42 protein-coding genes (1 of these 42 running past the window's edge) are annotated in these 48,715 nt (G+C 71.3%); 23 read left to right on the forward strand and 19 right to left on the reverse strand.

All coding sequences use genetic code 11. The annotated features are described in order from the left end of the window. The 3 genes in view from ACWENQ_RS30755 to ACWENQ_RS30765 are tightly spaced (at most 2 nt apart) and all read left to right on the forward strand, a layout consistent with a single transcriptional unit that may run on beyond the window. A protein-coding gene (locus ACWENQ_RS30755) for an ABC transporter permease (protein ID WP_449920102.1) crosses the window boundary here: on the forward strand, window positions 1-361 show its final stretch. The gene continues 938 nt to the left of window position 1, outside the view; the window shows 361 of its 1,299 coding nt (coding positions 939-1,299); the start codon falls outside the window, past its left edge; it ends in the stop codon at window positions 359-361. Then, a complete protein-coding gene (locus ACWENQ_RS30760; RefSeq protein WP_449920104.1) occupies window positions 358-753 on the forward strand; it encodes a cytidine deaminase in 396 nt (131 codons plus the stop codon). The genes ACWENQ_RS30755 and ACWENQ_RS30760 overlap by 4 nt, the downstream gene beginning before the upstream one ends. Window positions 754-755: 2 nt before the next feature. Beyond that, the gene (locus tag ACWENQ_RS30765; protein WP_449920575.1) at window positions 756-2,033 is read left to right on the forward strand and encodes a thymidine phosphorylase; all 1,278 of its coding nucleotides are present in this window, start codon (window positions 756-758) and stop codon (window positions 2,031-2,033) included. 37 nt (window positions 2,034-2,070) lie between these two features. Here the strand turns inward: ACWENQ_RS30765 and ACWENQ_RS30770 are convergent, their stop codons facing one another. From ACWENQ_RS30770 to ACWENQ_RS30780, 3 genes are all read right to left on the reverse strand, one after another. After that, window positions 2,071-2,919 (reverse strand): MOSC domain-containing protein, encoded by an 849-nt coding sequence (locus ACWENQ_RS30770; RefSeq protein WP_452417318.1) that lies wholly within the window; start codon window positions 2,917-2,919, stop codon window positions 2,071-2,073. 57 nt (window positions 2,920-2,976) lie between these two features. Next, window positions 2,977-3,795, reverse strand: a complete 819-nt coding sequence (locus tag ACWENQ_RS30775; protein WP_452417320.1) for an NmrA family NAD(P)-binding protein — start codon at window positions 3,793-3,795, stop codon at window positions 2,977-2,979. Window positions 3,796-3,885: 90 nt separating this feature from the next. After that, complete coding sequence (locus ACWENQ_RS30780; RefSeq protein ID WP_449920112.1) at window positions 3,886-4,260, reverse strand: MarR family winged helix-turn-helix transcriptional regulator; 375 nt, start codon at window positions 4,258-4,260, stop codon at window positions 3,886-3,888. A gap of 144 nt (window positions 4,261-4,404) precedes the next feature. Between ACWENQ_RS30780 and ACWENQ_RS30785 the strand changes: the two genes are divergently transcribed. Continuing rightward, window positions 4,405-5,766 carry an MFS transporter gene (locus tag ACWENQ_RS30785; RefSeq protein WP_452417321.1) on the forward strand — a complete coding sequence of 454 codons (1,362 nt, stop codon included), beginning with the start codon at window positions 4,405-4,407 and terminating at the stop codon, window positions 5,764-5,766. A gap of 59 nt (window positions 5,767-5,825) precedes the next feature. Here ACWENQ_RS30785 and ACWENQ_RS30790 read toward each other — a convergent pair whose 3' ends face one another. Further along, entirely contained in the window at window positions 5,826-6,371 is a 546-nt protein-coding gene (locus ACWENQ_RS30790) for a TetR/AcrR family transcriptional regulator (RefSeq protein WP_449920117.1), read from the reverse strand. A 49-nt stretch (window positions 6,372-6,420) separates the two neighbouring features. Between ACWENQ_RS30790 and ACWENQ_RS30795 the strand changes: the two genes are divergently transcribed. From ACWENQ_RS30795 to ACWENQ_RS30810, 4 genes are read left to right on the forward strand one after another with little or no spacing between them, the layout of a single operon-like run. Beyond that, complete coding sequence (locus ACWENQ_RS30795) at window positions 6,421-7,017, forward strand: flavodoxin family protein (RefSeq protein ID WP_452417323.1); 597 nt, start codon at window positions 6,421-6,423, stop codon at window positions 7,015-7,017. 2 nt (window positions 7,018-7,019) lie between these two features. Continuing rightward, window positions 7,020-8,045: an NAD(P)H-dependent flavin oxidoreductase gene (locus ACWENQ_RS30800; protein WP_452417324.1), complete on the forward strand. Its 1,026-nt coding sequence runs from the start codon at window positions 7,020-7,022 to the stop codon at window positions 8,043-8,045. A gap of 19 nt (window positions 8,046-8,064) precedes the next feature. Continuing rightward, on the forward strand, window positions 8,065-8,667 hold the full coding sequence (locus ACWENQ_RS30805) for an AMIN-like domain-containing (lipo)protein (RefSeq protein ID WP_449920125.1): 603 nt from the start codon (window positions 8,065-8,067) through the stop codon (window positions 8,665-8,667). A gap of 5 nt (window positions 8,668-8,672) precedes the next feature. Then, a complete protein-coding gene (locus ACWENQ_RS30810) occupies window positions 8,673-9,026 on the forward strand; it encodes a cupin domain-containing protein (RefSeq protein ID WP_379570950.1) in 354 nt (117 codons plus the stop codon). On the opposite strand, the gene ACWENQ_RS30815 is transcribed toward ACWENQ_RS30810, so the two are convergent. The 3 genes from ACWENQ_RS30815 to ACWENQ_RS30825 form a co-directional block, all read right to left on the reverse strand. Next, window positions 8,942-11,071, reverse strand: coding sequence for an MMPL family transporter (locus tag ACWENQ_RS30815; protein ID WP_449920129.1), 2,130 nt, complete (start codon window positions 11,069-11,071; stop codon window positions 8,942-8,944). The two genes, ACWENQ_RS30810 and ACWENQ_RS30815, sit on opposite strands and share 85 nt — an antisense overlap. Before the next feature lie 121 nt (window positions 11,072-11,192). Further along, complete coding sequence (locus ACWENQ_RS30820; protein WP_449920131.1) at window positions 11,193-11,405, reverse strand: hypothetical protein; 213 nt, start codon at window positions 11,403-11,405, stop codon at window positions 11,193-11,195. Beyond that, a complete protein-coding gene (locus tag ACWENQ_RS30825; RefSeq protein ID WP_449920134.1) occupies window positions 11,402-11,719 on the reverse strand; it encodes an ArsR/SmtB family transcription factor in 318 nt (105 codons plus the stop codon). The genes ACWENQ_RS30820 and ACWENQ_RS30825 overlap by 4 nt, the downstream gene beginning before the upstream one ends. A 79-nt stretch (window positions 11,720-11,798) precedes the next feature. Between ACWENQ_RS30825 and ACWENQ_RS30830 the strand changes: the two genes are divergently transcribed. From ACWENQ_RS30830 to ACWENQ_RS30840, 3 genes are all read left to right on the forward strand, one after another. Then, window positions 11,799-12,869, forward strand: coding sequence for an adenosine deaminase (locus ACWENQ_RS30830; protein WP_354906200.1), 1,071 nt, complete (start codon window positions 11,799-11,801; stop codon window positions 12,867-12,869). Continuing rightward, a complete protein-coding gene (locus tag ACWENQ_RS30835) occupies window positions 12,866-13,471 on the forward strand; it encodes a PH domain-containing protein (RefSeq protein WP_354906198.1) in 606 nt (201 codons plus the stop codon). Before ACWENQ_RS30830 ends, ACWENQ_RS30835 begins: the two co-directional genes overlap by 4 nt. A gap of 87 nt (window positions 13,472-13,558) precedes the next feature. Beyond that, the gene (locus ACWENQ_RS30840) at window positions 13,559-14,377 is read left to right on the forward strand and encodes a MerR family transcriptional regulator (RefSeq protein WP_452417325.1); all 819 of its coding nucleotides are present in this window, start codon (window positions 13,559-13,561) and stop codon (window positions 14,375-14,377) included. A gap of 4 nt (window positions 14,378-14,381) precedes the next feature. Here ACWENQ_RS30840 and ACWENQ_RS30845 read toward each other — a convergent pair whose 3' ends face one another. Genes ACWENQ_RS30845 through ACWENQ_RS30860 form a run of 4 tightly spaced genes read right to left on the reverse strand, consistent with a single transcriptional unit; the run spans window position 14,382 to window position 19,054 of the window. Next, window positions 14,382-15,995, reverse strand: coding sequence for a phospho-sugar mutase (locus ACWENQ_RS30845; RefSeq protein WP_452417327.1), 1,614 nt, complete (start codon window positions 15,993-15,995; stop codon window positions 14,382-14,384). Further along, window positions 15,992-16,786 carry a purine-nucleoside phosphorylase gene (locus ACWENQ_RS30850; RefSeq protein WP_354906193.1) on the reverse strand — a complete coding sequence of 265 codons (795 nt, stop codon included), beginning with the start codon at window positions 16,784-16,786 and terminating at the stop codon, window positions 15,992-15,994. The genes ACWENQ_RS30845 and ACWENQ_RS30850 overlap by 4 nt, the downstream gene beginning before the upstream one ends. A gap of 1 nt (window position 16,787) precedes the next feature. After that, window positions 16,788-18,092: a M20/M25/M40 family metallo-hydrolase gene (locus ACWENQ_RS30855; protein ID WP_449920143.1), complete on the reverse strand. Its 1,305-nt coding sequence runs from the start codon at window positions 18,090-18,092 to the stop codon at window positions 16,788-16,790. Continuing rightward, the gene (locus ACWENQ_RS30860; RefSeq protein WP_354906190.1) at window positions 18,089-19,054 is read right to left on the reverse strand and encodes an Lrp/AsnC family transcriptional regulator; all 966 of its coding nucleotides are present in this window, start codon (window positions 19,052-19,054) and stop codon (window positions 18,089-18,091) included. Before ACWENQ_RS30860 ends, ACWENQ_RS30855 begins: the two co-directional genes overlap by 4 nt. Window positions 19,055-19,163: 109 nt before the next feature. Here ACWENQ_RS30860 and ACWENQ_RS30865 point away from each other — a divergent pair, with 109 nt between their 5' ends. Next, entirely contained in the window at window positions 19,164-20,465 is a 1,302-nt protein-coding gene (locus ACWENQ_RS30865; protein ID WP_449920146.1) for an MFS transporter, read from the forward strand. Here the strand turns inward: ACWENQ_RS30865 and ACWENQ_RS30870 are convergent, their stop codons facing one another. Beyond that, on the reverse strand, window positions 20,466-20,918 hold the full coding sequence (locus ACWENQ_RS30870; RefSeq protein WP_354906187.1) for a gamma-glutamylcyclotransferase: 453 nt from the start codon (window positions 20,916-20,918) through the stop codon (window positions 20,466-20,468). 58 nt (window positions 20,919-20,976) lie between these two features. Here ACWENQ_RS30870 and ACWENQ_RS30875 point away from each other — a divergent pair, with 58 nt between their 5' ends. After that, window positions 20,977-22,371, forward strand: a complete 1,395-nt coding sequence (locus ACWENQ_RS30875; RefSeq protein ID WP_452417328.1) for an NAD(P)H-quinone dehydrogenase — start codon at window positions 20,977-20,979, stop codon at window positions 22,369-22,371. Window positions 22,372-22,411: 40 nt separating this feature from the next. Here the strand turns inward: ACWENQ_RS30875 and ACWENQ_RS30880 are convergent, their stop codons facing one another. The 4 genes from ACWENQ_RS30880 to ACWENQ_RS30895 all read right to left on the reverse strand — a co-directional run bounded on the left by ACWENQ_RS30880 (window position 22,412) and on the right by ACWENQ_RS30895 (window position 27,560). Then, window positions 22,412-23,416, reverse strand: coding sequence for a pentapeptide repeat-containing protein (locus tag ACWENQ_RS30880; protein WP_452417330.1), 1,005 nt, complete (start codon window positions 23,414-23,416; stop codon window positions 22,412-22,414). 164 nt (window positions 23,417-23,580) lie between these two features. Next, entirely contained in the window at window positions 23,581-24,969 is a 1,389-nt protein-coding gene (locus tag ACWENQ_RS30885) for a hypothetical protein (RefSeq protein WP_452417332.1), read from the reverse strand. A gap of 72 nt (window positions 24,970-25,041) precedes the next feature. Then, window positions 25,042-26,787, reverse strand: coding sequence for an acetyl/propionyl/methylcrotonyl-CoA carboxylase subunit alpha (locus tag ACWENQ_RS30890; RefSeq protein WP_354906183.1), 1,746 nt, complete (start codon window positions 26,785-26,787; stop codon window positions 25,042-25,044). Window positions 26,788-26,834: 47 nt separating this feature from the next. Further along, entirely contained in the window at window positions 26,835-27,560 is a 726-nt protein-coding gene (locus tag ACWENQ_RS30895) for an SDR family oxidoreductase (protein ID WP_354906182.1), read from the reverse strand. A gap of 122 nt (window positions 27,561-27,682) precedes the next feature. Between ACWENQ_RS30895 and ACWENQ_RS30900 the strand changes: the two genes are divergently transcribed. The 5 genes from ACWENQ_RS30900 to ACWENQ_RS30920 all read left to right on the forward strand — a co-directional run bounded on the left by ACWENQ_RS30900 (window position 27,683) and on the right by ACWENQ_RS30920 (window position 33,085). Then, window positions 27,683-27,955 (forward strand): WXG100 family type VII secretion target, encoded by a 273-nt coding sequence (locus ACWENQ_RS30900; protein WP_354906181.1) that lies wholly within the window; start codon window positions 27,683-27,685, stop codon window positions 27,953-27,955. Window positions 27,956-28,181: 226 nt separating this feature from the next. Next, a complete protein-coding gene (mycP, locus tag ACWENQ_RS30905) occupies window positions 28,182-29,318 on the forward strand; it encodes a type VII secretion-associated serine protease mycosin (protein ID WP_449920158.1) in 1,137 nt (378 codons plus the stop codon). A 108-nt stretch (window positions 29,319-29,426) separates the two neighbouring features. After that, entirely contained in the window at window positions 29,427-31,646 is a 2,220-nt protein-coding gene (locus tag ACWENQ_RS30910) for a protein kinase domain-containing protein (RefSeq protein WP_452417334.1), read from the forward strand. A 105-nt stretch (window positions 31,647-31,751) separates the two neighbouring features. Further along, window positions 31,752-32,129: a hypothetical protein gene (locus ACWENQ_RS30915; protein ID WP_449920162.1), complete on the forward strand. Its 378-nt coding sequence runs from the start codon at window positions 31,752-31,754 to the stop codon at window positions 32,127-32,129. 41 nt (window positions 32,130-32,170) lie between these two features. Continuing rightward, window positions 32,171-33,085, forward strand: coding sequence for a hypothetical protein (locus tag ACWENQ_RS30920; RefSeq protein ID WP_452417335.1), 915 nt, complete (start codon window positions 32,171-32,173; stop codon window positions 33,083-33,085). Here the strand turns inward: ACWENQ_RS30920 and ACWENQ_RS30925 are convergent. Together ACWENQ_RS30925 and ACWENQ_RS30930 are read right to left on the reverse strand one after the other, a co-directional pair. Then, complete coding sequence (locus tag ACWENQ_RS30925; protein ID WP_452417337.1) at window positions 33,082-34,218, reverse strand: WXG100 family type VII secretion target; 1,137 nt, start codon at window positions 34,216-34,218, stop codon at window positions 33,082-33,084. The genes ACWENQ_RS30920 and ACWENQ_RS30925 overlap by 4 nt on opposite strands. Next, on the reverse strand, window positions 34,215-34,649 hold the full coding sequence (locus tag ACWENQ_RS30930) for a hypothetical protein (protein ID WP_449920167.1): 435 nt from the start codon (window positions 34,647-34,649) through the stop codon (window positions 34,215-34,217). The genes ACWENQ_RS30925 and ACWENQ_RS30930 overlap by 4 nt, the downstream gene beginning before the upstream one ends. A gap of 114 nt (window positions 34,650-34,763) precedes the next feature. On the opposite strand from ACWENQ_RS30930, the gene ACWENQ_RS30935 reads away from it, so the two are divergent. Genes ACWENQ_RS30935 through ACWENQ_RS30945 form a run of 3 tightly spaced genes read left to right on the forward strand, consistent with a single transcriptional unit; the run spans window position 34,764 to window position 42,652 of the window. Next, window positions 34,764-35,054: a hypothetical protein gene (locus ACWENQ_RS30935; protein ID WP_354906174.1), complete on the forward strand. Its 291-nt coding sequence runs from the start codon at window positions 34,764-34,766 to the stop codon at window positions 35,052-35,054. 21 nt (window positions 35,055-35,075) lie between these two features. Beyond that, window positions 35,076-42,395 (forward strand): DUF3626 domain-containing protein, encoded by a 7,320-nt coding sequence (locus tag ACWENQ_RS30940; RefSeq protein WP_452417338.1) that lies wholly within the window; start codon window positions 35,076-35,078, stop codon window positions 42,393-42,395. Continuing rightward, window positions 42,392-42,652 (forward strand): hypothetical protein, encoded by a 261-nt coding sequence (locus ACWENQ_RS30945; RefSeq protein ID WP_452417340.1) that lies wholly within the window; start codon window positions 42,392-42,394, stop codon window positions 42,650-42,652. The genes ACWENQ_RS30940 and ACWENQ_RS30945 overlap by 4 nt, the downstream gene beginning before the upstream one ends. Here ACWENQ_RS30945 and eccCa read toward each other — a convergent pair. Further along, on the reverse strand, window positions 42,640-46,629 hold the full coding sequence (gene eccCa, locus ACWENQ_RS30950) for a type VII secretion protein EccCa (protein WP_452417341.1): 3,990 nt from the start codon (window positions 46,627-46,629) through the stop codon (window positions 42,640-42,642). The two genes, ACWENQ_RS30945 and eccCa, sit on opposite strands and share 13 nt — an antisense overlap. Before the next feature lie 39 nt (window positions 46,630-46,668). Here eccCa and eccD point away from each other — a divergent pair, with 39 nt between their 5' ends. Beyond that, entirely contained in the window at window positions 46,669-48,105 is a 1,437-nt protein-coding gene (eccD, locus tag ACWENQ_RS30955; RefSeq protein WP_452417342.1) for a type VII secretion integral membrane protein EccD, read from the forward strand. Window positions 48,106-48,180: 75 nt separating this feature from the next. Continuing rightward, complete coding sequence (locus ACWENQ_RS30960; RefSeq protein WP_354906168.1) at window positions 48,181-48,624, forward strand: YbaB/EbfC family nucleoid-associated protein; 444 nt, start codon at window positions 48,181-48,183, stop codon at window positions 48,622-48,624. The last annotated feature ends 91 nt before the right edge of the window (window positions 48,625-48,715 follow it).

Genomic DNA, 48,715 nt, shown 5'->3' on the forward strand with positions numbered 1-48,715 from the left:
GCTGTTCGGCTACGCCAACGGCCTGCAGCTGCGCAGCTCGGCGGCGGTGACCGGGTTCTTCCTGTTCGGCGCGATCCTGCTGTTCATCTACGTCGCCTACCGGATCAGGCAGCTGTTCCTGACCGGCCGCGAGACGCCGGCCGCGGCCGTCGCGGGGGCCAAGGACTACACCCTCATGGCGTTCGCCGCGGGCGGCGCGGTCGTGCTCATCTGGCTGTGGATCACCGTGGACCGCCTGCCGAACGAGTTCGTCTTCATCACCCCGCACGTCCTGACGCTGCTGGTCCTCCTGGTCGCCTCCCAGCGCCTGCGGATGCCCAAGGCGGACGGCGTGCGCTACCGCCGCGGGGAGCAGCATTGAGCATCGACTGGGACGCGCTCAGGGACGAGGCCACGCAGGCGATGCAGAACGCCTACGCGCCCTACTCCAAGTTCCCGGTGGGCGCCGCCGCCGTGGTCGACGACGGGCGTGTCGTCACCGGCTGCAACGTCGAGAACGCCTCCTACGGGCTCGGCCTGTGCGCCGAGTGCGGCCTCGTCTCGGCGCTGCACGCCACCGGCGGCGGCAGGCTGGTCGCCTTCACCTGCGTCGACGGCCACGGCGAGCTGCTCATGCCGTGCGGGCGCTGCCGCCAGCTGCTCTACGAGTTCGGCGGCGAGGAACTGCTGGTGGAGACGCCCGACGGACCCCGGCGGATGGGCGACATCCTGCCCTACGCCTTCGGACCCGACGACCTGTCCAGGGGGGCATGAGCATGGACGTCATCGACGTCATCGTCACCAAGCGGGGCCGCGGCGCGCTGACCACCGCGCAGATCGACTGGGTCATCGACGCCTACACCCGCGGCGACGTGGCCGACGAGCAGATGTCGGCTCTCGCGATGGCGATCCTGCTCAACGGCATGGACCGGCGCGAGATCGCCGACTGGACCCAGGCGATGATCCGCACCGGCGAGCGCATGGACTGGTCGGTGCTCGACCGCCCGACCGCGGACAAGCACTCCACCGGCGGCGTCGGCGACAAGATCACTCTGCCGCTCGCGCCGCTCGTGGCGGCGTGCGGCGCCTACGTCCCGCAGCTGTCGGGCCGCGGCCTCGGCCACACCGGCGGCACCCTGGACAAGCTGGAGTCGATCCCCGGCTGGCGGGCCTCGCTGTCCAACGGCGAGATGCTCGCCGTCCTGCGCGAGGCGGGCGCGGTCATCTGCGCGGCCGGCGCGGGGCTCGCCCCGGCCGACAAGAAGCTGTACGCCCTGCGCGACGTGACGGGAACCGTCGAGTCGATCCCGCTGATCGCTTCCTCGATCATGTCGAAGAAGATCGCCGAGGGGACCGGCTCGCTGGTCCTCGACGTCAAGGTGGGCTCCGGCGCGTTCATGAAGGACGTCGACTCGGCGCGCGAGCTCGCCGCCACCATGGTGTCGCTCGGCGCCGACGCGGGTGTGCGCACCGTCGCGCTGCTGACCGCGATGGACCGGCCGCTCGGCCTGGCCGTCGGCAACGCCCTGGAGGTCGCCGAGTCGGTCGAGGTCCTCGCCGGCGGCGGGCCCGCCGACGTGGTGGAGCTGACGGTACGGCTGGCCAGGGAGATGCTGGAGGCCGCGGGCGTGTCCGGCAAGGACCCCGCCGAGGCGTTGAAGGACGGCTCGGCGATGGACGCCTGGCGCCGCATGATCACCGCTCAGGGCGGCGACCCTGATGGGGTGCTGCCCCGGGCGGCCGAGACGATGACCGTGCAGTGTCCCGCCTCGGGCGTGCTGACCCGGCTGGACGCCTACGGGGTCGGGCTCGCCGCCTGGCGCCTGGGGGCGGGCCGGGCCCGCAAGGAGGACCCGGTCTCGTTCGGCGCGGGCATCACGCTGCACGCCAAGCCGGGCGACCTGGTGAGGGAGGGCCAGCCGCTGCTGACGCTGCACACGGACGAGACGGCCAGGTTCGCGCGGGCGCTGGAGGCGCTGGAGGGCGCCTACGAGGTCGGCCCGGCCTCCAGCCCGGAGCTGCTGCCCCTGGTCATCGACCGCATCACCGCCTGATCCCGCTGCCCCTCCCCGGCACGGCACCGGGGAGGGGTCAGAGCAGCCGGATCCGGTCGCCGACGCGGACCCGGCCGGGGCGGAGCACCTCGGCGTACGCGCCCACGCACGGCCGCGGCCCCATGCCCGGCAGCGGCTCGACCCTGTTGTGGACGGCGGGCACCTGGAGCGCGGAGGTGTCGCGGGGAAGCGGCCCGTGTTCGAGCGTGGGGACCGCGCACCGTGGCGTCGGGACGGTGACCCGCAGGACGACCTCGTCGCCGACGGCCACCTGCCTGCCGAGCCAGCCGTTCTCCACGTAGCCCTCGCCGCCCTCGCCGCCCTCGCCTGCCGTACGGATGACCAGGTTGGGCCGGTAGCGGACGGCGTCGGCGGGCGCGCCGGTCGGTCCTGCGGCGCCGACGGCCGCGAGGGTGGAGGTGGCGAGCAGGTGGACGGGCGCGTAGTCGAAGAAGGTGCCGGGCGCCCCGCCGCCGAGCCTGCCCGGTTCGACGGCGACCTCGGCGGTGACGCCCGCGGCCAGCACCTCCTCGGGGACGGCCCGTTCCAGGGCGGCGCCCTCGGGCGGTGTGCCGGTGAGTGTCACCTTCCTGCCGACGGCCAGCGACAGCACCTCGTCGACGTCGGGGTCGTCGCTGTGCACGATCGTGCCGTCGGGCAGGGTGATCCTGGTACGGTCACCATCCGTGACCGCCGACAGTGTGAGCATGCTCCGCCACAGGCGGGGGTTCTTGGGGCTGGCGACCTTTCCCGTCTCACGGTCGAGAAGGGCCAGGCGCCGGTCGCCGTCGAGCCCGAGCGAGGTGAGGGCGGCCTCGGCGACGTCCTCGCCGAGCAGGCCTTTGACGGGATGGCGGCGCATCCGTTCGATCGTGCCTAATTCCACAATCCTGTATTGTGCCATTAGTCATGACGGGAGGAGCCCCGCCCCTTCCCTCAGGGCTCAGCGGAAGCTGTCGGCGTTCTCCGCGGCCCACTGCGCGAACGTCCGCGGGGCGCGGCCCGTGACGTCGAGCACCACGGAGTTGACGCGGTTGGCCTCTTCCGGGACGTTGCCGAAGACCTCGATCATGAAGTCGATCAACTCCTGCGGCGTCCCCTGCGCGGCCATCCGCTCCCTGGCCTGCTCCGGTGTCAGCTCGACGAACTCGATCTCCTTGCCGATCGCCGCGCCGATGATGCGGACCTTGTCGCGCGTGGTCAGCCGCTCGGGCCCGGTGAGGGGGTAGACCTTGCCCCCGTGGCCGTCCTCGACCAGGGCGGTGGCCGCCACGGCGGCGATGTCGGCCTCGTGCACCAGCGCCGTGGTGGCCTCGCCGAACGGCTCCCGCACCACGCCCTCGGCCCGTACGTCGTCGGTCCACTTCAGCAGGTTCGACATGAACTCGGTCGGCCGGATGTGCGTCCAGGCCAGATCGCTCTCCCTGAGGGCGGGCTCCAGCGTGCTCTCGTCCCAGCCGCCGAGCACGGTCACCCTGCGCACGCCGGCCTTCCTGGCCAGGTCGACGATCTCCTTGCCGTTCGGCAGCGGCGCGTAGTCGTCACCGCCGAAGTTGATCAGATGGACGGCCGTCACGCCCTCGAAGGCGGCCTGCAGCGTGTCGGTGGCGGCCAGGTCGCCGCCCACCACCTCGACGCCTTCGGGGAAGGAGGCCTTGCCCGGGTTCCTGGTCAGGGCGCGTACGGCATGGCCGGCCTCGACGAGGTGGCTGACGATGTGGCGGCCGACGGTGCCGGTGGCTCCGGTCACGAGAATGGTCATCGCGTGCTCCCTGACGCTTCGGTTGCGGTGTCAGGAACAACAGTAGGAACCATCGCGGAAAGGAAGGTTCCGCAATAGGGAGCCGATGCGTTAGGCGTTCGCGAAGACGTCGCAGAGGACCGCGCGGTGGGTCGGGCGGGCGGCGGCGTGGCGGCCGAGGCCCTCGTCGGTGATCCAGACGAAGACGCCGCGCCGGTCCATGTCGCAGACCCCGCGGCTGACCAGGCCGGCCTTCTCCAGGCGGGCCACGACGCGGGACAGGGCGCTCTGGCTCAGGTGCACCTCGTCGGCGAGCTCCTGCACGCGGAACTTCCGGCAGTCGGAGGAGACGATGCGATCGAGCACCTCGAACTCGCTGGCGCCGAGATCGTGCTTCTCGCCGAGCTCGCGCTCGAGCGCGCACTGCGCCTTCGCGTGCTTGGCCAGCACATCGTGCCAGGCCCTGACCACGGCCTCCTCGTTCATGACGCGGAGAATACCACCAGGTAAATATCTATGCAACCACATTAAATTCGGTTGCATCTAATGCAGGTGCATGTAGTCTCGGTGTCCATGTCCTCCACTTCTGCTCGTACTGCTGGGTGGGGCGCGCTCGCCGTGCTCTGCGCTGTGATCTTCCTTGACGCTCTTGACGTGTCGATGGTCGGTGTCGCCCTGCCGGCCATCCAGACGGATCTGGGGCTCTCTCCTTCGTCGTTGCAATGGGTGGTCAGCGGCTACGTGCTGGGATACGGCGGTCTTCTGCTTCTCGGGGGCAGGACCGCCGACCTGCTCGGGCGGCGCAGGGTGTTCCTGGTCGCGCTGGGCGTCTTCGCCGTGGCCTCGCTGCTCGGTGGCATCGTCGACGACGGCACATTGCTGATCGTCGCCCGCTTCATCAAGGGCATGAGCGCGGCGTTCACCGCGCCGGCGGCGTTGTCGATCATCACGACGTCCTTTCCCGAGGGGCCCGAGCGCAACAGGGCACTGAGCGTCTTCACCGCCTCGGGGGCCAGCGGGTTCTCCCTCGGCCTGGTGCTGTCCGGCCTGCTGACCGAGCTCGACTGGCGGGCGACGTTCCTGATGCCCGTGCCGGTCGCGATCCTCGCCCTGGTCGCCGCGCTCAAGGTGCTGCCCAAGGGCCACGAGGAGCGGGCCGAGGGCGGCTACGACCTGATCGGCGCGGTCCTGATCACGGCCTCGATGCTGCTGCTGGTGTTCACGGTGGTCCAGGCTCCGGAGGCGGGCTGGCTGTCGGTCCGCACCATCGGCTCGCTGCTGGCCTCCTTCGTCCTGCTCGGCCTGTTCGTCTTCGCCGAGCTGAGGGTCAAGCACCCGCTGGTGCGGCTCGGCCTGCTGCGCTCGGCTCCGATCGTGCGGGCCAACCTGGGCCTGGTCATCCTGTTCGGCTCCTACGTCGGCTTCCAGTTCGTGGCCATGCAGTACTTCCAGAACCTGCTGCACTGGTCGGCGATGCAGACCGCGCTCGCGTTCCTGCCCGCCGGTCTGCTCGTGGCGCTGACCTCCACCAAGATGGGTGACTTCGCCGACAGGTTCGGCACGGCCAAGCTCATCGTCATCGGCTCGGCCGCGCTGGCCGGCGGCTACGCCGTCTTCCTCGGGATCGACGAGAGCCCGAGCCTGGGCGGCCTGGTCATCCCCGGCATGGTGCTGCTGGGCATCGCCTTCGCGCTGTCCTTCCCGTCGCTCAACATCCAGGCGACCAACGGCGTGCACGACGACGAGCAGGGCCTTGCCTCCGGCCTGCTCAACACCTCGGGCCAGGTCGGCGGCGCGGTCGTGCTGGCCGTGGTCACGGCGGTGCTGACCTCCGGCTCGGCCGGCGGCATCACGATCGAGTCGCTCAAGACCTCGATCATCGTGCCGCTGATCCTGGCGGTGGTGGGCCTGCTGATCTCGGCCACGGGGCTGAGCTTCCGCCGGGCGCCCGCCGTCGAGGCCGACGAGGTCAAGGTCTACGAGACGGTCTGAGACGGTCCGCCCGTCCCGGCCGACAACGGCCTCCCCGCCGCGCGGGGAGGCCGTTCTCGTCATGTCATGAGCAGGCGCGCCTGCCGCCACAGGTCGTCCAGGACCGCGGGGTCGTTGGAGATCTTGGCGAAGAGCACCATGCCCTCCAGCTGGGCGACCAGCGCCCTGGCCGTGGCGCGCTCGGCGCCCGGCCCGAGCGCGCCGTGCACCAGGTCGACCTGCTCGTCGAAGATCTGCTCGAGCCTGGCCCTGACGACCTCGTCCTGGTTGCTCAGCTCCAGCGCCAGGTTGGCCAGCAGGCAGCCGTTGATGACGCCGCTGGTCTCCTTGGAGCGTCGCTGGGCCTCGGTCTGGTCGCGGAAGAGCTGTTCCAGCCCCGCGCCGGCGAGCGTGTCCACCCAGTCGGCCCGCTGCCTGCGCCAGTGCTCGTCGATCACCTCGAGCGTGAGCGCCTGCTTCGACTCGAAGAAGTGGTAGAAGCTGCCCTTCCTGACGTCGGCCTTCGCGCAGATCTCCGCGACGCCGATGCTGCCGTAGCCACGGCTGTGGATCAGCTCGCAGGCGGCGTCGAGAAGGCGCTCGCGGGCGTTGCTCTGTCGTCCCATGCGAGGAGCATACTTGAAAAATAGTTGACCGGTCGTCTACTGTGACCGCATGATCAAGGTTGCGATCGCGTATCACAGTGGCTCCGGCCACACCGCCCGCCAGGCCCGCGCAGTGGCGGCGGGCGTCGGCTCCGTTCCCGGCGCCACGGCCGACCTCCTGGAGGTGGCCGCCATGGACGACGGCCTGTGGCAGGCGCTGGCCGAGGCCGACGCCATCGTGTTCGGCTCGCCCACCTACATGGGCAGCCAGTCGGCGGCCTTCCAGGCCTTCGCGGAGGCCAGCTCCAAGGTCTGGGCCGAGATGGGCTGGCGGGACAAGGTCGGCGCGGCGTTCACCAACTCCGCCGGCGTCAACGGCGACAAGCTGCACACCCTGACGTCGATGGCGCTCCTGGCCGCCCAGCACGGCATGCACTGGGTGACGCTCGGGCTGCCGCCCGGCTGGCTCTACAGCTCGGCCGGTTCCCCCGAGGACCTCAACCGCCTCGGCGCCTTCATCGGCGCGATGGCCCAGTCCCCCTCCGACCTCGGCCCCGACGCGGCCCCGCTGGAGTCCGACCTGCGCACCGCCGAGCACCTCGGCCGCAGGGTGGCCACCACGGCCCTCCAGCTCGCCCACGGCCGGCGCGTTCAGGCGGTGGCGTGACCATGGGACGGTTGGAAGAGCTGCTCGGCCTCGACCACCCCGTCGTCCAGGGCCCGTTCGGCGGCGGCCTGTCGTCGGTGGCGCTGGCGGCCGCCGTCTCCAACGCCGGAGGCCTCGGCTCGTACGGCGGGCACATCCTGCCCCCCGACCGGCTCACCGCCCTCGTCGCCGAACTGAAGGCGGCGACGGACCGGTCCTTCGCCGTCAACCTCTGGGTCCCGCACCCCGAGGAGGAGGGCGCGGTCGCGACCGAGGCCGACGTGGAGCGGCTGCGGCCCTACTACGACGCGCTCGGCCTCACCCCGCCCACCCCGTCGCCCGCCCCCGACTTCACCGAGCAGGCCGCCGCCCTGCTGGACGCCGCCCCACCCGCGATCAGCTTCGTGATGGGCGTCCCGCCCGCCGAGGTGCTGGCCGAGGCCAGGCGCAAGGGCGTCGTGACGATCGGCACCGCCACCACCGTCGACGAGGCCGTCGCGCTGGAGGCGGCGGGGCTCGACGCGATCGTCGCCTCCGGCAGCGACGCGGGCGGCCACAGGGGAGCGTTCCTGCGGCCGGTGCGCGAGTCGCTGGTCGGCACCTTCTCCCTGATCCCGCAGGTGGCCGACAAGGTCTCGGTCCCGGTCATCGCCGCGGGCGGGATCGCCGACCGGCGGGGCGTCGTGGCGGCGCTGGCCCTCGGCGCCGACGCCGTCCAGGTCGGCACCGGCTTCCTCGTCACCGAGGAGTCGGCGGTGGGGGAGGCGCACCTGCGGGCGCTGCTCGGCGACGAGGCCAGGGTGACCGTCCTGACCAGGCTCTTCTCCGGCCGTACGGCACGCACCATCCCCAACACGTTCGTCAGGGAGATGGCCGCCTTCGAGGACGTGGTGCCGCCCTATCCCGCGCAGAACCAGCTCATGCTGCCGATCCGCAGGGCGGGCGGCGCCGAGCACGTCAACCTGTGGTCGGGACAGGCCGCGCCGCTCGTCAGGAGGCACAAGGCCGCCGCGTACCTGTCCGATCTGGCCGGGCTTACCGCGGAGTGAGCCAGGGCATCTAGGAAGTATGCGGTCTTCGCGCGTTGGCGTCCTCGTGGTCGGGCTGGCCGTTCTGGCCGGATGTGGCACGGGCGCGCCGCCCACCGCCTCGGTGGCGCCCAGCGCCGGCCCTTCGGCCTCCACCGCCGCCGCCGGTGACACGTCCTCCGCCACGTCGGCTCCGAGCGCGGCCATGCCCGTGCCCACCGGCACCGCCGACGTCGAGGTGGAGGGCGATCCCGGTGAGGCCGTCCAGGTCAAGGCGGTCAGGTTCGCCGACCACGGATCCCTCGACAGGGTCGTCATCGACCTCGACGGCGACGTCGCCAACTACAGCGTCAGCTGGGTCGACGAACTGGTCCAGGACGGCTCGGGCGAGCCGATCGACGTGAAGGGCGGCGCCTACCTCCAGGTGACGCTCAAGCCCGCCCGCGCCCACACCGACAAGGGCGCGCCGACCTGGACCGGCGGGCCCGTCTTCCAGGCCGGGCTCGGCAACGTGCAGAACGTCGTCAAGACCGGCGACTTCGAGGGCGTGGTCGGCGTGGGCCTGGTGCTCGACCACCGGGCCCCGTTCTCGGTGGCGAAGCTGACCGGCCCCGATCGCCTGGTGATAGACGTGGCACACTGACAGGTGTGGTGAGAAAGATCGAAGGGGCGACCCGCATCCCCGTTCCCGGCGGCAAGGTCATCGACGAGCACATCGGCCGCGTCAACAGCGGCGACGAGGCCGTCTCCATCGCGCACATGACGGCGCCGCCAGGATGGGAGGAGCCCGCGCAGACGCCCGAGTTCACCGAGTACACGGTCGTGCTGCGCGGGACCGTCGTGATCGAGCACGCCGAAGGTGTCACGGAGGTTTCGGCGGGCCAGTCGTTCGTGTCCGAACCGGGGGAGAAGATCCGTTACAGCGTGGGGCCCGACGGCGCCGAGTACGTCGCGGTCTGCCTGCCGGCGTTCTCGCCCGACACCGCCAACCGCGACGAGTAGGGCCCCGGCCACCAGCTCCTCCTGCCCAGCAGCAGCAACGCCGCGGGCAGGATCAGCACGCGCACCACGACCGCGTCCAGCAGGACGGCGACAGCCAGGCTGAAGCCGATCTGCTTCATCTCGGCCAGGTGCAGGAAGACGAAGCTGGCGAACACCGTCACCATCACGACCGCCGCGCTCGTCACGACGCTCGCCGAGCGGGCGACGCCGTCGATGACCGCCTCCCTGGTCGTCAGGCCCCGCTCGACAGCCTCCTTGATCCTGCTGACGACGAACACCTGGTAGTCCATCGACAGCCCGAACAGGATGACCAGCAGGAACAGCGGCACCCGCGAGCCGACGGTGTGGAAGACCAGCGCGAGCACGCCCATGGAGGCGGACGCCGACAGCACGTTCAGCACGACCCCGATCGCCCCGATGACCACCGAGCGGAACACCGCCACCGTCATCACGAAGGTCACCACCAGCAGCGCCCCGCCGACCAGCGGCAGCTTGGCGTTCTGGTGGGCGAGGTAGTCGACGTCGCGGGCGATGTCCCCTGACACGTGCGCCTCGACGCCCTGGACGCCGCCGAGCGTCGCGGGCACGTGGACGCTCCTGAGGCGGTCGAGCGAGCGCGTCGCCTCGGCCGAACTGAGCCGGTACGGCGCGGCCAGGTCGAGCACCGCGACCGTGCCGTCCTCCGACGCGCGGGGCACGGGCTTCCCGGTGAACAGCGGGTCGTGCTGCGCCCGCCGTCCCAGCTCGCGAAGGGCGGCCGCCATCTCCTCCCGCCGGCCGGGTGCCGCCTTGGCCACGACCTGGTGGCGGATCCGCAGGTCGGGGAAGGCCGTCGTCAGCCGGTCGTAGGTCTGCAGGGCGGGGATCTCGCGCGAGTGGCTGTCCTTGTTGAGCACCCGCTGCTCCATGCCGAGGAGCGGCAGGGACAGCACCACCATGACCAGCGTGGAGACGGCCAGCGTGATCCCTGGACGCCTGGCGGCGGGTGTGAGGAGGGCGTTCCACAACCGCCCTTCACGCACCTTCCTCGTCCGCCCCCCGCTCCGCCGCCCGATGAGCACCAGCAGGGCGGGCAGCGCGGTCAGCGAGCTGACCACGGCGGCGAGGACGACCACGATCGTGCCGGTGGCCAGCGAGGAGAAGACCACGTCGGCGGCGAGGTAGAGGGTCGCGCTCGAGACGATCACCGCGATGCCCGAGACGACGATCATCCTGCCAGAGGTGGCGGCGGCCAGCTCGACCAGCGCCTCCGAACTGAGGCTGCCGCCCGCCTTCGCCCGCTCCTCGCGCTCGCGCTTGAGGTAGAACAGGGTGTAGTCGACGCCGACGGCCATGCCGATCAGCAGGATGACGTTGGTGCCCACACCCGCGTCCGGCGAGAGATGCGAGACCAGCATCGACAGGCCGACGGCTGCGGCGATCGACGAGAGCGCCAGCAGGAGCGGCACTCCCGCCATGACCACCGAGCCGAACACCACCAGCAGCGTGACCAGCGTGACGGGGAAGGTGATCGCCTCCGAAAGCGCCAGGTCCGCGCCGCGCTGCTGATCCACGCCCTTGCCGATGGAGGCCGTGCCGGTCTGCTCGACGCGCAGCGCAGGATGGGCCTGCCGCACCGCCTCTGTCTGGGCGATGAGGGCGGCGACCTTGGCCTTGCCGTCCAGCTCGGCGCCCTTCATGGCGACCGAGACCAGGAGCGCCGCGCCGTCCGCCGACCTGACCGGCCTGGCGACGTCCTCGACCTCGGGCAGCGCCGCCATCCTGGCGGTGAGCTCGCGGGCGGCCGCGTCCGCCTCCTTGGCGGGGCCGGAGATCAGCACCCGCTCGACGGGTCTGTTCTCCAGGCCCGCGGCCTCGGCGATCGACTCGGCGCGGCCTGCCTCGCCGACGCGGTAGTCGGCGCTCGTGGCGGTCCTCGTGCCGACGGCCGAGCCGAGGGCCAGGCAGAGCGCCACGAACAGGAACCAGCAGCCGATCGCCCGCCACGGATGCGTGGCGCTCCACATCGCCGCTCTGACGGTCGGCGGTTTGCGTTCGAGCAGCATGAGCTGCTCTCCTTTCCTTGGAGGTTCGTGCGCGTTGAAGGCACGCCATAGCGGCGTGGGTCGCGCGACTTCCTGAACCGGGGCGGCGAGCGGCAACTCGCCGCCCCGGGCTTGTCCTGCGTCAGTCGACGCTGCGCAGGAGCTGTTCCACGGCGGCCACCCGGTCGGTCAGCTCGGCCAGCCTGGCGTTGGTCTGGTCGGCCAGCTCCCGGTAGCGCTGTTCGGCGGCCGTCTCGGCGCGCTGCCGTACGAGCCTGAAGTAGAACCCCAGGCTGCCCAGGGCGACCGCGCCGAGGGTCACCATGACCATGCCGGGGATGATGATTTCCTTCAAGCGGTCGGTCCTTCCTGGTCATCGGCTTGCAGCACGTCGAGGATCGTCCCCGCCGTCAGGTGGATGTCGAAGGGGAGCAGCCGGTAAAGCTTCATGGCCTTGCCGTCCAGGGACAGCTCCAGTTCCCCTGCGACCAGCCCGGCCTTCTCCATGCGTTCCAGGTGCATGTAGAGCAGCGGGCGCGAGATGCCCAGGCGCCTGGCCAGCTCGCTGACATGCACCCTGCCCTCTGCCAGCTCGGCCACGACCCGCAGGCGCAGCGGGTGGCCCACGGCGGCCAGCACCGCCAGCAGCTCTTCACTGGTCAGCGCCATCTCCTTTCACCTGTAAGAAAAGACTGACATGTGGAAGTGTGGCCGTCAAATGCCGGATGGGGAGCGATAGGATGACGAGATGAGCCAGCGACCCAGCCTTGCCGAGATCCGCCGGGCCCCGAAGGTGCTCCTGCACGACCACCTCGACGGTGGCCTGCGGGCGGAGACCATCGTCGATCTGGCCCGCGAGTCGGGCTACGACCGGCTGCCCACCACCGACCCTGACAACCTCAGGCAGTGGTTCGAGGAGGCCGCCGACTCCGGTTCGCTGGTGCGCTACCTGGAGACCTTCGACCACACGGTCGGGGTCATGCAGACCCGCGAGTCGCTGGTCAGGGTGGCCGCCGAGTGCGCCGAGGACCTGGCGGCCGACGGCGTCGTCTACGCCGAGGTGCGCTACGCGCCCGAGCAGCACACCACCACGGGGCTCAGTCTCGACCAGGTCGTGGAGGCGGTGCTCGAAGGCTTCCGGCAGGTGCCCGGCATCAAGGTCGGCACCCTGCTGACCGCGATGCGCCACCAGGCGCGCTCGATGGAGATCGCCGAGCTCGCCGTCCGCTACCGCGACGTCGGCGTGGTGGGCTTCGACATCGCCGGCGCCGAGGCCGGCTACCCGCCCACCCGGCACCTCGACGCGTTCGAATACCTCCAGCGGGAGAACGCTCACTTCACCATTCACGCCGGCGAGGCGTTCGGCCTGCCGTCGATCTGGCAGGCCATCCAGTGGTGCGGCGCTGACCGGCTCGGCCACGGCGTGCGGATCATCGACGACATCTCGGTGGCCGGCGACGGCACCGCCAAGCTCGGCCGGCTGGCCGCCTACGTCCGCGACAAGCGCATCCCGCTGGAGATGTGCCCGACCTCCAACCTGCAGACGGGGGCCGCCGCCTCGATCGCCGAGCACCCGATCGGGCTGCTGCGCAGCCTCCACTTCCGGGTGACGGTCAACACCGACAACCGGCTGATGAGCTCCACCACGGTCTCCCAGGAGTTCGCCAAGCTGGTCGAGGCGTTCGGCTACGGCTGGGACGACCTGCAGTGGTTCACGGTCAACGCGATGAAGTCGGCCTTCCTGCCCTTCGACGAGCGGCTCTCGCTCATCAACGGCGTCATCAAGCCGGGGTTCGCGCAGCTCAAGTGGCAGGCATGAAACAGACCTACCGCTCGGCGACCGCCTTCGTCCTCGGCTGGATCTGGCTGGCGTTCGTGGCGTTCAACGCCGTCGACCTGATCGTCCGCTACAGCGGCAAGTCGTCACTCGTGGCGGCGGCGGTGCTGGGCGTGCTGACCGCCGTCGTCTACGTCACGGCGTTGCGTCCCGCCACGATCCTCGTGGAGGACGGGCTGCGGGTGCGCAACCCGCTGCGCACCACGTTCCTGCCGTGGCCGGCCATCGACGACGTGCACGTCTCCCACACCATCAGCATCACCCACGGCGACGACGTGCTGCGCGCGTGGACACCGCAGGCCTCGGCGAGGGAGCGGGCCAAGGCCGGTCGCCGCGGCGCCCCCCGCCGGCAGCGCGGGCGCTTCCAGACCGAGCCCGTCCTGTCCAAGGGGGAGCAGGCCGCCCAGCAGGCCATGGCGGGCCGGACGCACGCCGACTGGGTGGCCGAGCAGATCACCGAGCGCGCCGAGAGCGCCAAGCGGCGCGGCGCGGCGCCCGGCCAGGTCCGCGCGGTCTGGGCGCCCGACGCGCTCGCGGCCTGCGCGGCCGCGCTGGTCCTGGTCGTGGTCGCCATCCTGCTCTGACCGCCGCGGGTTGACCTGACGTCGCGGGCTGACCGGACGTCGCGGGTTGACCCTGACACGGTGTGAGGCCCTACACCTGGAGCAGCCATGTTCAGCATCGGAGACTTCGCCAGGCTCGGCCTCGTGTCGGTGCGGATGCTGCGCCACTACGACGCCATCGGCCTGCTACGCCCCGCGCACGTCGACCCGGTCACCGGCTACCGCTCCTACCAGGCCGGGCAGCTGGCCAGGCTCAACCGCGTCGTCGCGCTCAAGGATCTCGGCTTCACCCTGGAGCAGGTGGGCTCGATCCTCGACGACAGGGTGAGCACCGAGGAACTGCACGGCATGGTACGGCTGCGCCGCGCCCAGCTGGCGGCGCAGATCAGCGCCGACCTGGCCAGGCTGCGCGGGGTGGAGGCGAGGCTCCGCGCCATCGAGAAGGAGGGCGCCATGAGCGCCGACGACGTCGTGGTCAAGAAGGTGGCGCCGGTCAGGGTGGCGCAGCTCAGCGCGCGGGCGGCCAGTTACGACACCGAGGACATCGGCCCCGTCATCAAGCCGCTCTACCGGCAGATCCGCGAACGCCTCGGTGCGGTCGGCGTGCCGATGCAGGGGCCCGGCATCGCCTACTACCTGGCCGAGGAGGACGGCTCGGTGACGGTGCACGCGACGTTCCCCGTCAACCTCGACGCGGGCGAGGTCCACGACTTCGAGGTCGTGGACCTGCCCGGCATCGAGACGGTCGCGACCATCATCCACCGGGGGCCGATGGAGAACGTCGGCCCGACCTTCCAGACGCTCGCCCACTGGATCGAGGAGAACGGCTACCAGGCGCTCGGCCTGGCCCGCGAGGTCTCCCTGCACTGCCCGCCCGACATGGACGAGTGGGTGCACGAGCTGCAGATGGAGATCGCGAAGACCTGACGCCTCACAGCGCCAGGACCGAGCGCAGGTCCGCCTTGAGCGTCTCCAGGTCCGCCGCCGCCTCGGCGCGGGCGTCGGCGACCTCGCCCGTCACGGGGACGACGACCTCCAGGTAGCACTTGAGCTTCGGCTCGGTGCCCGAGGGCCGCACGACCACCCGGGCGTCCCCCGCCAGGTGGTAACGCAGGCCGTCGGTCGGCGGCAGCCCGCCCTCGCCCGCCGCCAGGTCGTCCCACGACTCCACGGTCCTGCCGCCCAGCGTCGCCGGCGGTGTCGCGCGCAACCGTGCCATGGCGCCGCCGATGAGCGCCAGGTCCGCCACGCGGAAGGACAGCTGCGACGTGGCGTGCAGGCCGTACCGCCTGGCCTGCTCGTCGAGCAGGTCGAGCAGCGTGCGCCCGGCGCGCTTGGCCGTGGCGGCGATGCCGGCGACGGTGAGCGCGGCGCCGATCCCGTCCTTGTCGTGGACGGGCAGGCCGTGCTCGCCGCCGACGCTGTGGCCGAGCGCCTCCTCGTAGCCGTAGACCAGCCCCTCACCAGCCCGCATGATCCACTTGAACCCGGTGAGCGTCTCGGCGTACCGCACGCCGTGGGCGTGGGCGATCTTGCCGAGCAGCGTCGAGGACACGATCGTGGTGGCCACCAGCCGGTCGCCGCGGGTGTGCGTGATCACGTGCTCGCCGAGCAGCGCGCCCACCTCGTCGCCCGTCAGCATCCTGAACCCGCCGCCGGCGAGCGGCACGCCCACCGCGCAGCGGTCGGCGTCGGGGTCGTTGGCCAGCACCAGGTCGGCCTCGATCTTCGCGGCCAGATCCAGCGCGAGGTCCATCGCGCCGGGCTCCTCCGGGTTGGGGAAGGCCACGGTGGGGAAGTCAGGGTCGGGGTCGCGCTGCTCGGCGACCGTCGCAGGCTCGTCGAAGCCGGTCCCGCGGAAGGCGCTGACAAGCGTCCGGTGGCCCACCCCGTGCATCGGCGTGTACGCGACGCGCAGGTCACGCGCCTCGCCCAGCGGCAGCTCGGCGAGCGCCGCCAGATAGGCCTCGACGACGGTCGCGTCGAGCACCTCGCCCTCGCCGAGCGGCAAGGAGCCGACGGGGGCGGCCGCGTCGATCGCGGCCGAGATCCAGCCGTCCACCGGTGGGACGATCTGCGACCCGTCACCCCAGTAGACCTTGTAGCCGTTGTCGCGGGGCGGGTTGTGGCTCGCCGTGACCGTCACACCCGCGTCGGCGCCCAGATGCCGTACGGCGAAGGCGAGCACGGGCGTGGGCAGCGGCTCGGGCAGCAACGAGGCGCGCAGCCCGGCGCCCGCCAGCACGGCAGCGGTGTCCCTGGCGAAGACGTCGGACTTGTGGCGGGCGTCGTAGCCGATGACCACGTGCTTGCCGGGGCCGAGCACGGCGGCCAGGCCGGCCGCGGCGCGCATCACGGTGACGCGGTTCATCCGGTTCGGGCCGGCGCCGAGCTCGCCGCGCAGGCCGGCCGTACCGAACTCGAGCTTGGCGCCGAAACGGTCGGTGAGCGCCGCGGGATCGTCGAGCAGGCTCTCCAGCTCCGCCCTGGTCTCGGGGTCAGGATCCTGGGCGAGCCAGGCCAGCGCCTGGTCCCTCAGCTTCACAGTTTGTCGACCACCTTGGCCAGCAGCACGCCCATCCGCGCCGCCGTGGCGCGGCCGACCTCGAGGACCTCCTCGTGGTTGAGCGGCTCGCCGACCAGGCCGGCGCCGGGGTTGGTGACCAGCGAGATGCCCAGCACCTCCGCGCCGCCCTCGCGCGCCGCGATGGCCTCCAGGACCGTGGACATGCCGACCATGTCGCCGCCGAGCGTGCGCAGCATCCTGATCTCGGCCGGCGTCTCGTAGGTCGGGCCGCGGAAGGCGACGTAGACGCCCTCCGCCAGCGACGGGTCGACCTCCCGGGCCAGCGTGCGCAGCCGCACGGAGTAGACCTCGGTGAGGTCGATGAAGGTGGCGCCGGTCAGCGGGTTGGCACCGGTCAGGTTGATGTGGTCGCTGATCAGAACCGGGTCGCCGACGTTCTGGGTCTCGGGCCGCAGCCCGCCGGCCGCGTTGGTGAGCACCACCGTGCGCACCCCGGCCGCCAATGCCGTGCGCACGCCGTGGACGACCGGCTCGACGCCGAGGCCCTCGTACAGGTGGGTGCGGCCGAGGAAGATCAGCGCGTGGCGCCCGGAGGGGGTGCGCACGACGCGGATCTTCCCGGCGTGGCCGGCCACGGCGGGCGGGGCGAAGCCCGGCAGGTCGGTCACCGGCAGCTCGACGAGCGTGTCGCCGATCGCGTCCGCGGCGGGCACCCAGCCCGATCCCATCACGAGCGCCACGTCGAAAACGTCGAGCCCGGTGGCCTTCCTCAGCGCGGCGGCGGCCTCCTGGGCGTGCACATAGGTCATCTCAGTAGTTTAGGAGGAGCCGGTCAAGCACCCGCACTCCGAACTGGAGCGACTCAACCGGGACACGCTCATCCACACCGTGGAACATCGCCGCGAAGTCCATGTCCTTCGGCAGACGCAGCGGAACGAACCCGAACCCGCGCACCCCCAGGTCGGCGAAGAAGGTCTTGTTGTCGGTGCCGCCCGACATGCAGTACGGCACCGCCCGCGCGGTCGGGTCCTCCGCCTTCAGCGCCGCGATCATCGCCTCGACCAGCGCGCCGTCGAACGTCGTCTCCAGCGCGATGTCGTGCTGCACGAACTCGCGGCGCACGTTCGGGCCGAGCAGCTCGTCGACGGTCTTGAAGAAGTCGTCCTCGTAGCCGGGCAGGAAGCGACCGTCCACGACCGCGCTCGCCTGGCCGGGGATGACGTTGGCCTTGTAGCCCGCCCCCAGCATCGTCGGGTTGGTCGTGTGGTGCAGCGTCGCGCCGACGAAGCGGACCAGCGGGCCCAGCCTGTCCAGGACGGGACCCGGGTCCTCGGGGTCGAACGGCAGGCCGAACGCCTCGGACACCTCGGTCAGGAACCGCCGCACGGTCGGGGTGAGCGTGATCGGCCACTCGTGGCCGCCCAGCCGCGCCACCGCCTTGGCCACCTCGGTCACCGCGTTGTCGGCGTTGAGCATGGAGCCGTGGCCGGCCGTGCCGTCGGCGACCAGCCGCATCCAGGCCAGGCCCTTCTGCGCCGTCTCGATGAGGTAGAGCCGCAGCGACGGGTCGACCTCCAGCGAGTAGCCGCCCACCTCGCTGATCGACTCGGTCACGCCGTCGAACAGGTCCCGGTGGTTGGCGGTGAGGTACTTGGCGCCGTAGACACCGCCCGCCTCCTCGTCGGCCACCCACGCGAAGACCAGGTCACGCCTGGGCCGCCGGCCCTCGCGGACCATCTGGCGCAGGACGGCCAGCATCATCGCGTCCATGTCCTTCATGTCGACCGCGCCGCGGCCCCAGATGTAGCCGTCGCGGACCTCGCCGGCGAACGGGTCGACGCTCCAGTCGGCGGCGTTGGCCGGCACCACGTCCAGGTGCCCGTGGACCAGCAGGGCGGGCAGGGACGGGTCGGTGCCCTCGATCCTGGTGACCACGTTGCCCCGGCCGGGAGCGCTCTCGCTGTAGTGGGCCTCGACGCCGACCTCGGCCAGCCGGGCCATGACGACCTCGGCGGCGGCGCGCTCGCCGGGTCCGCTCCCGTCGCCGTAGTTGCTGCTGTCCACGCGGATCAGCTCGGCGGTCAGCTCGGCGACTTCCAGTTCGGCGGGGGTCATGAGTACTCCAGGCTCTTGCGCAGGAATCCGCGCTTGTAGGCGCGGGTGATGAGGGTGACGTTGACGTCGGTGACGTCGTCCAACGGGCCGACGACCTCCGTCAGGAACCGGTAGAGGTCGGCCTCGTGAGCGACCGCCACCTGGACGAGCATGGTGTAGGTGCCCGAGGTGGCCGCGCAGTAACGGACCCCGGGGTCGCCGGTGAGCCGCTCACCGACCTGGTCGAGGCCGTGCGGGCGGACCCGCAGCCACAGCTGCGCCTCGACGTCCAGGCCCAGCAGCGAGGGCTCGACCTCCGCTCGCAGCATCAGCAGCCGCCGCTCCAGCAGCGAGGCGACCCGGCGCCGGGCGGTCGGCACCGAGACGCCCAGCTCGTCGGCGATCGCGGTGAACCCGATCCGGCCGTCGCTGACCAGCAGCTCGGCCACCTCGCTCTCCAGCGGGGACAGCCCGTCGTGGTCGGGCAGCTCCACCGGCGGCGACGGGGGACGCAGCAGCGCCACCTCCTGCTCGGTGAGGTACGGCGCGTGCCACTCGGCCACCGTGCGGAAGGTGTGCAGCACCACCTGCGTCTGGGTGCCCGCGACGCCGTCGATGCCGTGCACCTCGACGTTGAGGATCTCGTGCAGCGCGGTCCTGCTGGGGGCGACGAGCTCGGCGCCGATGTCGGCCGCGCCGGTCACCGAGTAGACCGAACGCGTGTCGGGCCTGCTCGCCAGGGCGTCGGCGACCGCGGCCGCGGTGCCGGGCCGTACCTGGACGTGCAGGTGGACCGGACGGCCGTGGCCGGAGCGCAGGTCGTCGTAGATCGCGGTGACCTGTACCGCGCCCTCGGCGATCAGCCGTTGGAGCCGCCGGGCGACCGTGCGCTCGTGTTCGCCCACCGCCCTGCCGATCTCACCCCACGACGCGCGCGGGCTGACCTGCAGCGCGGCGACCAGGCGCCGGTCGAGAACGTCCACCTCGGGCTGTCTCCATGTCGGGTTTGTAAATATGTGGCGAGATATTTGACTGTTTCGGTCGTCCGGATGCACAGTAAGCCATCCCCGCACGCGAAGCAAAGGAGCCCCAGTGGCAACCCCCTCCCTTGAGCATTCGCCACTCGGCATCCCCCGAAGCCGCGGCCGCCAGCTCCTGGCGGCCAACGTCGGCAACGTGGTCGAGTGGTACGACTGGTACGCCTACAGCTTCCTGGCCGTGTACTTCTCCGAGCAGGTCTTCCCCAAGAACGACAACCCTCTCGTCCCCGTGCTGAGCGCGTTCGCGATCTTCGCTGTGGGCTTCTTCATGCGACCGCTCGGCGGCCTGCTGGTCGGCTCCTTCGCTGACAGGTTCGGCCGCAAGGCCGCGATGACGTTCACGATCGTGCTCATGGGCGCCGGCTCGCTCCTGCTGGCCGTCACCCCGACCTACACGGCCGCGGGCGTGCTGGCGCCGATCATCCTGACCCTCGCCAGGCTCATCCAGGGCCTGTCGGTCGGCGGCGAGTTCGCCGCCGCCACGACGTTCCTGGTCGAGTCGGCCCCTCCGGGCCGCAGAGGCCTGTTCTCCAGCTTCCAGTACGTCAGCACCACCATCGGCCAGCTCCTCGCCTCCGGCCTGGCCGCCCTGCTGGCGACCATGCTGGTCAAGGAGGACATGGACGCCTACGGCTGGCGCATCCCGTTCCTCATCGGCGCCGTCATCAGCCTGGTCGGCCTGTGGATCCGCAAGGGCGCCGACGAGACCTCCGCCGTGGCGCAGGAGATCCAGGAGGGCAGGGCCGAACGGCCCAAGCTCTTCGAGTTCCTGACCCGCTACCCGAGCAAGGCCGCCCTGATCGTCGGCATCACCGTGGCCGGCACCGTCGCCTACTACACCTGGACCACCTTCCTGCCCACCTACGCCCAGCAGAACGTCGGCTTCGACAAGGCCATGTCCCTGCAGGTCGGCACGATCTCGCTGCTGTTCTTCATGGTGCTGCAGCCCGTGCTCGGCATGCTGTCGGACCGGATCGGCCGCAGGCCGATGCTCATCGCCTTCGGCCTGGCCTTCACCCTGCTGCCGGTGCCGCTGCTCAGCGCGCTGTCGAACTCCTTCGCCAGCCTGCTGACCATCCAGCTCATCGGCATGGTCTTCCTCGGCTGCTTCACCTCGATCTCGGCCGCGGTGAACTCCGAGCTCTTCCCGACACGCGTGCGGGCCTCGGGTGCGGGCTTCCCGTACTCGCTGACCGTCGCCATCTTCGGCGGTACGGCGCCGCTGATCGGCACCGCGCTGAAGGACGCCGGCAACTCGGCACTGTTCCCCTGGTACATGTCGGCCCTGGCGTTGGTGTCGACCCTGGTCTACGTCTTCGCGCTGAAGGAGACCAAGGACCAGCCGCTGTCCTAGCTAGCCGCCCAGCGACGTGCAGGGCCTGCCGCGCAGGTCCTTCACGTAGTCGTCGGGGGCGCCTGCCTTCTCCGCCGCGTCGGCCAGGATGCCGAGGTAGCGGGCGGAGGGCAGGCCGCCCTCGTAGCTGTCGAGGACGTAGAACCAGGCGACGACCTCACCGTCGAGCGTCTGCACCCGCAGCCGCACCTTGTGGTAGAGGCCGCCGGCGGCGCCCTCCCACTGGTCGAGGGAGTTCTCGTCCCACTCGGGCACGTCGTAGAGGACGACGAAGACGTGCTCCTCGGGATCTTCCACGATCGTGGAGAGCGCGCCCTCCCAGCCGATGTCCTCCCCGCCGAACGTCAGGCGCCAGCCCTGCAACCAGCCGACGCCGCGCATCGGTGAGTGGGGGGCGCGCACGGCCATCTGCTTCGGGTCCATGTTGGAGCCATAGGCGGCGTAGACAGGCACAGCCACCAAGGGTAGCCCCGTTCGTCGGCGGGTTGCGAGATGCGGGACAATAGGACACGTGACAAGGATCGTGATCATCGGTGGCGGACCAGGTGGCTACGAAGCGGCCCTCGTGGCCGCGCAACTCGGCGCACAAGTCACGATGGTCGAAGAGGACGGCCCCGGCGGCGCGTGCGTGCTGACCGACTGCGTGCCGTCCAAGACCCTGATCGCGACCTCGGTCCGCAAGCAGGCGCTGCTCGACGCGCCGTCCCTGGGCGTCCACTACAGCGGCGGCTCCGACGGTGACGTCGGGGCGGCCGAAGTCGACATGCCGCTGGTCAACAAGCGGGTCAAGGAGCTGGCGCAGGCGCAGTCGGCCGACATCGGGACACGGGTCGCCGCCGAGGGCGTCGAGATCGTCAAGGCTCGCGGGCGCCTGGTCGACCCGCAGGTCGTGCGCGCGGGTGACCGTACGATCAGGGCCGACGTGGTGATCGTGGCGACGGGCGCCACCCCCCGCATCCTGCCGGGCGCCGAGCCCGACGGCGAGCGCATCCTCACCTGGCGGCAGCTCTACGACCTCGACGAGATGCCCGAGCACCTCATCGTGGTCGGCTCCGGTGTCACGGGGGCCGAGTTCGCCGGTGCCTACCGCTCGCTCGGCTCCGAGGTCACGCTGGTCTCCTCCCGCGACCGCATGATGCCCAACGAGGACGCCGACGCGGCCGAGGCCCTCGAAGAGGTCTACCGGCGGCGCGGCATGAACGTCATGGGCCGCTCCCGCGCCGCGTCCGTCAAGCGCACCGCCGACGGCGTCGTGGTCACGCTGGAGGACGGGCGCACCGCCGAGGGCACCCACGCGCTGATGACGGTCGGCATGGTCCCCAACACCTCAGGACTCGGGCTCGAGGAGGCGGGCGTGACCCTCGACCGGGGCGGGTTCATCCAGGTCGACAAGGTGTCGCGGACCTCCGCTCCCGGCGTGTACGCCGCGGGCGACTGCACGGGCGTGCTCATGCTGGCCTCCGTCGCGGCCATGCAGGGCCGCATCGCCGTCTGGCACGCGCTCGGCGAGGCGGTGCAGCCGCTGCGGCTGGCGACCGTCGCCTCCAACATCTTCACCGACCCCGAGATCGCCTCCGTCGGCGTGTCGCAGAAGCAGATCGAGGCGGGGGAGATCGAGGCCAACGTCGTCAAGCTGCCGCTGTCGACCAACGCCCGGGCGAAGATGCAGGGCTTCAACGACGGCTTCGTCAAGCTCTTCTGCCGCCCGCACACCGGGATCGTGCTCGGCGGCGTCGTGGTGGCGCCCAGGGCCTCCGAGCTGATCCTCGCGGTGTCCGTCGCGGTGCAGCAGCGGCTCACGGTCGACCAGCTCGCCCACACCTTCGCGGTCTACCCGTCGCTGTCCGGGTCGATCACCGAGGCGGCGCGCAGGCTGATGCAGCCGACCGCCGCGATCGGCATCTGACACCCGGGCCGTCCGGCGGGCGTCCGGCGAGCGGGTGTGGTCAGGCGCGGTAGGCGCGCGGGCGCCGGGCGGCGCTCGCCCAGAGGGTGAGGGTGACGGCCAGCCCGAGAGAGCCGACGACCACCAGCACGAGCCCGACGGAGATCCTGGGCCCCGCCTGCGGCTGCGATTCGACGTCCAGGCGCATGGCGCTCTGCTCCTCGGGGGTCGGCGACGGCGTCGCCGTGGAGTAGCCCTTCACGCCCTCGGGAAGTGTCTTCGGCCTGCCGGTGGCGCCCGTCAGGTCGAGGTCGTCGGCGAAGGTGAAGTCGGCGTCCTGGACGTTGGCGCCGCGCAGGACGGCCCCGTCCATCTCGGCGGAGCTGAAACGCGCCTCGCGCAGGTCGGCGTCGCGGAAGACGGCGTTCGGCGCCTCGATCGAGATGAGCTCGGCCTCGTGCAGCTTCGCCTTCGTGAAGTCCGCCTTGCGGGCGTTGGCCTGACCGAGCTTGGCGTCGGCGAGGTCGGCGCCGACCAGCTTGGCCAGCGTGAGGTTCGACTGGCCGAGCACGGCCCTGGTGAGCCTGGCGCCGCTCAGGTTCGCTCGCGGGAACTGCGCCTGGGTGGCGCCCACGTCCACGAGGATCGCGTTCCGCAGGTCGGCGTAGTCGGCGTGCATCTGACCCAGGTCGGCCTCGCTCAGGTCGGCCTCCCTGAAGTCGGTGTACTTGGCGGTGACCTGGGTGAAGTCGGCCTGCTTCAGCGAGGCCCGCCGCAGGATCGCCCCCGTCAGGTCCTTCTGGGCGAGGTCGACGCCGTCGAGCTTGGCGCGCGTCAGGTCGGCGCAGCGCAGCGTCGAGGGCAGCGCGCGGCCCTTGGTGAAGTCGGCTCCGCGCAGGTTCACCCGGTCGCCGGGACGGCACGGCCCCGCCTGGGCGAGCGCGGGAGCAGCCGGCGCCAGCGCGAGAACGGGCACCGGAGCCACGGCGGTGCATAAGGCGAGGGCGATCAGACGGCACGGCAGAGCCACGGCGGTGCGCGGGGCGAGGGCGATCAGACGGCGCAACAGGGCCTCCTAGACACTGGCCCCGAGGTCTGCCAGGCGGGTGGTTTTGCCCCTACTTTACAAAGCGGACCCCCGTCCGCGCGCGGCGAGCCCGGCCGTGCACGCGAAAGCCCCCGGTGACGTTCACCGGGGGCCTTCGCTGTCAGATCAGGAGGCGGAGCCTGTCACCAGTCGCCGCCGCCGAAGTCGCCACCACCGAAGTCGCCGCCGCCGAAGTCACTCCAGCCGCCGCCGCCGAAGTCGCCGCCGCCGCCGAAGTCACCTCCGCCACCGAAGTCGCCGCCGCTCGCGTCGGAGTAGCCCTCGGCGTAGCCGGCGCCGTAGCCGCCGTAACCCCAGCCGCCGCCGAGCAGGCTGCCCATCATGGTGCCGACGAACATCATGGTCATGATGTCGCCGAAACCGCCGTAGTAGCCGTAGGCGTAGGGCTGGTAGGCGGGACCCGCGTCGTAGTACGGCCGGTACTGGCCGTTGACCATGACCTGGCGGGTCTGCGGGTCGTAGCCGCTCTCCACCGCCATGGCGTCGGCCGCGCAGGCGGGCACGTCGCGCGGGGCGCCGCCGGGCGGGGCCCAGCGCACGTCGCGCACCGAGGGGCCGTGCTGCGGGTTGAAGAAACAGGGCGCCCGCCGCTCGGGCACGGGCTGGTTGTTGACCTTGGCCTTCACCACGGCCAGCGCGTAGCGGCCGTCCTCGAGCGTCGTGGTGACGTCGCGGACCTGCTCGGCCTGCGTCACCGCGGCGAGCTGCGTCTTGGCCTTCTCGTAGGAGTCGAGGGCGGTCTGCCACTCGGTGATGTTCTGGCCGCCCTGGCCGGCGAGCTTGACGTCGGTGTCGAGCACGGTGATCTCCTCACCGAACTTGGTGACGTCCTCCTCGACGGTCGTCTTGACCGCGGCCAGCTCGGCGGCGCGCTGCGCGGCGAGCTTCTTCTTGCGGTTCTTGGAGTACAGGAAGTAGCCGCCACCGCCGGCGAGAGCCAGCACGCCGATGCCGATCAGCGCGCCCGTGCCCGAACCGCCGGAGCCGGCGGAGCTGCCCGAGTCGAGAGCGGAGGACTTGCCCTGAGCGGCCGCGTTGACGCGGTTGACGAAGTCGCTCATGCCGGTGACGACGTCGTCGTTGCTGCTCGTCGAGAGGTTGGCGAGCTGGCCGGCCAGCCCGCGCTTACCGAAGTTGGCCGCGGCGAGCAGCGAGTTGCCGTCGAGCACCGCGACCGCGTACTTGCCCGTCTTGCCCGCGGACTTCAGCCCGTTGCCGAGGGCGGGAAGGTAGGCGGCGGGGTCGGTGACGGTGCCGTCGGGGAAGGCAGCCACGTAGACGGGCGTGCCGGCGTCCTTCAGCGTGGAGCGGATCTCCGCCTGCTGGTCCGACGTCAGGGTGGCGCCGGAGCCGACGTACAGCCGGTCCTTCTGGTTCTTCCAGTAGGAAACCACCGTGTCGGCGTCGGGTGGAGCCGCGGCGTGCGCGGCGGGCGAAAACGCGAAGACAGCGAACAGACCGGCGATCAGAGCCGCGATCGCGGCCGTCGTCCGGCGCAGCGGATGGGTCATGGGCAGCAAGCCTCCTTCGTCCTTCAGGACGAATGAGCGGTTGGCAAAGTTCCTCTTCTGCGAAACTACCCGCTATGCGTCCTTGATCTCGCAGATGGTCGCGCCCGCGGTGACGGTCTGCCCCACGGTGGCGGCCAGGCCGGTGATCGTGCCGGACTTGTGGGCGGCGAGCGGCTGCTCCATCTTCATCGCCTCGAGCACCACCACCGTGTCGCCCTCCGCCACGCTGTCGCCGTCGGCGGCCACGATCTTGACGATCGTGCCCTGCATGGGGCTGACCAGCGCGTCGCCGCTCGCCGCCGCCTTCTTGGCGCCGCCGGCGGCACGCCGCGCCGGCTTGTTCGCGGCCGGCGCGCGGCTCCCTGAGGCCAACCCGGCGGGCAGTACGACCTCCAGTCGCTTGCCCCCGACCTCCACGGTCACCGTCTCCCTGGCGGCCGGCTCGGCGACCTCGGCGGCCCCCTCGTACGGCGGGATGCCGCCCGCCCACTCGGTCTCGATCCACCGGGTGTGGACGGAGAACGGCTCGGCCGTGAAGGCGGGGTCGTGCACCACCGCCCGGTGGAAGGGCAGCACGGTCGGCATGCCGTCGATCTCGAACTCGGCGAGGGCGCGGCGCGAGCGTTCGAGGGCCTCCTTGCGGGTGCGGCCCGTGACGATCAGCTTGGCGATCAGCGAGTCGAACGTCTGCGGAACGGTCATCCCGGCCTCGTAGCCCGCGTCGAGCCGCACGCCGGGCCCGGCAGGGGCGCGCATGGCGGTCAGCGTGCCGGGCGCGGGCAGGAAGTTCCTGCCCGGATCCTCGGCGTTGATCCGGAACTCGATCGAGTGGCCGCGCAGGACCGGGTCGTCGTAGCCGATCGCCTCGCCGGCGGCGACGCGGAACATCTCGCGCACCAGGTCGACGCCCGCGACCTCCTCGGTGACCGGGTGCTCGACCTGGAGGCGGGTGTTGACCTCGAGGAAGGAGATCGTGCCGTCCTGGCCGACGAGGAACTCGCAGGTGCCGGCGCCGACGTAGCCGGCCTCGCGCAGGATCGCCTTGGAGCTGCTGTAGAGCAGCTCGACCTGCTCCTCGGACAGGAACGGCGCGGGCGCCTCCTCGACGAGCTTCTGGTGGCGCCGCTGCAGCGAGCAGTCGCGGGTGCTGACCACGACGACGTTGCCGTGGGAGTCGGCCAGGCACTGGGTCTCGACGTGGCGCGGGCGGTCGAGGTAGCGCTCGACGAAGCACTCGCCGCGGCCGAACGCCGTGACGGCCTCGCGGACCGCCGAGTCGTACAGGTCGGGGATCTCCTCGAGGGTCCTGGCGACCTTGAGGCCGCGGCCGCCGCCGCCGTACGCGGCCTTGATCGCGATGGGCAGGCCGTGCTCCTCGGCGAACGCGACGACCTCCTCGACGCCCGCGACCGGGTCCTTGGTGCCCGCGACCAGGGGTGCGCCGACCTTCTGCGCGATGTGCCTGGCCTGCACCTTGTCGCCGAGCGCGGCGATGGCGGCCGGCGGCGGGCCGATCCAGACCAGCCCGGCGTCGATGACGGCCTGCGCGAAGGCGGCGTTCTCGGCGAGGAAGCCGTAGCCGGGATGGACGGCGTCCGCGCCGGTCTCGGCGGCGACGCGCAGCAGCTTGTCGATGTCGAGGTAGGTCTCGGCGGGTGACTGGCCGCCCAGCGCGTGGGCCTCTCCGGCGACCTTGACGTGGAGCGCGTCGAGATCCTGCTCGGCGTAGACGGCGACGCTGGCCAGGCCGGCGTCCTCACACGCCCTGGCGATCCGGACGGCGATCTCGCCACGGTTGGCGATCAGAACTTTCCGCACCGACGTCTTTCCTTTCTCCACCGGCCTGCAAAGGAGTCTAGGGGCGGTCACCTGCCCAGGTACGCGCCACCGTTCACATGGAGGACCTGCCCGGTGAAGTGGCCCGCGCCGGGGGAGGCGAGGAAGAGCACCGTCTGCGCGATGTCGTCAGGGGTGCCCGCGCGGCCGTTGCGGGTGCTGTCCACCCGGTGCCTGACGCCCTCGGGGGTCAGCCGGCCGCGGAAGAACTCGGTGTCGAGGACCAGCCCAGGGGCCACGACGTTGGCGGTGCCCCTGGAGCCCAGCTCCGCCGCCAGGTCGGCGGTCCACGACTCGAGGGCGGCCTTGGCCGCGCCGTACGAGCCTGAGCCGGTGCCGCGCGCCGCGATGGAGCCGAGCGAGATGATCCTGCCGCCCTTGACCAGGCGGGGCAGGAGGGCGGTGGTGACCAGGACTGCCGACAGCAGGTTGGCGTTGAGGTTGGCCCACCAGGCCTCCGCCAGGTCCATCAGGTCGTCCTCGCGCTTCTGCCTGTCGAGGTTGGTGTTGCCGCCCGCGTTGTTGACCAGCACGTCGACGGTGCTGGGCAGGTGCGGCAGCGCCTCCTGCACGGCGACGGGGCTGGCGGCGTTGAAGGCGACGTAGGAGGCGCCGCCCCCGAGCCTCTCGGCGGCCTCCTTCAGCACGTGCTCACGGCGACCGGTGATGGTGACCCTGTCGCCCTGGGCGGCGAACGCGGCCGCGATGGCGTAGCCGATGCCGGTTCCGCCGCCGGTGACCACGACCTCGCGCATGGTTGTCCCCCTTATATCCGAACAATCCTCTGGAGGACCATAGCCGCTCGGCATAACGGAGGGCGACGGCGGGGCCGGATGCCTATCGTGAGGGCGCCCGTCGGTCGATCCTGGAGGAGCGTATGACGCACAACTTGCTCGGTGGCAACCCTGCGGAGATGCAGCAGATGGCCACCCAGTTCACCCAGCAGGCCGAGGCGGTGCGCAGCACGATGGCGGTGCTGGACCGGGAGGCGGCCAAGGTCGGCACCGCCTGGACGGGGCCGGGGGCCGAGCGGTTCGGCGGGGCGTGGCAGAACTACCGGGCCGCGTTCCAGCGGATGTCGGAGGAGCTGCAGGAGGCGGCTCGGGTGATCAACACCTATCGCGGCAACATCGAGTCGGCCACCCGCTGACCCCGCTGCCCTCTCGGACACTCCGGCCCGGCGGACAGGTGACTGCCGGGCCGGGGCCTTCTCCGGGGCCTTCTCGCGGAGCGTTTTCAGGGGCGCTTTCAGGGGCGCTTTCAGGGGCGTTCCTGTGCGCGGGCGGGGGTCTTTCCGGTTTTTCCTGGAGGGTCTTCGCCGGTTCTGCCGGAAACGGCTACAGCGCGGCAAAAGGGGCAGGCTAGGCTCTGACTCCGTGATCGGAAGGGTCCTTTTCGCGCTCAGCGTGGCGATGACGTTCACGCTCGTGCCGGTCGCCGCCCAGGCCGCCCCTGCCAGATGCGAGGAGAGGCTGGACGAGGGCCTGACCGAGATCGGCACACCGTGGGCGCTGACCCGCCTCGACCCGCGAAGGGTCTGGCATCTCACCAGGGGCGCGAACGTCACGGTCGCGGTGATCGACAGCGGCGTCGCGCGGCATCCGCTGATCCCGCTCCGCAAGGAGATCGACTACAGCGGCACGGGCAACGGCGACTGTGTGGGCCACGGCACCGCGGTGGCGGGCATCATCGCCGGCCGCTACCGGGGCGACTTCCCCTTCTACGGCGTGGCCCCCGACGTCAGGCTCGTGTCGCTCAAGCAGACCAACAAGAAGACCGGCGACGTCGGCGTCCTCGTCCGGACCATCAAGGACGCGGCCGACATGGGCGTCAAGGTGATCAACATCTCCACCCAGACCACCGACCAGCCGGACCTGAGGGCGGCGGTCTACTACGCCCTCGACAAGGACGTCGTGATCGTGGCCGCCGCGGGCAACTCCGACCCCAAGGAGAAGGACAGCAAGGAGTACCCCGCCGCCTACGAGGGCGTGCTGTCGGTGGGTTCGGTGTCGGCGCAGGGCCAGCGTTCCGACTTCTCCAACACCGAGTCCAAGGTCGATGTCATGGCGCCGGGCCAGGACGTCACCAGTACGTGGCCCGACGGGCTCCTGATGGAGGGGCTCGACGGCACCAGTTTCGCCGCGCCGTACGTGGCCGGGGTGGCCGCGCTGGTGCGCTCTCGTTACCCCAGCCTCACCCAGGAGCAGGTACGGCGGCGCATCGAGGTGACCGCGGACGGCGCGCTCGGCGTCGGCACGGGAGCGGGCATCGTCAACCCGTTGCTGGCCGTCACGGCGGTGCTGCCGGCCGAGCAGGTGGAGCTGGCCCCTCCGCTGCCGCCGCCGCTGCCGAAGGACGCCGTGGCGAAGGTGCCCCCGGTCGACGGACGGGTGATCACGGTGGCCGCGATCGTGGCGGCGTCGGCGCTGGCACTCGCGGGCGCGATCATGGCCGTGCGGCTGGTCATGCCGTTGGGCAGAGCCAGGCGCTGGCGGGCCGGTCGGCCGAATTGATTACGACTTGACGGTGAACTGTCAGGATCTGCGGCGAAACTATCGTTACGGGTGGGGCAAATTTGGTTCAATGTGCTCCGATCATGATTTGTCGTTGAAAGGTGGATCATGGACGCCTTGTCGCCGGGAGACCCGGAGCGCTTCGGTGACTACGCCATCGTCGGACGGCTGGGCGAGGGCCCGCGCGGCGTGGTCTACCTTGGGCGCGAGTCCGATGACGGAGAACTGCGCGCCATCAAGCCGCTGACCGGCGAGTCCGCGGAAGACAGCGAGACCCTCGACCGGTTGCGCAGCGTCAAGCGGATCTCCAGCGCCTACGTGGCCCGCGTGTTCGACGTGGGAGTCGAGGACGGCACGCCGTACGTGGTGCGCGAGCACATCGAGGGCCGCACGCTGGCGGAGACCGTCGAAGAAGAAGGCCCGCTCACGGATGACGCGCTCGAGCGGGTCGCCGTCGGCGTGCTCACCGCGCTGACCTCAGCGCATCTGGCGGGGGTCACCCACAGGGGCCTCACCCCGCACAACGTCATCCTCAGCGCGGACGGCCCGCGCGTGACCGACGCGGCCATCGGCGAGCCCGCCGGCGAGCTCGGTTACCGCTCGCCCGAGCAGCTGAAGGAGCTGCGGTACGGCCCGCCGTCCGACGTCTTCTCGTGGGCGGCGACCGTGGTGTACGCGGCCACGGGGCGGGCGCCGTTCGAGCACGAGACGCAGGCCGTGCTGAACGAGAAGCCCGACGTGGGCCCGCTGCCCCAGCCGCTGCGCAGGGTCGTGGTGTCGGCGCTGTCGAAGGAGGTCGCCAAGCGGCCGACCACCTACACCGCGCTGCTGCAGCTCCTGGGGGACAAGAACGCCGACAAGCTCGTGGCGGGCGCGCCCCTGCCCGCGGTGGTCGTCCCCGACCCCGCGCCGCCCCTGGAGGGCACGCTCAGGCTGCCGATGTACCGGACGCCCGAGCCCGAGCCCGCCGCGGCACCGCCCGTGCCGGCCGCGCCCCAGGCGTGGGGCCCGCCGCCGGCCGAGGCGCCGGAGCAGCCCGCGCCGCCGCAGGGCCCGCACCCTGTCGTCTCGGTGCCGGCGCAGGCGCCGCCGCCGAACCGCAGGCCGTTCCCCGTGGGTCTGGTCGCCGCGATGGCGGCGGTCGTGACGATCTCCGCGGTCGGACTGTGGGGTGCCAACCGGTACGCGGGCACGCAGACCATCACCGCGGTGGCGGCCGAGGGCAGGCAGCCCGCCGACGCCGTACCGAGCCCGAACGGCGAGAGCGCGGTCACCACCTCCGGTAACGGGGTCGGGCAGCCGCAGCCCCAGCCGCAGGGCACGCAGCAGGGCCAGGGCCAGGGTCAGGGCCAGGGCAAGGTGGCGGTGCCGTGGGCCAAGACGCCGGCGCCGGACTCGACGGACGTCATGCCGTTCGAGCTGCCGACCGACGACCCGAACAGCCCGCTGCCCGAGCCGGAGCTGACCTCGGTCAGCTCGCCGGCGCCCGTGCCGACCCAGAACATCGCCGTGCCGCCCCAGACGGTCGCGCCCGTGCCCAGCCCGGCGGTGACGGTGACGGTCGAGCCCACGCGCAAGGCCGAGGACAAGCGCGAGGACAAGCGGGAGGACAAGCCCGAGCACAAGCCCACCAAGACCAAGGAGGGCGAGCCCGAGCCGCCGGCGGACGAGCGTCCGACGCCGACACCCACCGAGGACCGGCGGCCGCCGCAGCAGGACCCGACGCCGACGCCGACCCGCACGGAGGAGCCGCCGAGCAGGACGCCGGAGCCGAAGCCGACGGAGACGAGGACGGCCGACCCCAGGCCCACCGAGCCGAGGCCGACGGTGACCGTGACCAAGCCGGCGGAGCCCCAGCCCACGGTGACGGTGACCAAACCGTCCGAGCCCAAGCCCACGGCGACGCCGACCAAACCGTCCGAGCCCAAGCCCACGGCGACGCCGACCAAGCCCGCCGAGCCCCAGCCGACGCCGACCAAGCCTTCGGAGCCACCCGCCGAGACGACCAACCCGTACACGCCGGCCCAGGCCTGCGGCGGCGGCGGGTTCTACGTCCAGCGTCAGGCGAGCTTCGCCGGTGGCACGACCTACCAGCTGTACAGCGACAGCACCGGCTACAACTGTGTGGTCACCATGAAGACCGCCAAGATCGGTCAGCTGACCAGCGTCAGCGCGACCCTGGAGGTTCAGGGCAAGTCTCCCGTCACCGACAGCGGCTCGTACAAGTACTACGCGGTCGCCAAGGCGTACGGGAAGGGCAGCTGCGTGAAGTTCTCCGGCAGCACGGACCAGGGCAGCACCAGCTCCGGTTTCGCCAACTGCGGGTGAGCCGCCTGATACACGTAAGTAACCAGAGCTCGACTTCTGCGAAATGAACCGGGCGGATCATGGCCGAAAGGCGTGATCCGCCCGATTCATTTCCTGGGAGATCCTATGAGCGAGCCGCCACAGCTGGACGCGGACTTATCCCAGCACACCGTCGCCGCAACCACCTTCCGCGACATCGGCGCCGACTTCGTCGCGGCCGTGAACCACGCCGTCAGGGAACTGGAGGAGCTCGGCAACTGGCCGATCGAGGAGGAGTCGGATCGGAAGTTCGCCGAGTGGTACGCGCCCAAGCGCGTGGAGATGATGAAGCTGCTCGGCCAGTTCGGGCTGGCCTACGGCGACGTCGGCGACAAGCTGTCCATCATGCGGGACAACGTGGCGGTGGCCGACTGGGCCAGCGCCGACGACATGACGGTCCAGGACGTCCCCGTCTACGAGCTGCCGGACCTGCAGGGCTTCATGCCGAAGGGCCCGATGCCGTGATCGCCGCCGCCTTTCCCGTCAACCGCCTGATGATGACGTTCATGGCAGGCACCGCAGGCACGCTGGTGGGCCTGCGCGTGTGGGCGGGAGTCGTCGCCCCCGAGGCCTCGCCGGACAAGCTGCGCCGCGCCGCGCAGATCTTCGACGAGCTCGCCGACGCGATCGACGGAGGCGACGACCCGAAGAGCGGGCTCGCCTACCGGGCCGACCAGGCCTACGCCTCGGTGGTCAAGGACAACACGGGCGCCGGGATCGACTCTTTCTCCACCGTCTACAACACCAACATCAGGCCGCTGCCCGCCGCTTTCGTGGCCGACCTGCGGGTCGTGGCGATGGTCTGCACGGCCTACGCCAAGATCGTCGACGATGTGCGCCGCCGCTTCGCCGAGGTCGAGAACGACCTGCTGCAGATGGTGTGGATGGTCATGTTCCAGCCGATGACCACGTGGCTGTACGCCGTGGCCACCGTCAGGATCGTCAAGCTGATCAAGACGGCGCGGCTGCTCAAGGCCCTCTTCGGGGCGAACGCGGCCAAGATCTTCAGCGCGGGGTTCCCCTCGTACGCGCTGACCACTCTCGTCTACGCGACGGTGGACGGCATCGCCTACGCCGGTGGTTCCGTCGGCATCAAGGCCATGGTCAACCTCGCCCACGGCCAGCCGGTCGGCTCGGCGAAGGAGAACGGCGCCGAGTTCATGCGGATCTGGGCGGGCAACACTGGTTATGTCCTGGGTTACGACGCCGCCAAGTTCCCTCTGCGGAACCTGCCGTCCAGCCGTCTCACCGAGTTGTACGCCAGGCTGGCCGGCTCCGGCCTCGGCTACACCCCCACCTACAACCTGTCCGACGGCACGGACGGCCCGATCGCCACCACGCCCGAGGAGTGGGCGGGCAAGATCGAGGGACACGGGCTGCGCGCGCTGATCTTCCCGCCCGGCTGGCTGCCCCGCCGCTAGTACGGCCGGTAGCCGCCGCCCCGCTCCAGGGACGCGATGCCCGGATGGTGGGCCAGGTCGCCGTAGCGCTGGTAGGTGTAGAGGACGCCGGCGATGATGTTGTCGACCGGCTCCAGGATCCGCTTGTGGCCCGGCAGGCTGTGGGTGTCGAAGGTGGGCGGGATCGTCTGCATGAGCCCCTGTGAGGGCACGCCGTTGCGGGCGTTGATGTCCCAGTTGTTGATCGCGCTCGGGTTGCCGCCGGACTCGTGGTGGATGATCGTCCAGATCCGCTCGATGTCCTTGGGGTCGTTGGGGTCGAGGTCGCTCACGTCGATGCCGCGCCTGCGCATGATGCCGGCCATCTCCTCCGATCTGATGACCCGCAACGCCTCCTTGATCCACTCGACCACCTGGGCGCGCGGCGCGGGCACGTCACCCGCCGAGGAGACGCCACCGCCGCCGTAGCCGCCACCGCCACCGCTGCCGCCCGCGCCCCCGCCGCCCGTCGTGCCGGCGCCCGCGAGGTCGGTGGTCCGGCTCAGGTCGGTGCGCGTCCACTGTGTCTTGGTCCCGTTGCCGGGGACGAAGTCACGCTCCAGCGGGTTCTTGATGTTCTTGAACGTCTCCTTGCGCAGCTTCAGGGCGTTGCCGATGGCGGTCCTGGCGTCGTTGACGGCGGTGTTCGCCTTCGTGACCTCGCTCTCGGCATCGGACACCGCCTTGGTGCCCATGTCCGTCAACCCCTTGGTCACGCCGTCCGGGTCGTCGGGGTTCAGCTTGGCCCAGTCGCGCCTGTACTCGCCCGCGCGGACGAGCAGGTCCTCGCGGATCCACCTGACCTTGCCCTCCACGGTCTCGAGCACACCGGCCGCCGCCTCCACGGCGTTGGCGCAGCCCGCCAGCGCGTCGTGCATCCCGTCGCCGGCCTTGCCGTAGCCCTCCATGTACGACTGGAAGGAGGTCGCCGAATCGCCGTGCCACACCCGGCCCACTTCCACGACGGCCTTGCCGAGCTTGCCGGTCTCGTCCAGGGCCTCACTGGCGATCGTCCGCCATTGCGAGGCCATCGTGCGGATCGCCCCTGGGTCGCAGGTGACCTTGGTCACCAGCGCGTCGAGCTTGGCCAGGCCGGGAACGCTCTCGTCGCTCATGGCTGGTCGGCCGCGCGGATGTTCGCCTGCACCTTGTCGAGGGCGCGCTCGACGCCCCCCAGCTTCTCCCGCGCCTCGCCGAGTTCGCCGGTGATGTGGTCGCGCCAGATGGCGTCGATGTCCGCCGCCAGGTTCTGCGAGTTGTCGTATTTGCCGAAGATGTCGGCGTCGGTCACCTTGCTGGGCGGCGGCGTCTTGTCGGGGAGAATGTCGGCGGGAATGAGCACCTTGGCCGCGTTCGCCGCGACACCGGCGCATTCGTCCAAGGCTTGGAAGTAGACATCGAGACCCGCCACCGGCTGCGCCTCCCCGAGATGCGTATCTGGACAAGATCGAGCATAGCGGTCAGGGAGTTTCGTCAACATTCGCGCAGAGAAGCCGTTGTCCGAGGTTGTCCCCGCGGACGAGCCCGAGCCGATCGTCGTGCGCACCTGACCGGGCGAGCTCGCGGCGGGACGAGGACCTGTGCGGAATTCTCGACCGGCTTCGTCGAGAGTCTGGCAGTATTGCCCGCTAATGAGTCTTATGTGGTCGATGGGGCTGGTGTGACAGGCTTCACCGTTCGTTGGAACAGTGTCAGGCGACGCGGCTCCGACGCGAGGGAGGAGGCCGCGTTCATCAGGGACGTCAGGGACAAGGTGCTGGCCGCCTTCGCCGAGGCCGGCCGTCCGATGGGTCACGACCGGTACGGAGCCGAGGTGGAGAAGGCCTACCCCGCGATGCGCGACGGCATCCTCGACGCCCTCAAGAACTACGCCGACGAGGTGGAGCGCTCCGGCGACGGGCTGAAGGGCACCTCGCACACCTACGAGACGGCCGAGCGGCCCGAGGCCTGATCGCCGGTGTGGCTCGACGGTGTGCCCATCCCGGGGTTCGCGCGGCCGTGGATCGGCTGGGTGGTCGGCATGGACTGGCCCCAGGGCGACGAGAAGGCCCTGTTCCGGCTCGCCGACGCGCTCGTGGCGGCGCTCTACGAGGTGGTCGGCGGCCCGGACGGTGACCCGTCGAGGAGCCTGCTGGGCAGACGGCCGCCCGACGCGGACGAATGGGACGGCGACGCGCTGCAGGCCTTCGTCAAGCACGTCCTGACCACGACGCGGGGACACCAGGCCGACGCCGTCAACCGCCTGGCCGCCATGGCGCTCGCCCTGAACGATCTCGGGGTCCAGCTCGAGTACACCAAGCGCATGATCAAGTTGACCGTCGTGCTGCTGGTCGTGCAGATCGGGGCGGTGATCCTGCTGCTCGGCACCCCGCTGGCCGGGCCCACGTTCAAGTGGATCGGCTTCCGGGCGCTGCTGAGCCGCGCCGTGATCGCGCAACTGGCCAAGCGGCTGCTGTTCTGCTGCGGGCTCTTCGGCACGATCATGGGCGTGATGGACTACGCCATCCAGGCGAGCCAGTCACGCAGGGACCACGTCGACGTCGGCCAGGTCCTCACGTCCGCGGGCACCGGGGCGCTGTCCGGGGCGCTCATGGGCCTCGGCGCCGGGCTGCTGCCGACCCGGTCGATGCTGATCTTCATGGCCCAGTCGGGCGTGGTCGGCGGCATCACCGCGCTCGTCACGGAGGTGTGGAGCGCGGTCGGCAGCGGCCGGCCCGTGGACTGGAAGCTGGTGGCGGAGGGGCTGACCTCCGGCTTCGTCGGCGGCATCGACCGCACCGGCGCGGGCGGCGGCGCGCACTCCGGCCCCGGCAAGACCGGCGCCCACCTCTTTCCCACCGACTTTCCCCCCGACGGTACGGCGGGGCCGGCCGCGAGCTCGCTCGACGGCGTCGCCGCGGCGACCAAGCGCCTCGACGAGGACGGCCCGGCCACCTCGAAGCCGGCCGCCGATCCCTTCCTGGACGGCATGCGCACGGCGGCGCACGAGACGGACCGCGTGGCCGATGGCGACATGACCACCCTGGCGCGGGCCACGACCGACCGGGCGGCCGACGGGGCGCGGGCCGTGGGCGGGCAGGCGGCGGACGTCGCGCGAGCCGTACCCGACGAGATCAGGACGAGCCCGCACCCCGCGGACGACGGGACCCAGCCCGCGCCCCCGGTCAGGAGCGACCAGGTCCGCCCGCCTGTCCGCGCCGAGACGGCTGCCCGTGCGGAAGCCCCCGCGCGTGCGGAGGCTCGTGCGGAGACGCCTGCCCGGGGCGAGGCCGGGACGGTGTCGAGACCGGCGGCCGTGCCGGAGCGTGGGGCCGGGGGCGAGGTGACCCACGAACGGGCCGGACGCGCGGACGCCGATCCGGATCCCGGCGGCAGGCCGGACGCGCGCCCCGAGCGGACGGGCAGGCCGTCCGGCGACCCCGAACGGCCCTTCACGCATGCCAGGTCGACGGACCGGGGCGACGGCCCCGCCTCGCACGGCGACGCCCCCGCCTCGCACGGCGACGCCCCCGCCGACCGTAGCGGGGGGACGGTGAGCCGCGGCGACGGGCCTGCCGACCATACCGGGGGGCCGGTGAGTCGCGGCGACGGGTCCGCCGGCCGTACCGAGTCGACCGGGAGCCGGGGCGAGGGGGCGGGCCCGCGGACGCCGGAGAGCGGTGGCGGGGCCCGCGCGGACGGGCCCGTCACCCGGATGGCCGAGAGCACCGGCGCCCACGCCGACGGGCCGGTGGCGCGAGCAGGCGAGACCTCCTCCGCGATGGCGGAGCGCAGGCCCGAGCCGGCCAACCGGATCGAGGGCCTGATCAACTGGAGCACCACCCGCGCCGAGCCGCCACCGTCGTGGCACGGCATGACGCAGGAGCAGTTCGCCGCGCTGGCCGCCAAGGGCACCGTCGGCGACCCCGTCGTGCTGTCCAGCGGCACGGAGTCGGTCAAGGTCGAGCGGGTCACGCTGACCGACGGAGGACCGGCGGCCAGGAAGGAGACCGCCACCACCGAGATGCGCGACGCCGAGCACCTGTCCTCGATGCTCCTGCGCTCGCTGGGTCTGGACGTGCCCCCGACCCACCTCGTCGACGAGCACACGCTGATCACCGGCTGGGTCGAGGGCGAGCGGCCGGAACTCCGCTGGCACGGGGACCGCTGGGAGCTGCCCGAGCACGTCATGCACAGCCGTGACGCCGTGCTCATGGGCCTGGGCGACGCGCTCATCGGCAACTACGACCGGGCGCACGGCGACGGCATGCGGGTCGGCGACGACGGCCGTCTCCGCGGCTTCGACCACGACAAGACCTTCCGGCCGATGATGCCCGATCCGAACAGCCCGCTGACGAGGCTGTTCTTCCGGGAGGTGGAACCGGGCAGGTTCGACTGGGCACCGAACCCGATGTCGGTGCGGGACATGGCCACCCTCAAGGCCGCGGTCGAACGGTTACGGCCGGAGTTCGAACGTCTGGGCAGGGGCGACTGGTTCGCCAACGTCCAGTTCGTCCTGGACAAGGTGGCCGAGCACGCGGGCGGCGCCGACTCGGTGCTCAAGGCCCCGGTGGACAGGCCGTTCTTCTGGGCGGCCGACGAGGATCTCGCCGCGCGGGCGCGCGCCCATCGCGCGGTCACCGACCTGTCGACGGACCTGAGCCGTCCCCTGGTGGACCCGCACGAGCAGCTCGCCGCGAGGACCGGGCGCGGAAACGTGGGGGACCGGTTCGTCAACGGCGACGAGGGGTTCGCGGAGCTGGTCGTCCACCGCGACGGTTCGGAGGCGCTGGTCCTCCGTGACGAAGCCGCCAGGCGCGCAGAGGCAGAGGCGCTGCTGCGCGACGCCCTCGGCCTGGACGGCCCCGCCGTCCTCAGGATCGACGACGACACAGTCCACCAGGCGCACGGCAGTGACCGGCTCAGGGCCGCCGTCCAGTCGGGCGTGCGGAACTCCCTCGTGATCGACACCATGCGAGGCCTCGAGGAGGTCGTCGAGTTCAACGACGGCACGTTCGCCATCCGCCGCGAGTTCGACGACATCGAGGCGGCCGACCGGGCGGAGCTGGCCGCGCTCGAGCTCGGCGCGGTCAAGGACGGCACGTCGGGGGTGTACCGGGCGGACACGACCGTCATGTACGAGCACCGGCTGGGCGCGAACCAGGGGGAGCTGGCCAGACGCGGCCTCCACACGCTGCTGATGGCCGACGGCCCCATTCCCGCCGAGCTGTTCCAGCGGATGGTGGCCGACAATCCGCTGCTTGAGCGGATCAGCGGGGACAAGGGGCTGTGGTCCCAGCGCGACATCGACGCGGTCACCACGAAGCTTCAGGAGCTCGGCCCCGAGTTCGCCCGGCGCGGCCTGGCCGACCTGCACGAGCGGATCAGCGACAACTGGGCGCGCCTCGCGCGGCCTGCGCAGGACGCGCCCGTACCGCTGGGTTCCCTGGACCACGGCCCCCGCCTGGTGCCCGACTACTCCGGTACGCCGTGGCGCCCGCCGGACCAGCCGATCCCCGCCCTGCCGCACCTGCTGGAGGGCACCAACCTGCGGCAGGTCAACGAGCTGGCGCACGGCGGCGATCCGCTGGCCGACGCGATGCTGCGCCAGGCCAGTGCCGAGCTGGCCCTCCTGCCGCGACAGGAGGGGACCGTCACGGTCAGGGTGCCGGAGGAGTGGGTCCCCGCGAACCTCGCGCCGGGCGCGGAGTTCGCCTTCAAGGGCATCCTGGAGGGCGTCGACGACCCCCGCTTCCTCGGCGACGAGCCGCGTACCGTGCGCCTGACCATCCGGGCCGGCGACTACGTGGCGGCGGAAGCGCTGTCCGGCCGGCCCCACCACGCGCTGTTCCGCGTCGACGCGCCCTTCAAGGTGCTCGCGTTGCAGGAGTTCTCCCACGGGGAGCGGCACTACTTCCTCGTCCAGGCGCCCGACGGGATGGGCACCGCCGCCTTCGCCGAGCCGGTCCACCGGGCCACGCCCGAACTGAGCCCGGCCGCCCGGCACCACTACGACCACCACCGGGTGGAGACGGGGGCGGGTATCTGGCTGCGCGATCCGGCCTTCTCCCACGACATGGGGATCGAGCGGTCCGCTCTAGGGGTGCGCTCCATCGACGGTGCCTACTACGTGGACGGACACGGCGGCCCTGACGGGCTGATGGTCGGCGGCAGGACCGTCAGGGCCGAGGATCTGGCGGCGATCATCCTGAACGATTCCTTTCTCCAACACGACGATCTGGTCATCCTCGCCAACTGCAACGTGGGCGCCCACACCTACGCGCAGGAGGTGGCCAGGCTCACCGGCCACGTCGTGGTGGCGGCCGACTCGCGGGTCAGGGTGGGCCCCTACGGCGACATGTTCGCGATGGACGCCGAGCACGGCGCCCTGGGCGGTCGCGGGAACCTGCGGATCTTCCTGCCGGACGACGTCGTGCCGCCCACCGCCTGGGAGCGGGTCAAGTCGGCGGTGCGCGGGTTCTTCGGCGTCGACGACTCGGTGACGCGTTCGGCCGAGCCGTACGCGCGGACGCTGGAGGGCGTCAGGGCCGGCATCGCGGGCTACGAGAGGTTCGCGGCCCGGGTGGAGGCCATGGTCCGCGACCTTCCCGAGAGCTCGCCGTTCCGGCGGCTGGCGATCGAGGAACTGGTGGCCCTGCACACCTACGCCAACGGGCTCGACGCGCCCATCGACAGGGCGATGGGCGACCCGAGGCTGCTGCCGCCGTACGAGGAGCACGTGCGCGGCATCCTCGGCGCGCTCGACACGCTGGGGGAGTACCAGGCGCCGTTCACCGGGCAGGCCCACCTCAGCGTGGTGCTGTCCGAGGCCGACAGAGCGGCCTACACGCAGGGGGCGGTCGTCTCCGACCCCAGGTTCACCACCGCCTACCGCGAGCCGCGCGAGCCCGTCGCGGTGCCCGGCCGCGTGGACTTCGTCATCACCTCCAGGACGGCCCACGACATCAGCGTCGCCGCCGGCGACCCCGCCGAAGGCAGGCTGATCTTCCGGCCGGACACCGAGTTCCGCGTGGACCGGGTCGACGGTGACACCGTCTACGTCAGCGAGGTGGCCAGGTCGGGCGACGGCTGGGTGCCCTGCGCGTGCGCGGAGGGCACCCACTGGGGCACCAACGGCGCCGCCGGGCTGCTGCTGCTCAGCAAGGGCGGCGACGGCGAGACGTACGTGCTCATGCAGCACCGCGCCGCCACCTCCGACGGCGGCGGCACCTGGTCGCTGCTCGGCGGTGCCAGGGACCTGAACGAGGGCGCCGTGGCCGCCGCGCTGCGGGAGGCCGCCGAGGAGAGCACGCTGGACCCCGCCACGGTGCGGATCCACGGCCGCCACGTCAACGACCACGGCGGCTGGTCCTACGAGACGGTCATCGCCACCCTGCCCGAACCGGTGGACATCAGGCCGTCCTCGTGGGAGTCGCAGGGCATCCGGTGGGTACGGCTCGACGAGCTGACCACCCTCGACCTGCATCCCGGCTTCGCCGAGAGCTGGCCGGACGTGCAGGCGGAGATCCACCGGGCCATCGACTGGGACACGGCCGCGCCCAGGGACGTGTCGCGCACCCTCTACCGCCACGACGAACTTCCGGCCGGCGACGTCGACGCCCTCCTGGCCAGGTTCGCCGAGGAGGGCGTCTCCGGAGAGCTCGTCCGCGGGAACAGCCGGCTGCCGGAGGAGGGCGTGCCGGTCGAGAGCGTCATCCGCACCGCCTCGGGTGACACGCTGCCGCCCGGCACGGCGCTGCGGGTGATCGCGGTGGAGCGCGACGCGACCATGCCGGACGGCAGGCGGGGGATCAGGCTCTACCTGACGGAGGGGAACGCCCCGGCCCGCGTGCCGGACCTGAGCCACCGGGTGCTCAGCGTGGACCAGCAGCGCTTCACCGCCGCGACACGGACGGAGTCGCCGGTGGGCGTCGGCTTCAGAGTCTTCGGCGACCTGGAGGACGCGGCCGTGACCAACAGGATGGCGGGGGCACGTCCGGTCGAGGGCGCGGTCACGGTCGGCATCAGGTCGGGCTATCACGCCTTCCGGGTGGGCGACGTCCCGGTCCCGGTCAGGGACCTGGCCACCATGCTGGCGCTGGACCCGCGGCTGGTGGCCGAGCCCGGCGCCGCGATCGTGCTGCGGGGGCCGCACGCCGCCCACGACAAGCTGCTCATCCAGGAGCTGGCGGACCTGACGGGCCGCGTCGTGATCGCCTTCGAGGACCCCACCAGGCGGTGGCCGACGGACGGGGCCGCGAAGATCTTCCTTCCGGAGGCGGACCAGCCGGCCCCCGCGCACCCGCACCAGCCGGTCCCGGCGGGAGACCCGCCCACCCTCGGCGGGCTGGGTGCGGAGTGGCCGGAGGGACCGGCTCCGGTGCGGCCGGCACCCGACCTCCAGACGGTCAGGGAGTTCGCCCGCCTTCGCGAGCTGAGCAGCACAACCTACAACCTCGACTTCCAGGGCAGGACCGACACCGTCGAGTACGCCAGGGCGGTCGCCGAACGCGACTGGCTGGAGGCCAGGCTGGCCGAACGGATGAGGGATCGCGCCGAGGCCGCCTACATCGACCAGCACGCCGCCATCCTCCTCGAGACCAGGGCGCTGGCCGACGAGCTGGGCATGGACGTCGAACGGCTGCGCGCGCACCTTCGCGACGAGCTGGTCACCATGCTGGCGGACCGGCCGATCTCGATGCGGGTCAGCCCCGAGACGCTGCGGGCCGTACTGGCCGAGGGGCGGTTCAAGACGCAGTTCGAGGTCGCGAGCTCGGGCGGGGTCTACGACAACGTCCTGCGCTCCGCCTACGAGGAGAGCTGGTTCGGCTATCCCGCCGACCTGACCCCCGAACTGCGGCCGGTCTACGGCTACGTCAACCTGTACGAGCGGATCTCCGACCCGTCCCTGATCGGGATGGGCACCACGAACCGGGTGTCCGAGTACGGTGAGGTCCAGGTCACCCTGCGTCCCGAGGTCAGGGACAGGTCGACCTTCTGCGTCGGCGACTCCATCGAGGTCACCGAGACCGCGGTGCCCAGCAGGATCAACGACCCACGCCCCGAGTCGTACGCCGCGGCTCCCCTCTGCGGGTTCGACCCCGTGAAGGAACCGCTACGCGGTGTGCGGCGCGACTACGCGGGTCTGGACTGGCAGAACAACGCCTACGTCGAGGCGCAGATGCACGGCGGCGTGAGGGTGAGCGACATCAGCCATGTCGTCTTCACCGTCCGGCCCGACGCCGGCCTGGTGGCGGCGCTGGAGGCGGCGGGCATCGACTGGTACTACGTCTATCCCGGGAGTACGCGATGATCAGAACGGTGGGTCGCAGGTCCGACGGGGCGATCCTGGTGGCGCTCGGCGAGGCGGCGGTGATCCTGCCGCCCGGCACGCACGTGCTGCCGCTGGCCTCCGCGCTGGCGCACGCCGAGTGGGAGCCGGTCGACGAGCTGCCCCCCGAGCTTCCCGCGCGCCTGGTCGAGGCGCTGACGAGGAAGGACGGGGAGCTGCGCGCGGCCGTCAGCCCGTTCATCCGCGAGCTCATGGAGCGGCGGCGTCAGGGGAGGTAGGCGGTCTGGATCAGCCGCGCGCCGGACTTCCGGTCGACGAAGTAGCCACGGCCGACCGGCAGCGGCTGCGGGCGGATGTTGCCGAAGACGTAGCCCTCGTCCTTGTTGCCGGACATGACCAGCGCGGGGCTCGCCATGTCCTTGATCTTGGTGATGATCGGGTCGAACATCGCCCTGCCGACGCCGCCCATCTGCCGCGACATGATCAGGTGCAGGCCGATGTCGCGGGCCTGCGGGAGCAGGTCGGCCAGCGGCTGCAGCGGGTTGTTCGAGGTGGCGACCAGGTCGTAGTCGTCGACCACGATGTACAGGTCAGAACCCTGCCACCAGCTGCGGGACCGCAGCTGCTCGGGCGTCAGGTCGGCGGGCGGCAGACGCTTCAGCAGCGCCTGCCTGGCGTCGTTGATCAGGCCGGCGGCGGCGGCGCTCGACGCGGCGTAGCCGATCCGGTGCTCGGTGGCCGCCGAGTCGAGCAGCGACCTGCGGTAGTCGATCACGATCATCATCGCCTCGCGCGGCGTCTGCCTGGACACCACGCTCTCGGCGATGAGCCGCAGCAGGTTCGACTTCCCGCTCTCGGTGTCGCCCACCACGATGAAGTGCGGATCGGCCTCCAGGTCGAGCAGGACGGGCGCGAGCATGGCCTCGTCGATGCCGATCGGGATGAGCTTGCGCCCCGTCTCCTCGATCCCGGGCAGCATCTCGGCGGGCAGCACCGAGGGCAGCAGCCGCACGCCCGGCGCCGGGGGACCCTGCCAGGCATCCCTGACCGTCTGCACCAGCGCGCGCACGCCCACCGACAGGTCCTCGGCGCTCTGCACGCCGTCGATCCTCGGCAGCGCGGACAGGAAGTGCATGCCTTCCTTGGTGAGCCCGCGTCCGGGCGTCCCCTCCGGTACGGCGAGCGCCGTCTTGCGGTTGATCTCCGACTCGTAGGCGTCGCCCAGCTTGAGCTCGATCCTGGTGCCGAACAGGTCGCGGATACCCGGCCGGAACTCCGACCACTTGTTGGTGGCGGCCACGATGTGGATGCCGTAGCCGAGGCCGCGCCCCGCCAGGTCGGTGATCGTCGGCTCCAGCGAGTCGAACTCCTGCCTGATGGTCAGCCAGCCGTCCACGACGAGGAAGATGTCGCCCCAGCCGTCGCCCTCGAACGAGCCCTCGGCGACCATCCGGCGATAGGTGGCGATCGAGTCGATGCCGTGGTCGGCGAACATGCGCTCGCGCTGCTGGAGGACGGTGGCGACCTCGGCGACCGTCCGGCGGACGCGGTCGGCGTCGAGGCGGCTGGCCACGCCGCCGATGTGCGGCAGGCCGTCGAGGCCCGCGAGCGAGCCGCCACCGAAGTCGAGGCAGTAGAACTGCACCTCGCGGGGGGTGTGCGTGAGCGCCATGCTGGTGATGAGCGTGCGCAGCACCGTGCTCTTGCCGCTCTGCGTGCCGCCCGCGACGCCGACGTGTCCCGACGCGCCCGACAGGTCCAGCCAGAACGGGTCGCGCCGCTGCTCGAACGGCTTGTCGATGATGCCGATCACGGCGTGGAGCCTGCCGCGGCCCGACCAGTCGGTGGTCGACAGCCCGTAGGCGGGCGTGACCGACAGCGGCGGGAGCAGCTGCGCCAGGGTCGGCGCCTGGCCGAGCGGCGGCAGCCAGATGCGGTGCGCGGCGGGCCCCCGGTCGTGCAGCCGTCCCACCATGATGTCGAGCAGGCTGACCTGCGGCGTCTTCTCCTCCGCCGCGGCCAGCTCCTTGGGGGGCGTCTCCACCACGGGGACGGGCACGAAGGCCGGGCCGTACTCCACGACCTCGCGGACGGGCCCGCCGGCGGCGGAGGCCGCCGACTGGTAGGGGTCCGGCTGGTAGGGACCGGAGACGTAGGCGGCCTTGAACCGCGTCATGCCGGTGGTGTCGAACTTCAGGTAGCCGTTGCCGGGCGCGGACGGCAGCTCGTAGGCGTCGGCGACGCCGAGCACGACGCGGCTCTCCATGGCGGAGAAGGTGCGCAGACCGATCCGGTAGGACAGGTGGGTGTCCAGGCCGCGCAGCCGGCCCTCCTCCAGCCGCTGGGAGGCGAGCAGCAGGTGGACGCCGAGCGAACGGCCGAGCCGGCCGATCATCACGAACAGGTCGATGAACTCGGGCTTGGCCGACAGCAGCTCGCTGAACTCGTCGAGCACGACGAACAGCGTGGGCATCGGCGCCAGCTCCGCGCCCTGCTCCCTGGCCCGCTCGTAGTCGCGCAGCGAGGCGTAGTTGCCGGCCGCGCGCAGCAGTTCCTGGCGGCGGACCATCTCGCCGTGCAACGCGTCGTGCATGCGGTCGACCAGCGGCAGCTCGTCCTCCAGGTTGGTGATGACCGCCGAGACGTGCGAGAGCGACTCGAGGCCGAGGAAGGTCGCGCCACCCTTGAAGTCGACCAGGACGAAGTTGAGGATCTCGGAGGAGTGCGTGACGGCCAGGCCGAGCACCAGCGTGCGCAGCAGCTCGCTCTTGCCGGAACCGGTGGCGCCGATGACCAGGCCGTGCGGGCCCATGCCGCCCTGCGCCGACTCCTTGATGTCGAGCTCCACCACGCGGCCGTCGGCGCCGAGGCCGATCGGCACGCGCAGCCGGTTGCGGCCCGCCCGCGGCCGCCAGGTGTGCTCGGTGTCGAGTCTGGTCGGATCGCCGACGCCGAGCAGGTCGGTGAGCGTGGTGTTGATCGACAGCACGTCCTGCGACTCGCCCCCTGCGGACCCCGACGAGAGCCTGAGCGGTGCCAGCTGCCTGGCCAGCCCCTCGCACATCAGGTAGTCGAGCTGGTCGGGATCGCCGAGACGGGTGCTGGTCGCCTTGCCTGCGTGGTCCAGCTTGATCATGTGGAAGGCGTCGCTCTGGATGTCCAGCCGCAGCATCGCCTTCTCCTCCACCAGCCCCGCGGCGTCGGACAGGTCGATCAGCGTCACACCCTGGATGGCGTCCATGCCGAGCTGGGAGTCATGCGGCACGTACCCGCCGTCCACGATCACCACGTGGTACGGCAGGGAGTCGGCGGGCGCGCCCGGCTTGAACCTGGCCCGCTCCTTCAGCTCGCCCCCGACCAGCCGGTCGAGCTCGCTGAGGTTCTCGGCCATCAGCCTGACCTGCCCCGCCAGGTCGGTCTGGTCGGGATGCAGGGCGTGCGGGAGCCACTTGACCCAGTCCCAGTGCGCCATCGACTCCTTGCCCGCGCAGACCAGGATCCGCAGGTCGTCGGGGGAGTGGAAGACGACCATCTGCGCGATCATCGCCCTGACCAGCCCGCGGATCGCCTGCTGGTCACCGCTCAGCTTGATGCGGGCGAAGGAGCCGAGCGCCACGGAGACGGGCAGCTCGGAGACCGTCGCATGCGCCCTGACGAACCGCCGCAGCGCGCCGGCCGTCAGGGCGTCGAGGTCCTCGACCGGCTTGGAGTCCGGCGGGATGAGCTGGATGGCCAGCTTCTGCATGCCGGTGCCGAGCCGTACGGTGCCGAAGTCGGGGTCGCGCGGCCGGCGCTCCCACAGGCGTGGGCTCATGGCGATCCACCAGAGCGAGTCGGGCGCGGGGCCGCTCCACTCCAGCGCCTCGCGCTGCTGCCTGGCGGCTCTGCGGGCCTTCCTGCGGACCTGTGACAGGTAACGGAAGTAGTCGCGGCGCAGGCCGTTGAGCCGGTGCTTGCGCTCGCCCGACTGCCTGCCGAGCTGCCCGATGGTCATGCCCATCATGGAAAAGGCGAACAGGCCGCTGGCCACGTACATGAGCGGGTTGGAATTTCCTCCCGCGGTGAACATCAACCCCATCGCCGCCCCGCCGGCCACCATCGGCAGGTAGGTCAGAACCCCCATGAAGCCTTGACCCTGGACTTCGGGGATCTCGGGTGGGCTTTCGAGCAGGACCTCGCCACGAGGTGGCTTGGGGCTGGCACGGCGTTCGGGCCGTCGCACAATCACGATGCTCACACGGCAATTTCTTACCATCAATGCGGGTCTTTCCGCTTGCCCGATATGTTTCCTTCCGTGAAGTCGCTTGCTCATGGACCATCCCCGCAAGGCCCGATGCAGCAGGGCGCTCTCGCGCAGATCCCCGCGCCGATGCCGGCCTTGTGCCACGTCACAATCGTCGGCCCGCGCAAGAGAGCCGATCTCGCGCTGCCCGCGGACATCCCGCTGCCGCACGTCCTGCCCGGCCTCCTCCGCGCGATGGACGAAGTGGGCGGCGAGGCCACGTCCGCCGCGGGATGGATGCTGCAGCGCCTCGGCGGCGCGCCGCTCGACATCGGCCAGAGCCTCGGCGCCCTCGGCGTCCTCGACGGCGAGGTGCTCTACCTCAGGCCGCGCGACGCCGTCCTGCCGCCGGCCCTCTACGACGACGTCGCCGACGTGGTCGCGGGCGGGGTCAAGGAGGGGGCGGGCAAGTGGACGCCCGACCACACCCGCCTGGCGGGCACCAGCGCCGCGTGCGGGCTGCTGGTCATGGGGGCGCTCGCCCTCTACGCGGCTGGTCCGCCGTGGACGATCAGGGCGATCGTCGCGGGCGTGCTGGCGCTGCTGCTCCTGGTGACGGGTGCGGTCATGTCGCGCGCGATCGGCGACTCGAAGGTGGGCGCGCCGATCGGATGGGCGGCGCTGCCGTACGGGTTCCTGGCGGGCCTGCTGGCCCCCGGCGGCGCCGGCTTCTCCGCGCCCAACCTGCTCGCCGCCTTCGCCTGCACGGCGCTGGTGGCCGCCTTCGGCGGCGCGCTGACCGCCGACGGCCAGTCCGGATTCCTCGGTACGGCCATCGCCTCGGTCACCGGGGCGGCGGGCGCGGCGGTCGTCATGATCTGGGGCACCTCGCCCGCGGGCGTGGCGGCGGTGTCGGCGACCGTCCTGCTGGCCTTCACCCCGCTCATCCCCACGCTGTCCTTCCGGATGGCGAAGCTGCCGCTGCCGAACATGCCGACGACCGCGGAGGAACTGCGCAACGACAACCAGCTTCTCGACGCCACGCAGGTCAAGGAGCGCACCGCCAAGGCGCAGTCCTTCGTGACCAGCCTGATCGCCGCGGCGTGCCTGGTGGCGATGGGCGCGCTGTTCCTGCTGGTCGTGGAGGGCGGGTGGGCCGCGAGGGTCATGGTCGTGGTGCTCGCGCTGACCCTGATCATGCGGGCGCGGGTCTTCCACGGGCTGGGCCAGCGGATCTGGCTGCTCGTGTCAGGACTGGCCGGGCTCGCGGCGCTGGGGTTGTCCGTGAGCGCCGGCATGGGCGACATCGCGGCCGTCGCCGTGGGCGTCGGGCTGCTGTGGGTCGCGCTCGTCGCGGCCGGACTCGGGACCTGGCTGCCCACGGGTAAGCCCTCGCCTTTCTGGGGCCGCGCGGGCGACATCGTGGACCTCATGCTGATCGCGGCGCTGTTCCCGCTCGCGCTCGGCGTCCTCGACGTTTACACGTGGGTGCGCGGCCTCTCGGGCTGAGCGTTTCCATGATTGCGGAGTAAACCGGCAACCGATACGTTGCTGGACGTTTCCCCCTCCAGGACGGAGTAGCCAGTGCAGGACTTCGGGGACTTCGCGAACCTCGACATCGACAAGCTCCTCAAGACCGCCGACGAGCAGTTCGCGCGCGTCGAGGAGATGCAGAAGACCATGGGCGAGCTCGTGGGCCGGGCGCAGGACGAGGACGGCCTGGTCAGCGCGGAGTACACCAGCGCCGGCCTGACCGGGCTCGAACTGCACCCCAAGGCCATGCGGCTGAGCTCGGGCGAACTGGCGGAGAAGGTCAAGGCCGTCGTCCAGGACGCGACGGCCGACCTGCAGCGTCAGGTCAACGAGACGATGGGGGAGGTCTTCGGCGAGGACGAGAACCCCATGAAGTTCATCAACAACCCGGACGCCGCCCTGGAGCAGGTCAAGAACGCCGAGGCCGCCTACAACAGGACGTTCGAAGACGTGATGGGCGAACTCGACAAGATCCGCCGCCGCCTCGACCTCTAGGAGCTGTTTCTTAGATCTCCTGACGGTGAGCGCTGGTCTTGTCACTCTTGGCATATGGGTCGTGGTGATCTGACGAACGCCGAGTGGGCAC

The organism is Nonomuraea sp. NPDC004354 (assembly GCF_053602555.1).

What these genes read in the sequence shown, in the direction of transcription:
- ACWENQ_RS30850 (WP_354906193.1), bottom strand. Translation starts at nt 16,786, where the DNA reads ATGACCTATGTGCACGCCCAGGAGGCCGCCGCCGCGCTGAGGAAGGCC.
- ACWENQ_RS30920 (WP_452417335.1), top strand. Translation starts at nt 32,171, where the DNA reads ATGGCAGGCACCGCAGGCACGCTGGTGGGCCTGCGCGTGTGGGCGGGA.
- ACWENQ_RS30815 (WP_449920129.1), bottom strand. Translation starts at nt 11,071, where the DNA reads ATGCTGCTCGAACGCAAACCGCCGACCGTCAGAGCGGCGATGTGGAGC.
- ACWENQ_RS30790 (WP_449920117.1), bottom strand. Translation starts at nt 6,371, where the DNA reads ATGGGACGACAGAGCAACGCCCGCGAGCGCCTTCTCGACGCCGCCTGC.
- ACWENQ_RS30915 (WP_449920162.1), top strand. Translation starts at nt 31,752, where the DNA reads ATGAGCGAGCCGCCACAGCTGGACGCGGACTTATCCCAGCACACCGTC.
- ACWENQ_RS30800 (WP_452417324.1), top strand. Translation starts at nt 7,020, where the DNA reads ATGGGACGGTTGGAAGAGCTGCTCGGCCTCGACCACCCCGTCGTCCAG.
- eccCa (WP_452417341.1), bottom strand. Translation starts at nt 46,629, where the DNA reads ATGGTAAGAAATTGCCGTGTGAGCATCGTGATTGTGCGACGGCCCGAA.
- ACWENQ_RS30855 (WP_449920143.1), bottom strand. Translation starts at nt 18,092, where the DNA reads ATGACCCCCGCCGAACTGGAAGTCGCCGAGCTGACCGCCGAGCTGATC.
- ACWENQ_RS30805 (WP_449920125.1), top strand. Translation starts at nt 8,065, where the DNA reads ATGCGGTCTTCGCGCGTTGGCGTCCTCGTGGTCGGGCTGGCCGTTCTG.
- ACWENQ_RS30945 (WP_452417340.1), top strand. Translation starts at nt 42,392, where the DNA reads ATGATCAGAACGGTGGGTCGCAGGTCCGACGGGGCGATCCTGGTGGCG.
- ACWENQ_RS30840 (WP_452417325.1), top strand. Translation starts at nt 13,559, where the DNA reads ATGTTCAGCATCGGAGACTTCGCCAGGCTCGGCCTCGTGTCGGTGCGG.
- ACWENQ_RS30825 (WP_449920134.1), bottom strand. Translation starts at nt 11,719, where the DNA reads ATGGCGCTGACCAGTGAAGAGCTGCTGGCGGTGCTGGCCGCCGTGGGC.
- ACWENQ_RS30885 (WP_452417332.1), bottom strand. Translation starts at nt 24,969, where the DNA reads ATGACCCATCCGCTGCGCCGGACGACGGCCGCGATCGCGGCTCTGATC.
- ACWENQ_RS30925 (WP_452417337.1), bottom strand. Translation starts at nt 34,218, where the DNA reads ATGAGCGACGAGAGCGTTCCCGGCCTGGCCAAGCTCGACGCGCTGGTG.
- ACWENQ_RS30910 (WP_452417334.1), top strand. Translation starts at nt 29,427, where the DNA reads ATGGACGCCTTGTCGCCGGGAGACCCGGAGCGCTTCGGTGACTACGCC.
- ACWENQ_RS30900 (WP_354906181.1), top strand. Translation starts at nt 27,683, where the DNA reads ATGACGCACAACTTGCTCGGTGGCAACCCTGCGGAGATGCAGCAGATG.
- ACWENQ_RS30830 (WP_354906200.1), top strand. Translation starts at nt 11,799, where the DNA reads ATGAGCCAGCGACCCAGCCTTGCCGAGATCCGCCGGGCCCCGAAGGTG.
- ACWENQ_RS30775 (WP_452417320.1), bottom strand. Translation starts at nt 3,795, where the DNA reads ATGACCATTCTCGTGACCGGAGCCACCGGCACCGTCGGCCGCCACATC.
- ACWENQ_RS30795 (WP_452417323.1), top strand. Translation starts at nt 6,421, where the DNA reads ATGATCAAGGTTGCGATCGCGTATCACAGTGGCTCCGGCCACACCGCC.
- ACWENQ_RS30835 (WP_354906198.1), top strand. Translation starts at nt 12,866, where the DNA reads ATGAAACAGACCTACCGCTCGGCGACCGCCTTCGTCCTCGGCTGGATC.
- ACWENQ_RS30765 (WP_449920575.1), top strand. Translation starts at nt 756, where the DNA reads ATGGACGTCATCGACGTCATCGTCACCAAGCGGGGCCGCGGCGCGCTG.
- ACWENQ_RS30780 (WP_449920112.1), bottom strand. Translation starts at nt 4,260, where the DNA reads ATGAACGAGGAGGCCGTGGTCAGGGCCTGGCACGATGTGCTGGCCAAG.
- ACWENQ_RS30895 (WP_354906182.1), bottom strand. Translation starts at nt 27,560, where the DNA reads ATGCGCGAGGTCGTGGTCACCGGCGGCGGAACCGGCATCGGCTACGCC.